Source organism: Vibrio spartinae, assembly GCF_024347135.1.
In the GTDB taxonomy this organism is placed as follows: Bacteria; Pseudomonadota; Gammaproteobacteria; order Enterobacterales; family Vibrionaceae; genus Vibrio; species Vibrio spartinae.
Map to the genome: position 1 here is coordinate 2130800 of NZ_AP024907.1, position 57671 is coordinate 2188470.

Genomic DNA, 57671 nt, shown 5'->3' on the forward strand with positions numbered 1-57671 from the left:
CCCCAGCGGATCCACCCACCCCGTCGGATTCACCACATACTGGTAGTTGTTTAAACCGCCCGCAAGCCCGATTGGATCCGGGGTGATAAAGCGTCCGGTGCTCGGGCTATAGTAACGATGGCGGTTGTAATGTAAACCCGTTTCTTCATCGTAATACTGCCCCTGAAAACGTAGCGGGCTGACGATGTCGGCCTTGCGCTGATAAGCCACATTGCCGTAACTGTGGTAATCCACCGACCAGGCAACACGGCCTTCTACATCGGTGATTTCCAGCGGGGTGCCGATTTGGTCAAGGTGGTAGAAGTACGGGGTTGCGTTGTCCGCCCCTTCACCGGTGACCAGTGCCAGCGGTTTAAAGCTGCCGTATTCGTACAGATAAGTCTGATAGTGACGCTCACCCGATTCGGCCAACAGCTTATCGCCTTGCCATAAAAACTCAGTGCTGGTCTGGTGACCGGTTTTGTCAGTGACCGTTTTATGGGTTCTTCTGCCGAAGGCATCATATTGGTATTCAGCAATAGTGCCGTCGGGCTTTTCAACTTTGGTCAGGCGGTGCTGGCCGTCGTACTGATAAGTGGTAACCAATGACTGGTTGGTGCCGCGCGCTTCCTGTATCAGATTACCAAACTCATCATACTGATAGTGTCGGTCCCCCTGAAACAGCAACCGGTTCCCCGCCACATTACTCTGCCGGCTCTGTATCAGGTTACCGGCCGGGTCGTGGGCAAAGTTCTCACTCAGACTGCCGCGCACCTGTGTCAGGCGGTCTAACGGGTCATAGTGATATTGTGTCAACCCACGCAGGTTATCTTCCACCTGCGTTAAGTTCCCCGAGCGGTTGTACTGATAACGGCGGAACAACGTCTGTTGCTGCGCCTGACTGACCCGATGCTCGGTCAGGCGACCGGTTTCATCATACTGAAAATGACTGCTCAGCGCCCCCTGTGTCCGGCGGGTTTCCAGACCACTGACCTGATATTGGTGTTGTGTCAGGCAGTGACCGTTCAGATTAACCTGATGCAGCCGCCCATGCCGGAAGTCATAGTCAAGCTGCTGGCCGTCCGGCAGTAACTGAGCCGTGATGTGGCCCAGCGCATCATAACGATAACCGGTAGTTGCCCAGCCCTGATGCTCGGTGGTCAGCCGGCCCAGTACATCATAGTCATACGCCAGCGGCCAGCGACCATCATCCACACCGGTCAGATTGCCGAGTAAGTCATAGCTGTACTGAACTGTCGATTCATCCGGCAGGGTCTTCTCAATCAGCTTGCCCTGTGCGTCATACGCGTAACGGGTCGTCAGCTCGGTGCCTTCACTGCCGATTTCGGTTTTTGCCGTCAGTTGGGTGTGCGCGTCATATTCATAGACAAACTGACGACCGTCAAACGTCACTTCCCGCTGCACATGGCCGGTCGGCAGGTAGTCTATCTGATAGTGCTCACCGCGCTCATTAATAATGGCACTGACAAAGTGGAACGGGTTGTCATAACGATACTGGACCGTACTGCCGTCCGGGTTGGTCTTCTGCGTCACCAGATGCAGCGGGAACTCATAATCGTAGGTGGTGGCTCTGCCCTGCTCATCGGTGAACTTGGTGACCTTGTTATAGGCGTTGTATTCATAAAAGCGGGTCTGACCGCCCGGCAACACCTGTTTGGTCAATCGGCCGCTGCGGTCATACGACAGCTCGGTGACGCCCTGACTGTCATGACGTAGCCGCAACCGCCCCAGAATATCGTAGCGGTAACGAATCACTTCCCCCTGTGGGGTGGTCTCATCGACCAGATGACCGTTGCGGTTCCACGTCAGTTGGTGAATGCCACCATCCGGATAGGTGATTTTCTCAATCAGGCCGTGGTCGTTGTAATCATAAACGGTGGTATGACCGAGCGGGTCGGTCTGCTCGGTGATATGACCCCAGCGGTCATGCCGGTAACGCCACACCGCTTTGTCCTGCTGCACCTGAGCCAGTAAACCGTTTTTATAGCTGAAATGGGTGGTTAAACCATTGGGCTCGACTTTAGCCACCAACTCACCGGCATCGTTGTACACCGACTCAGAGACATTGCCGAGGGCATCAGTCTCTTTAGTCAACCGCCCTTTGTCATCGTAGGCCTTGAGGTATTCCCCGCCGCTGCCGTCCACTTCTTTAATCAGCCGCGCGTTGTCATCATGCTGGTAAACTTGCTGCGAGCCGTCGCTGTTGGTCAGCGTCACCGTCCCGGCCTCTTCATCCCAGTCATAGCGGGTATCGACCTGCGTCAGGTTACTGTACTGGCGCACCGCCCGAACATCCTTCCCTTCGCCCTGCCATTCCCAGCGGAACACCGCACCACCGGCCAGCTCGCGCGACTGAATCACATGTTGGGTATCGTAGGTGTATCGCTCGGTCTCCCCACTGGCATTGGTGGCGGTGATGAGCTGCGACTGCGCGTTATAGCCATAACTGACTTGCGTCTGAACAAATTGCCATTCGTCCTGCTCAGCCAGATAAGCGTACAAATCCACTTGGGTAATCAGGTCATCCGTATACACCAGCTCAAATCTAAGGTTGGTCTCGGTTGAAATCCGGACCGGACGGTGCTGACGGTCGTAAGTGATGCTCAGTGAATGGTCATATTGGTCTTTGATAGACGTCAGTAAGCCCGAGTCACCAGTCATTTTAAAGGTGTAAAACCGCTCACCGCTGGCAATAATCATCTGCTGTTTATCACTACCCAGAAATGCCGCTGATTTCGCCATGCGGTTGGTAATCGCCGGCAATTGCTCTGTCGGTTTGGGAAAGCGGGTCAGTTTGCCTTCGCCGTCCCGCCAGATAATCGCATCACCGTCCACGGTCAGCTGATGTGACAGTGAATGTGACCAGCCATAACCGAGCCCGACATGGGTTTCAACCGCAGCGGTCCGATACAACCGTTGCCATTCAAACGGCAACAGACCAATCAGATGGCCGTCGGTCAGCGACAGTAACTCTTCACCGGTTGCCATCGATATCGGGTCTTTGTCGCACACCGTGTCTTTACTGTCTTGGGTCGGCTTTCCGGATTCATTGGTCGGCGCATGGCTGTCGTCCGGCAGTGTGTCTTTATCATGGTGCAGGGTACTAGTGCGGCGGTTATCCGCAACAAATTCAAGTTTGCCGTTGCGGTAAACGCCCTGCCCGCCTTTGTTAATTGCCAGACGTTTAAAAGTATCGCTGGCCGAGTTAATCAGCTTTTTGGCAAAGGTAAATAGCTCTTTGACAACGTCTACCAGCGACTTAATCGCTTTAAAAATCTGTTTGCCAGCTGTTTTCATCGCCCGCAGCACAGCATAGGCCATGCCGGTTGCCGGAGTGGCAATAAAAGAGATAATCAACCCACCAAGCAGCCCCATTAACACATCCACAATCACCTGACCGCCAAAATTGGCGATCTGATTGAGTATCGTGGTTATCGGCACCATCGAGATGTAAGTCATGATGCCGCGCACAAACAGATACATGGCCGCTTCATCCGAGGCGAATAGCATGGCCTTTTCCATCATCCCCGGTGCACTGCTGGCCGTCTCTTTTATCGTATTGATAATATCCGCGACACCTTCACCCAGATCTTTCAGTGTTTTGACCGGGTCTTTGAGCATCTCATAAAGCTCTTCAATGCCACTCCAGAGCGCTTTCAAACCACGCCAGATCCCATCGGCAAAATTCGCAATCACGCTTAAGACCGACTGCGCGGCCGAGCTGTTAAAATAACTGTCCCACTGCGGCTGATACCCTTGCCATTTTTGATTCAGCCAACCCGACAGGCCATCACTCAACGTATCATAATGGGAAAACAGCGAGTCCATCTCTGCCGGAGTCGGCTGATGGTCGATAAAGACCTCGTAGTATTTGCCCGGAGTCAGGCCAGCGACAGTGGCTTTACCCTGCGCATCAAGCATCACTTTCCGCGTATCGCTGCCGTCTTCGGCTTTGACAATCGCCTGAATATTCCCGAGCGGCACATGATAAATCGACTGGAACACACTTTCGATTTCCAGCTTGCCACTGAGCGGACATTGCACGGTGGTTTTGTAGTTATCATCATCTTTGCCGACCGTGGTACTCTCGCCACTGACTTTGAGCCGTTTATCCATCGCAAAAAGAGAAGGGCGATCCATCGCTTCTGTGGCTTTATCTGCGAGTTCGAAATACCACTTCTTGGTCATTTGCCGATAGTCAGTCAACAAATCAGGAAAGCTGTTCAGCTGCTGATTGATATAATTATAAAATTGTTGTTGTTCGCTCATCAAAGCATCCCTAGCCGTTGTTGCTCTTGTTCGATTAATTCAATGAAAGCCGCCAGATAACCGTCTTCTTCCCCTTGATAACGCGCCACAAACCGTTCGGTTTTCTGACGTAACACCGGCTCAGGATAGGCGTCATACAAGGCCTGTTGATATTCACTCAACCCCTGAAGCAGATTGTTGACCAGTACACTCGGGTCTTCGCTCAACCCCGCCAGCACGGCCTCCGGTACCGTCCACCACGGGAAAGCGCGTTCCTGAAAATTGGTTTGGCTTATCGGCGCGGGGTTATCAACTTGTGTGAGTGCTTCTTGTGCAGTGACACGCAGCCAACATTGAGTCGGGCCCATCAGGGCGATGCGCTGCTCATCATCACACAGGCTCGCCACATCCAGCGCGAAACGCGGGTCATAGAAGCGGAAGAACACATGCTCACCGGTGGGCAGCCAGACATGGGTCAGGCTGCGAAAATGGGCCTGCACCGTGGCGAAATCAGCCTCAGCGCCGACCAGAATCCCCCAGTCAGCACAGGATTCATCGGTCATCCAGTCAAGAAACGGATGCTCCGGAGAAATCTGTGCGATGTTCGGCATCACTTCACGCCACTCGGCATACGGGGTGCCTAGCCAGATACCCTGCGCATCACTGCCGCCGTTGAGATAAAACCAACGCTGTGGCTGGCCGTCACTGGTTTCATTGAGGATCACGTACCAGTTTAAATCTGCGGTCAGTTGCTGTTTTAAATCGCACATACCCCGTCCTTACATTTTTCACACTCTTCACAGAATGGCGCGGCCGATTTCATGGTGGCAATCTGCGCGGGGGTCAAAATCGGTGCCGGATTATCCGGTTTGGTGGTGATTTCTTCGGGCAACAACGCGGCTTTACCGCCATAAGCGACCGCACTGCCAGCGCTGCCGCCGGCGTTGAGGTTAATCGCAGCACCGGACAGGTTGACACTGCCGCTGTCGATGCTGATAAAGCTGCCACCGGCCGATAGGGTCAGCCCCGAGCCGGCTTCGGCCACAATCTTCGCCCCGCTTTTGAGGGTGATGGCGCTGCCGGTTTCGACCGCGGTCAGGCTGCCGACTTGCTGCTGTAAATCACCACCGATGTCATGGGTCTGATCTTGGGTGATTTTGATCCGCTGCTCACCGTCCACGGTCAGATGATCGTTCATCTTGATGTGTTCATACCGGTCGTTTTCAACGGTTAAATGGCTGTCGTGACGGATCAGTGTGGTCGCGTCATTTTCAATCAGGGCTTCGGTATCTTTCTGCGCATGGAGGTAGACTTTTTCGCTTTCGGCCTGATCTTCAAAACTCAGCTCGTTAAAGCCCTGCCCTTGGTGGGTTTCGGTCCGCAACACGGTTTTGGTTTTGTTTGCCGGTAAAGGGTAAGGCGGCACATGGCTGGCATTGAATGCCCGTCCGGTGATGAGCGGTTGGTCCGGATCACCTTCCAGAAAATCAACCATCACTTCATGGCCGATGCGCGGCACGGCCACCATGCCGTACTGACTGCCCGCCCACTGCTGTGATACCCGCACCCAGCAGGAGCTCAGTTCATCGCCGTTGCTTTCGCGGTCCCACGGGAAATGCAGCTTGACGCGGCCATGCTCGTCACAGTAGATTTCTTCGCCGGCCGGGCCGACCACCGTGGCGATCATCGTGCCGTCAACCCGCGGCTTATGCATAATCGGTGACAGCCATAAGTTGTCACCGGGGATCGCGGTAAACTGGTTGGCATATGTGGTGGCACCACTGCCGCCGGATTCTTCCAGCGCTTGCGGTTGACTGCCTTGGTGCGCAATCTGTACCACCAGCCAGTTCTGATTCATCGCGGCATCGAGGTGGTCACTGAGGTCAAACCGCACCCCGGCCTGAAGCATCGCCTGATTACTTTTGCCACTCGCGGTATGCGCATCGCGTCGCAACGCATCGAGGCGAATTTGGCTGAATGCTGTGCCGCTGGCATCGTCTTTATACCGTCCCGGTGCGTCATAATATTCATAATTCGGCAACTGATAGTCTAAATCACTGCCTTCCGCGGTCTGTTTAAAACTGTAGGTCGGCTTTTTAAAACTGTAATCCTGCAACCACACCGAGCTGACTTCAGACTGCTTGTGCGCGGTGATGGCGGAGACATACGGGATCTCCGATACGCCACCGGACAATACGTTATACGGCACCGTGCCGCCGAGCCGGGCAAAACCTTCTGAATTGTCGGTCACCACTAAGGTGTGTTTTTCTGCCTCGTGGGTAAAGGTGTACATCAGCCCTTCTTCAGCGGCGAGCCGGTGGAAGAAATCTAAATCGGTTTCCCGGTACTGCACGCAGAATTCACGCGGGGGGCATTCCCGTTTGGTGGAAAAGGCATAGTCGGTGATGTTCATCTCCTGTAACAACACCGAGAGGATTTCCGGCACGCTTTTTTGTTGGAAGATGCGGCTGTTGTGCCGTAATGAGAGCCGTTCGAACGACGGCACCAACGTCAGGGAATAGAAGGTGTGATGATGGCCGGTATCGCCGCGGCTGAAATTGCGGATGATGCCATGAACCTTCTGTACCACCTGCCCGTTGCGGAGCACTTCAAGCAGCGCGGTGGTATCGACCATCTGTTCAAAGGTCAAATCACTGTTGCGACTGGCGAGCGCGATATGATAGCGATAGCCATAAACCGGATGCCCGCCGGCGTCCACCGATGCTGAAACGGATTCAAATCCCTGATAGTCACGAACCACCAATGACGCATCATTGACCCCATTGATCGTGAGCCTGAAACCTAACGTTGCCATGAAGAAAACCTTTGATGTTTGATTTGAGAGTGTCGATATTTTGTTCTAATTTGCATCGCCAATGCGAATTGATGCATAAGCAAACCCGCCAAGCGTGCGACGATAGTTTATTCAACAACTTGCTATTGTATTCAATTTAATTTACGGAGTTCAGCCTTTATCAGTTCACTTTCATTACCAGATGCATTTTATTGAATGCATCTCTCAATATTTAATGTATTAAAGCGTGAAGAATGCAATGAACGGATCAACAGGAAACGAATTAACAGGAAATAAATCGGCAGGAAACGAATAAAAGCAAAAAGGCCTCTGATGAGGCCTTGAACGGATCAAACAGATGACTAACGTGAGGCGTAATACTGGCGACTCCAACAAATAATATTTTCAACATCCGGTAGGAGAATACCATCATCTTCGATGCGATCGATGGTTTCCCAGAAAGAGCCTAATGCACGTTCATCGGCCTGATTTAACCAAGCTTTGATCTGCCCTTTGATTTCATCACTTTCCGTGTGCTCTTGACTGGCTGTATTGTGGTGACTGGCCGTAATTCCGAATTTCCCCATCATAAAAGTGAAATCGTCCATATCGACCAATTCGGCATACATCATCATTTCTCTCCTTGATATCGAATCATTCAGGGTTCAGCGCCTGAACCCTGATCGTCTGACTTCGTTAAAGCTTGTTCTTTCCTCTACCGTGTCAATTGATATTTGTGTGTTTCAATATAAATGTTTCTCTGTCACTAACCCGCGGTACAGACTCCAACACATCAAAATCAGCACCAGTGTAAATGGTAGCCCGGTGGTTATCGCGCCGGCTTGCAGGGCTGCCAGTGCCTGATCACCACCCCCCAACAACAAGGCAATTGCAATCACCCCTTCCAGCGATGCCCATAGCACCCGCTGTGCCGTCGGGACATCGGTTTTACCACCAGCGGTAATACTATCGATCACCAACGACCCGGAATCCGAGGATGTGACGAAGAACAACAAGACCAGCAGAATACCCAGTGTAGAAAGTAAAAACGCCATCGGCAAGTGATCAAACATCTGGAACATTGCTTTAGAGACATCACTGATCCCATTGGCAAGATCACCCACACCATGTGTGACTTGCTCAAGGGCGGTTCCTCCCATAACGCTCATCCATAAAACCGTGACCAGTGTCGGGATCAGTAATACCGCTGTCACGAATTCACGCACGGTGCGTCCTTTGGAAACCTGAGCGATAAACATGCCGACAAACGGAGACCACGATACCCACCATGCCCAATAGAACACCGTCCAGCCATGGAACCATTCGGTATCTTGTCGCCCAACCCAGTTAGATAATGGTATAAAGTTTTCGACATAACCTTTACCAATGGTGCCAACCGTCTGAAAAATAGACAATGTCGGACCGACAACAATCACCAGAGCAATCAAACAGCCAGCCATCAGCATATTGATATTGCTCAGGATCCTCACCCCACCGTCGAGTCCGCGAGAGACCGATATAATCGCGATCAGGGTGACGACGACAATAAACGCAATCTGAGTCCCGAGGCCATTACTAATGCCGAAAAGGTGACTGAGACCACCGGCCGCTTGCTGCGCACCAAAGCCTAAAGAGGTTGCCAGACCAAAGATAGTCGCCAGAACAGCAAGAATATCAATGATGTTCCCCAGTGTACCCCAGCAACGTTTGCCGAAAATCGGGTAGAAAACCGAGCGAATCGTCAGGGGCAGTCCTTTGTTATAAGAAAAAAATGCCAGTGCCAGACCGACCACCGCATAGATCGCCCAAGGGTGTAATCCCCAGTGGTACATCGTTGCACTGAGCGCCAGCGCCCGGCCATCTTCGGTGCGAGGTGCGACATTCAATGGCGTGCCGTACCAATCCGTATAATAAGCCACAGGTTCGGCAACACTCCAGAACATCAAGCCGATCCCCATTCCGGCAGCAAATAACATACTGAACCAAGATAGGGTTGAAAATTCCGGTGTGGCATCTACACCACCGAGACGGATTTTACCAACGGGTAAAACCAGCAATACCAAACAAAAAAGCACAAACAGGTTACAAGCCGCCATAAATAACCAGTCAAAATGATTAATTGACCAGCCACGCGCTTGTGTCAGTACTGTTTTTGCGCCATCAGGAAAAATCAGAGTGAGGATAATAAATAACAGTATCAAACCTACGCTGACACCAAATACGGGATTGTGAATGTCCAATCCCCAAATCTTAACGTTATCCTGCCCGGCACAATAGTCAGTGTCATACTGAATCCGTGATACGGGTTTGCGACGTTTTGGAGAATCTATTGTCGTTTTCATGCGATCCCTCATCCATTCCGTCTGTCACGATATGGACAGACGTTCGCTTTTCATCCGGTCATTCCTGTTCCCGGAATGCACTTGTTATTTTTGACGAATGACGCCCTCTTCAAGCAATACATCAAACACCGCCTTAGCCATCTCGCTGACTGGCTGATCTTTGATGACCCGCCCACCTGAAGACGTCGTTTTTGCAGTCGCAGCCTTGAATCGGTCTGCTGCCGTTTTAGCTTTCACCACTTTCAAACGTTTTATTTTCGCTTTCGCGGGGGTTTCCTCCCAATTCATCCACTCATGATCGAGTGCCACATGATCGACCTTACTGACATCAATCTGCGCACGGCGGGCAATGCCGAAGGCACTTTGCCTTGGCAGTGGTGCTGCCATATCTACGCTGGCAACAAAAGGTAAAGAAACGCTCAGAGCACGTCTCTGCCCCCGGGGCAAAGCCTGCAGCACTTTCGCCTGCCCGTTTTCAATCGAGAGAATTTCTGCAATCCCGACGACAACCGGACACTGAAGTTTTTGAGCGAGAAAAAAAGGTAATAATCCTGACGATTCGCCACTTTCGGCCCGTGTCCCCGTCAGGACGATGTCCGGCATCTCTTGTTGCAGATACTGGGCTAATGTGTCCACGGCATCGGCCTGCGCTTCCTGTGCCAGAACACGAATACGGGATAACCCCATACCGCTGTAATACCCAAGAGCCGGATGCTCGGGGTCACCGGCATGAATGACTTCCAGTTCGCTGTCGGGCAAATTGAGTGCCAGCTCCACCGCTCTGGAATCGGTCATCGCCCGACGCGGACGACCAGAGTCAGGATGGGCACCAATCGAGACCAGGGTTTTAACAACGAATGATTTGGCTGAACTAGGCTGCATCCTTGAGCTCCTCTTTGTGGTGGTTCTCGACCAGTGAAACCAGCGCTGCCAGCAACTCATGGCTGTCAGCAATCACACTCAAATCAGCGCGTTTCACCATGTCACATCCGGAATCGGTATTGACGGCAATCACTTTGTCGCATCTGCCAATTCCTTGTAGATGCTGAATTGCACCGCTGATCCCCACCGCAATATAAACCCGGGCGGTCACCCAAGACCCCGTCGCACCGACCTGTCTGAAACGCGGCATAAATCCATTGTCCACTGCGACACGGCTCGCCCCCTCTGTGGCACCGAGTCCCTGTGCTGCATGATGAAATAATTCCCAGTCATGGATACCGTTTCCGGCAGACAGGATAAATTCGGCCTCGGTCAAAGGGACGGATTGCGGATCAATTGCAACCTGTCCCAGATCTGCAATCGTCGGCTGAATTGGTGGCGTTGCCGCTAGGGTGACGGCCAACGCTTCGTGACGGGTTTCATCAATTTGTGGCGCGCACTCTTCTGCTAACAGCAGACATCGGGGAGTGGCACGTTTGATATCACTCCGGCCACCGGCGGCACGGCAGACTGTCTGTTGCGAATTCACCTGCCATGCTTGGGTCGCGGGTCGCTCATGAATCAGCGCTGTCAGGCGTGCGCCCAACTCAAATCCACCGGAAATGCTATCCGGGAACAACCAGTGTTTCGGAGCATAGTGTGCCTCCACCTGTTCAAGGGCTGCGACTTTCTGTTCCGGGCAATATCCGCCATAAATGTCATCGGTAAGATTCAGCAAGCGGTCAACCCCGGCGGTATCAAACTGGGTTTCACGGTGAACACCAAAAACAACCGCCATCACCGCACCTGCACCACCATGCTGCTGAACAAGCTGATGTGCCTGTCCGAGTACATCACGATCATGGCTGCTTAAGCGGCCGCCCGGCATATCCGGTACCACCACAATGTAATAATCAGGCTCGGCAACCGTATGCAACGGCAACTGAACTGCGGCTGAAGTCCCTTGAGAACGAACCGAGAATGACGGCGCACCACTGCCATGCAGCCGATCAATTCGCTTAAGACCATTCGGGCCGATAAAACCGACGCGGTGCGGATAGTAGCGAATGAGGCCGCTCGGGCCTCTCTCCTCTGTCGGCTGCGTGACAAAGCTGTCATGTTGTGGATGAAGCCGGTTACGCATAATCCATTCAATACGGCGATCACGGCGTACAATTATTTCACTCATAGCTCTCCCCTACACCGTTACGGCCTGAGTATCCGGTGTCCATACACCAGTCTCCGCTGAATGGCTTTTATTCGCTTCAACACTTGTTTCACCACTTGATTCACCACTCGTTTCAAATAATGCTTCAGCGACCAACTCAGCAATATCTTTCACTTCAGGCCTTGGCTCAACCACCCCTTCAAGCATGGCTGTACATTGTTGACAACCGACAGCGACCAGTTCTGCGCCGGTTTCGCGAATGTCATCCATGCGCATGTCTGCAATCCGGCGTTCTCCGGGAATATCGGTAATCGGTGCGCCACCGCCGCCACCGCAACAGCGTGAACGGAAACCGGAACGCACCATCTCACTCACCTCAATGCCCAGCTGAGCCAAAACAGCGCGAGGAGAATCATATTCACCGTTATAACGTCCCAGATAACACGGATCATGGTAAGTGACTTTGCCGCCCTGATAAGGACGTAAGTGAATCAGACCTTTCTCAACCAGTTGATTGATAAACGTGGTGTGATGCCAGACCTGATATTGTGGTGATTGACCTGCCGGATAAAGCTCCGGATACTCGTTTTTCAGGCAGTGGAATGCATGCGGATCGGTCGTGACGATACAGCTGAACTCATATTTTTCCAGCGTTTCAATATTGCGGCGAGCCAGACGCTGGAAGGTGGCATCATCCCCTAAGCGACGGGCCACATCCCCACAGTCCAGCTCTTCGTCACCGAGAATGGCGACGTCGATTTTGGCCGCTTTCAGGATCTGCACGAAAGATTTGAGAATCCGCTGACTGCGCATATCAAACGCACCATCAGAGACCCAGAACAGCACATCCGCTCTTTTGACATCAGACATCAGATTCAATGACTGATCCGCAGCCCAGTGCGAACGACGCTGTGGTGCATAACCGCTTGGGTTGTCGGTATAGATCAGGTTTTCCAGTACCTCGACACCTTTTTCGGGCGTCTGGCCTTTTTCCAGAGTCAGGAAGCGCCGCATGTCCACAATGGCATCGACATGTTCAATCATCATCGGACACTCTTCGACACAGGCCCGGCAAGTCGTACAAGACCACAATGTTTCCGAGTTCAGTACGCCACCGACTATCGGTTGATGCGGGTCACCTTTGGCGTGACCGACTTCTTTGCCCGGATACGGACTGCCGGCATAATGCTGGTCAGTCCCACCGGCCAATCCGACCACCATATCCTGAATCAGTTTTTTCGGGTTTAAGGGCTGACCTGCGGCAAATGCCGGGCACATGGCTTCACACTTACCGCACTGCACACAGGCATCAAATCCCAAGAGCTGATTCCATTTAAAATCGGATGGCTGCTCAACACCGAGTTTGTCGGCTTCAAGATCAACAGGTTTCAGGCCGGTTGACCGTCCGCCACCGAAGCGTTCCGGTCTGCGGTGAAATGCCAAATGTAGTGCGCCGGCAAAGGCGTGCTTCATTGGCCCGCCCCAGCCCATACCGAAAAACATTTCGCCCATTCCCCAGACAATGGCAACCAATAACACCGTGACGATAGCCCAGTGGCTAAATTGTTCTGGCAGTACACCCGAAACCGGGAGCGTCACCAGAAAGAAGCTGACGGAGAACATCAGTAAGCTCTTCGGCAGACGCATCCATGGCCCTTTCGATAATCTCGATGGGGGATTTAAACGACGGCGGAAAACAAACAGCGCGCCGGTAAACATCAACGCCAGAGAAGCCAGTAACAGATAGGAAAGAATTTCTTTGGCAACCCCAAAGACGTGCACAGCAAAGATCAACAATACCGACAGGACAAACCCGCCTGCGGTTGCGACGTGTGTGTGGGACATGACTTTATCGCGGGCGACCACATGGTGCAGATCAACCAGATAACGCCGGGGCATCGCCATTAATCCACCAATAATGGCAACCGGAGATGCCTGTCCCCGCAACCACATGCGGATACGCCGGACCATTCCAAGAACCGCCAGCATACTGGCGGTCACTACTAAAATGGGAAGCAACCATTCAAGGTTCATAGGCACCTCCTTAGAGATCTTTACACAGACGTAATGCGTCGTAGATCGCAGCGTGGGTGTTACGTTGTGACACGCAGTCTCCCAAACGCCACAGAATCATGCCTTGGTCATCAGCAGACAACACGGGCTGAGGGGCTGAAGCAAAGAGCGCTTCATTATCAATCTGACCTTTGTTGATCGAGTCAGCTTTCAGTGCGTAGTACAGCGCTTCATTCGGGCGGACACCATTTTCAACGACGATCTGATCGACAACCCGCTCTTCTTGCTGACCGGTATACTCATTTTCCAGAAGCGCAATCAGGTTATCGCCCTCTCGGTAGACTTTTTCGAGTATCAGATCAGAGGTCATGATGACTTCTCGCTCATACAAACTGCGGTAATACGTCGGGAAGGTGGTGCCCCCGATGCCGACGCCCGGTTTGATATCATCTGTCACCAATTCAACCATCGCGCCTTTCGACGCCAGGTAATCAGCGGCTGACATGCCGGAGAATTCACAAATGGTGTCATAAATCAACACATTCTTACCCGGCTCAACGGTTCCGTTGAGAATATCCCAAGTCGAAACGACCAGACCTTCTGCTGCACCCCATTCAGGGTTTTGCTCGATAAACGGATGTCCGCCTGTCGCCAGAATACAAATATCCGGACTCATTTCCCGAACCATCTCCGCACTGGCATTCGTGTTGAGAATAATTTCAACCTTTAAACGATCCAGCTCCATCGCCAGCCAGCGGGTAATCCCGGCCATTTGATCACGCTGTGGTGCTTTTGCGGCAATGGTAATTTGTCCGCCCAGCGCTTCACCTTTTTCGATCAGCGTCACTTGATGGCCGCGCTCTGCCGCCACCCTTGCGGCTTCAAGCCCGCCGGGACCACCACCGATCACCAAAACTTTACGGACGGGGCCAGTGGTTTTTTCAATAATATGTGGCATCCCCATATATTCACGGGATGTCGCAGCATTTTGGATACAGAGAACGTCTAACCCCATATATTGACGGTCGATACAGTAGTTTGCCCCGACACACTGACGGATCTGATCAGTCTGATCCAGTTTGATTTTGGTAATCAGGTGCGGATCGGCAATATGTGCACGGGTCATCCCGACAAAATCAACATAACCGCCTTCAAGGATACGTTTCGCCTGATTCGGGTCTTTAATGTTCTGTGCGTGAATCACCGGCACAGAAACCACTTCTTTAATCCCGGCTGCCAGATGGAGGAACGGCTCTGGCGGATAACTCATATTCGGAATAACGTTAGCCAGTGTATTGTGCGTATCACAGCCGGAGCCGACGACACCGAAGTAATCCACCATGTTCGTCGCATCATAGTAAGCGGCGATTTTTTTCATCTCTTCGTGATCAAGGCCATCCGGGTGGAATTCATCACCGGTAATTCGCATACCGACCACAAAGTCAGGGCCGACCGCTTCACGGACCGCTTGCAAAACTTCCATCCCGAAGCGCATCCGGTTTTCAAACGTGCCTCCCCATTGGTCAGTCCGTTTGTTGACCCGGGGAGACCAGAATTGATCAATCATATGCTGGTGAACCGCGGAAAGCTCCACACCATCAAGACCGCCTTCTTTGGCCCGTACCGCCGCCTTGGCGAAATCACCAACGATACGCCAGATCTCTTCTTCTTCAATGGTTTTACAGGTTGCGCGGTGAACCGGTTCACGGATCCCCGACGGTGACATGAGACTCGGCCAGTTTTCACCATCCCAGCGCGAACGGCGTCCCATATGAGTAATCTGAATCATGATTTTACCGCCATGTTTATGGACGGCATCGGCAAGATTCTGGAAATGAGGAATGATTCTGTCTGTTGAAAGATTGACCGAACTCCACCAACTTTGTGGGCTATCGATAGAAACCACACTGGAACCGCCACAAATACAAAGACCACAGCCGCCTTTGGCTTTCTCTTCATAATATTTGACATAGCGATCCGTTGTCATACCGCCGTCGGTTGCGTACACCTCGGCGTGAGCGGTACTGACGATGCGGTTGCGAATCGTCAGGTTATTGATTTTTAATGGTTGGAACAGAATATCAAACTGAGACATGCTTCACCTCTATACCAGCCTTATCTCCGACCGGATAAGGCTGTCTTCCTTGACTCATACTGTTTAGTAATCAGTACTTTTGTATTTATATGTGTTATCAAGCCACCGGCGAGACATCGAAGATGCCGTAGTCACACCCATCTTCTGCTGCACTCTGGACCTGTTCTGCCTGAGTTTGTACGGTATACCCCAGACTTTGGGCGATTTGGTCAATCGCACCGGCAAACCAACCCGTAAACATATAATCAACTTTGCGGTTCACTTTGCCGTATTGATAAACAAATGCGGAATTATCCAGACGCACCCGGGCGCTTCCCTCGGCAATATTTAAGTGCTCGATGGTAAAAATGCCCCAGCCGCGTTGCGATAAACGATTCATATAATGTTCGAAGACGGCATCCCCTTCGATACCATGCGCCTGTGCTTCTTTTTCACACCAGTAGTAAGCCGATTTGTAACCCGCTTTGTAGAGGATTTGTGCGTAACGCTCCGCCCCCATTTCTTCCTCAATCGCCATATGGTTGTTGACGAAGAAATGACGAGGGACATAAAGCATCGGCAGTGCGTCAGTTGTCCAGACACCAGTCTCATCATCGACCAGTATTGGCATTTCAGGTGCGTGTACTCCCATTTTAGAATTCTCCTTTTAATTTGATGTTAAACGCCATGGCGGTGGGTTATTCACCCCACACGTCACCTAAAACACGAAGCCAGTTTTCGCCCATGATTTTCCGGACCTGCGTCTCAGTAAAACCATGCCGTAACAGCGCGTCAGTTAAGTTGGGAAACTCACCAAGAGTACGAATACCTTCCGGGTTGATAATCTCGCCAAAGTTAGTCAGGCGACGGGCGTAGCCCTTGTCGTGAGTTAACCATTCAAAAAAGGGCTGGCCATGACCTTGTGTAAAATCGGTCCCGATGCCGATTTGATCCTCGCCAACCAAATTGAATATATAAGCAATTGCTTCCACATAATCTTCAACGGTTGAATGAATGCCGTTTTTCAAAAACGGCGCAAACATCGTGACACCGACAAAACCACCGTGATCAGCGATGAACTTCAATTCCTGATCAGATTTATTCCGTGGATGATCTTTGAGCCCGCTGGGCAGGCAGTGGGAGTAACAAACAGGTTTTTTCGACGCGAGAATCACTTCTTCTGAAGTTTTTGCGCCGACATGAGAAAGGTCACACATCACCCCGACACGATTCATTTCCGCCACGATTTCATGACCGAAACCGGATAACCCGCCATCACGTTCGTAACAACCGGTTCCCACGAGGTTTTGCGTGTTGTAACACATCTGAACCACCCCGACCCCCAAATCTTTAAAGACTTGTACATAGCCAAGCTGATCTTCATAGGCGTTCGCATTCTGGAAACCCATCATCACACCGGTTTTTCCTTCCCGCTTCGCCCGACGAATATCGTGGGTCGAGTGTACTTTGGTCACAATATCGCTGTTTGCTTCAATCAGATTATTCATTTCAACGATGTTGTTGACTGTATTCTGGAAGCCTTCCCAGACTGATACAGTACAATTTGCCGTCGTGATTCCGCCTTTACGCATATCTTCAAATAAATCACGATCCCATTTCGCTATCACGAGTCCGTCGATAACGATCGCATCATCATGCAATTCCCTTGAGTCCATTTTTCACCTGATTCATTTCACTGTGAGCTTGGTATTCAGAATAGGTATTACTGCAATTGAGTAGTGTTCTGAAAACGTCACTCAGAACACCTTTTGCGTAACCTGATACGTCGTTTTCGGCCGTTTTTTGGGCTTCAGTTTCGGGGGTTCATTTCGGGTGATAGTTTCCGGTGATCGTTTTGGGCTATCGTTACCAATACACGTATTCAATTGAGGTGATTCAGGGGGGACTCACAGAAACAAAAGCCGCCGGATATCCCGGCGGCTTGGCAGGAAAACAGAGAAGAATCAGACTAAAACCGAACCATAAGTCGGTTCATACTGTGCTTCGTACAGAGCGCGTGAAGAGCGGAGACTCGGGACTTCAAACACGGAAATATCGGCCTGAACCGGGTTGTCTTCGACCACATCAGGCGTCAGCAGAACATTCTCGAATTCTGTTTCACCGTGACCAAGACGTTCAGCCCGAGGGGAAATGCCGATATGAATGCGATAACACTTACTGAAATGAGGCGATGAGACAAATCCGCAAGCGGTTGCGATGTCAATAATCGACATCGATGTCTGACGTAGCAACTGTCTGGCTCTGAACAGTCTCAACTTCAAATAGTATTTTGACGGCGGACACTGCAGATATTTCTGGAACAGGCGCTCCAACTGTCTGCGCGACAGTCCGACATAAGCCGCCAATTCATCGAGTTCTATCGTTTCCTCAATATTGGCTTCCATCAGCGTAATCGCTTCAACCAGTTTCGGTTGCGCAGTACCCAACACATGCCGCAACGGAATTCGCTGATAATCGGTTTGGCCCCGAATTCTCTCGCAAATAAACATCTCAGAAATACTGGCGGCCAACTGATGGCCGTAATCACGTTTAATCATGTTGATCATCATATCCATGGGTACCGAGCCGCCGGTACTGGTCATGCGATCACGGTCAATCACAAACAAATTATTGGTACATGCAACGCGGGGATACGCTTCCTGCAAGGCAGCAATACATTCCCAATGCGCGCTACATTCATAACCATCCATGACACCGGCATCGGCCAACAAATAAGGGCCGGTACAGACACCACCAAGGTTAACATGCTTACGGGCTAAGGATTGAACCCAGCTCACCTGACGACGCGTATAACTCCGGGTAATATTCACGCCACCGACAACAATCAACGTATCCAGTTTTGGTGCGGCATTGATTGATGTATCCGGAGTCACCTTTATGCCATCACTCGCCGAAACCGACTCCCCGTCTTCTGTGATCGTATACCAATCATAGAGTTCTTTGCCACTGAGCTGATTGGCCATTCTCAATGGCTCAACAGCTGACGCTAAGGCGATCATGGTAAAATTGTTTAACAACAAAAAACCAATACGACTAACTTCCTTTTGCGGATATTCTTTTTTGAGCGAGCTATTTAATAATGCTGACATTGCGCGACTCCATTTTGCTTTGTAATAGTGGAGGACCTTTTAACAATTAGTTAACCGTAGATATCTTACAGAAACAAATTAGCAACATTTATACCTTAAAATAAACACGCCTCCCTCTAAAATTCATCTATTGGCTTGACAAAAATTGATCGAAGTCGCAAACGTAGAAAAGAAGGGCGATGCAGCACATTTTCTGGCAGGCATAGAAGGGAAAATAGGTCACTAAAATATGAAAAATTTTGCAACTAACTTGCATAAAATAAAGGTCCTGCACCAAGATGACGCATCAGATCACCCTAAAATGGCGCACTCAGTCAGCCCGAGACAGTTCTGGCCTGTATTTCTTTAATATACATAGCGTTGAATAACGAAATAAACGAATGTTATGAACGAATATTCCGGTGAATATTTGATGAAGCGACCTTGGTCTGAATGAATATTTATGAATCTGTCCTGAATTGATGAGAATTGAATCGATAAGAGCCGAATAGCGGTGTATTGAATCGATCTATTTTGAACCGATCTGTCTTGAATCAATCTGTCTTGAATCAATCTGTCTTGAACCGATCAGTTTTGAACCGACCAGTTTTGAATGAACCGAGAGGAAGAATGACAACACCAGCGGAATTATATTGAGACAACGATGATATGGCGGTCATCAATCATCCGTGAATCGTCGATTTTGCTGGTGCGATATCAATTGGCTTAACACTCGATCGCATTGACCGCCAATCCGCCACGGGATGTTTCTTTATATTTATCCTGCATATCCCGTCCTGTATCTCTCATCGTGCGGATCACTTTATCGAGCGAAATAAAATGCTCCCCATTACCACGTAACGCCATATTCGCGGCATTAATCGATTTCACCGCGGCAATCGCATTGCGTTCAATACAAGGGACCTGGACTAACCCACCGACGGGATCACAAGTCAGCCCCAGATTGTGTTCCAGAGCAATTTCAGCCGCATTTTCGACTTGCTCAGGAGTACCGCCAAGCACTTCTGTCAATCCTGCCGCAGCCATCGCGCTGGCAGAACCGACTTCTCCCTGACATCCGACTTCAGCACCGGAAATTGAAGCGTTCATTTTACACAAAGCCCCTATCGCACTGGCGGCCAGAAAATACTGATTGACGTCTTCGGCTTTGGCCTTCGGATGAAAACGCATGTGATACATCAATACCGCAGGCATAATCCCCGCAGCACCATTGGTTGGCGCCGTCACCATGCGCCCACCGGCAGCATTTTCCTCATTGACCGCCAATGCATACAGATTGACCCAGTCCATGCCACTCAGTGACGTGTATATCACGTTGTCGTCGTTGGATTGAATTAAAGAGCGATACAGAGAAGCCGCTCGCCGCTTCACCTGCAATCCTCCGGGCAGAATCCCCTCTTGCTCAATGCCGTTGGCAATACATTCCTGCATCACTTGCCACAATTGTTCAATCCCGGCATGAATTTCCGGTATCGTCCGCCAAGTTTGCTCATTTTTCATCACCAACTCGCTGATGCGCAGTTTGTGTTGCTGGCAAATCTCAAGTAACGCTTGAGCGGTGGTAAACTCGTAAGGGAGTTGAATCTGTGGGGTGACATATTCCGTTTTCTGAATCGATGCTTCATCCAGCACAAACCCGCCACCGATCGAATAATAAGTATTGTCGATCACCACCGTATTATCCGCGCCGTAAGCAGCCAGATACATCGCGTTGGGGTGATACGGTAAGGCTTCATCAATGAACTGTAAATCGGTATGCCAGTCGAAAGAAATCGTCTTCTGTTTTGCCAGCCGCAGCGTGCCTGTTTCTATTGTCGCTTTGATTGCCGGCTCAATCGCTGCGGGATCAATGGTATCCGGTTGATATCCCATCAGTCCCATCACAGCAGCCTTATCGGTGCCGTGCCCGACCCCTGTCGCACTGAGCGAGCCGTATAAGTTTATTTCAACCCGCTCAATACGGGTCAACAATTGCTGACTGACCAGCGCTTCAGCAAAAAGACTGGCTGCCCGCATAGGGCCAACGGTATGGGAACTGGATGGTCCGATGCCGACTTTAAACAGATCAAATACGCTGATACTCATGACTCGCTCCTACAAAAATCCGTTTCTTGTTTTATGCTGAATTATTGGTGATTCAGACCATGAAGACATGCTCTAAAACGACATCCTGACCACTGATGTCGACGAGAAAATGATAAAGGGAACCGATAATAGGTTCCCTTTATCATTATTTTATAGCAGAGCGTTGCGTATCTTTCTGCTTCAGATGTTAATTACTGAAAACAACGGTTCGGTTACCACTGAGAAAAACCCGCCGTTCGACATGATAACGGACTGCATTAAACAACGTAATCCGCTCAACATCCTGCCCTTTCGAGATCAAATCCTCTGGGTAATGGGCATGGTCAACCGGCTGAATCCCCTGCGTGATAATCGGCCCTTCATCCAGATCGTTATTCACATAGTGAGCGGTTGCCCCGACCATTTTCACGCCTTTTTCCCAAGCCTGATGATAAGGGCGAGCCCCTTTAAATCCGGGAAGTAATGAGTGATGGATATTGATCGCCCGACCATTCAGAGCCGCACACATTTCAGGTGACAGTACCTGCATATAGCGGGCTAATACCACTAAATCGACCTGATATTGTTCAATCAGTTGTAAAATATGCTCTTCCTGCTCGCGTTTGGTTTCCGGTGTGATCGGCAGATGGTAATACGGAATGTTATGCCACTTCGCCAGCGACTCTAAATCCGGGTGGTTGGAAATAATCACCGGGACTTCAATATTGAGCTGACCGGTCCGGTAGCGAAACAGTAAATCATTCAGGCAATGGTCAAATTTCGATACCAGTATTGCCACCCGATCTTTTTTCGTCACCGGATAGAGTTGCCAAGTCATTTCAAATGGCTTGGCTCTTCGTGCAAAATGTTGATTAAACTGTTCAGGAGAAAAGTTCTCATCTTCCGGCGTAAATTCGATCCGCAAAAAGAACTGATCAAGCACCCGATCATCAAATGAATGGATTTCATTGATATAATTAGCCGATTCCGCCATAAAACGGGTGACGACATCGACCGTACCTAAACGGCTGGGACAGCTTGCTGTCACAATCCAAGTGTCAGAAGAAGGCTTCATTCGTTACTCCAGTCAAAACTGCCGGGTCAGAGCCCGGCAGCATTGTTACTTCTTATTTTTCAATGGCTAAGCCATATTCTTTGCCGGCATCCGAGAGCCATCGCCAGATGTAGTCCGCAAAACTACGACGGACAATAATTTGCCAGCGTTGCTCATCAGCCCGGCGGAACACCGCCGAGCTTTTCGCCAGAACAGAACCGGCAGTCTTGCCAACCGGAAACGCTTTCGGATGTACATCAAGTACGGTGCTTTTCTTCAGAATATTGACAGCCTGAGGACCACTCAGCTCAATCACCGTCTGTCCGCTACTCTGATTGATAATTGAAAAATGACCGACAAGATTGTCACGCAGCGCAACTTCCACCGCGTAAGCCTGCTCTCCCGGAACCAGAATCAACCATTCATCAGGACTCAGCCAGCACATCGCTTTATCATCTTTCTCTGATGACGTCAGCGGCAGTGTTGGTAACGACAGTCCCAGAACTTTTTCCACGGCGTCAACCAGTCCTTGATCGTCACTGTCACCTCTGAGTATGAGGTGACCCAGTAGCGCGACCTCTTTCATTGTGACACCGGCAGTCGCAGAATGCGCTGCAACAGATGCCTTTTTACTCATATGCAGTGGCGTTTGGGTGGGCACCGACGCATATTGATCCATGACCGCCACAAGGTCAGCTTCAGACACTTGTTGTTTTTCAGGGCTTAATACATCAGACATTCTGGCGTTCTCCTTTTGGATCAAAAAATACAGCACTACAAATTTCTGCTTCAACCACCCGTCCGTCAACCAATGGGTAATAGACCTTTTCTCCCATCCGTTGCAGGCCGTTTTTCACAAATCCCATCGCAATACTGCGATCCAAATTTGCACTCCAGTAACTTGAACTCACATGACCGATCATTTCCATCGGCACCGGCTGATTGGGATGATTCACCGCCTGTGCGCCTTCAGGGAGCACAATTTTCGGATCCACGGTTTTCAGGCCAACCAGTTGTTTACGGCCTTCACGGGCATTACTTTCCAGTGCCATCCCGCGTTTGCCGATAAAGCTGAACGGTTTCTTGTTACCGACACACCAGCCCATATTCAAGTCGTATGGTGTCACGGAGCCATCCGTATCCTGCCCGGCGATAATGAAGCCTTTTTCAGCACGCAAAATATGCATGGTCTCAGTCCCGTATGGCGTCAGATTGTATTTTTCGCCATGCTCAAACAGTTTGTCCCAGACATATTGGGCATAGTTTGCCTGTACGTTAATCTCAAACGACAGTTCCCCGGTAAACGAAATCCGGAAGATACGGGCAGGAACCCCCGCAACATGGGCTTGTTTCCAGTCCATGAACTTGAAGCTATCGTTGCTGAGATCGAGATCAGTCAGCTCAGACAACAACTTCCGACTATTTGGTCCGCCGATAGTCATCGTCGCCCAGTGATCCGTGACACTGGTGAAGTAAACTTCAAGCTCCGGCCATTCGGTCTGATGATAGAATTCTAACCACTCAAGCACATGTGCAGCCCCACCGGTAGTGGTCGTCATCAGGAAGTGATTCTCGCCGAGACAAGATGTAACCCCATCGTCAAACACCATGCCGTCTTCACCACACATCAGGCCGTAGCGACACTTACCGACACCCAGTTTCGCCCATGCGTTGGTATAAACCCGGCCGATAAATTCCCGGGCATCTTTGCCTTGGATATCGATTTTACCCAGTGTGGATGCATCGAGCACACCAACGCTTTCACGGACCGCTTTACATTCGCGGTTCAATGCTTCCTGCATCGTTTCGTTGCCGCGCGGGTAATACCACGGGCGCATCCACTGACCGACATCTTCAAATTTTGCACCGTGGGCAACATGCCATTCATGCATTGCTGTATAACGCATCGGGTCAAACAGCTCATTGCAGTGGCGGCCGGAAATAGCGCCGAAGGTGATCGGTGTATAGTTTGGTCTGAAGATGGTCGTTCCGGTATCTGGAATGGTCTGCCCCAGTTTTTTGGCGGCAATCGCCATACCGTTGATATTGCCCAATTTGCCCTGATCAGTCCCAAAGCCCATTGCGGTATAACGTTTGACGTGTTCGATTGACTCAAAACCTTCCAGCGTTGCCAGTTCAATCCCGGCAGCGGTGACATCATTTTGATAATCAACAAACTGTTTCGGCGCTCGCGAGGTCGGTTTGGTATGAGGCGCATGGAAGAATGCCATCGCCGGACCTTCGGTGATTGTGGCAGTTTGTGGCACCGCAATTTTTTCGACTGGAAGACCAAGCAACTCAGTCGCTTTCTGGCCGATAGCAACCCCTTGTTTCAGCACTTCGTCCAGACTGAACAGGCCATTAATCGCACCTGCCGTCAACTGACGTTGTACCGTTCTGCCGGGAATAAAACCAATCACATTGTCATCCCAAATCGGGCGACTGCCGGTATGGCAAGACAAATGAACAACCGGACTCCAGCCACCTGAGCTGGCAATCGTGTCACAGGCCAGCGTGCGAACATTGCCGGTGACCTTGTCCCCTTCACTATCGATACTTGCCACGACCGCACCGGAGACGCGTTTCTTCCCTTCAACATCAATCACAGCACTCCCGGTCACGACCGAAATACCAAGCGCTTTCGCCTGATCGATCAGATCCCCTTTGGGGGTCGCCCGCGTATCAACAATTGCAACCACTTCACGCCCTGCATTCAACCAATCGATCGCGGTTTGATAAGCACCATCATTGGTGGTCATCAAGACCAGCTTCTCGCCCGGAACAACACAGTACCGATTGATGTAGGTTGATACCGCAGATGCCAGCATACAGCCGGGAACATCGTTATTACCGTAAACTAACGGACGCTCATGTGCTCCCGTCGCCAGAACCACCCAACGGGCACGAACCCGGTGCAGACGCTGACGGACTTGATCCGGTCCGGCACGATCAGCTAAGTGATCGGTTTTCCGTTCGTGAATCGTCAGGAAGTTGTGATCGTGGTAACCATTCACGGTCGAACGCTTGAGCAGCGTAACATCCGGATAAGTTTCCAGTTCAGCAACGACCTGCTGCACCCATTCCAGTGCCGGCTGACCATCGATCACATCCGGTGTGCTTAACAGGCTGCCACCGAATTCATTCTGTTCATCAGCGATGATCACTCTTGCACCGGCGCGCGCGGCACCCAAAGCGGCAGTCAGACCGGCTGGCCCGGCACCAACCACCATCAGATCACAATGCTGATTGAGGTGATCGTAAATGTCCGGATCATTCTCCACCGGAGAACGCCCAAGGCCGGCCGCTTTACGAATATATTTTTCGTAAGTCGGCCACATAGACGCCGGAGACATGAATGTTTTGTAATAAAATCCCGGTGGCATCATCTTCCCGCTGAATTGACCGAAAACGCCCATCAAATCTTTTTCAACGTTCGGCCAGCCATTGGTTGACGCACAGACCAGACCATCGAATAGTTCTTGTTGTGTCGCCCGGACATTCGGCACCTGCGTGGCTTCACTGGCACCTAACTGTAAAATTGCATTCGGCTCTTCTGCACCGGCCGCGACAATCCCGCGCGGGCGGCTGTATTTAAAACTACGACCAACGATGTCAATCCCATTAGCCAGTAATGCCGAGGCAACCGTGTCCCCTTTGAAACCCTGATAACGACGACCGTTATAAGTAAAATTCAGCGGTTTTGAATGGTGAATACGTCCACCTGACGACAAGCGATTTTTCTGCTTCATTGTTCCGCTCCTTAGCCCTGTTTCACCATGCTTTCAGGTTGTTCACCAATTTTGTAAACCTGTTTGATTTCGTAAGTCACTGTATCGCGGGACACATTGAAAAACTTTTTGCATCCCAGTGCGTGATACCAAATCTCATGATGTAACCCGCGGGGGTTTTCCCGAAAATGGAGGAATTCCCCCCATGCTTTGTCTGTGCATTGTTCGGGGTCAAGCGGGCGAGAAATATGTGCCTGACCTTTCACATGAAATTCTTCTTCTTCCCGCACTTCATGACAGTGCGGGCAATAGATGTGAAACATAGAATGCTCTCCTTCGCTTATCTTTGCTTAGTGTGCTACGCCCGCTGCGCCATGCTCATCCACCAATGAACCATCATGGAAACGGAACATTGAGAATGGTTTTGCCAACGCATTTGCTTCACCTTTTGCCAGTGTTTCAGCAAAAACATGTCCGGATCCGGGAGTCGCCTTAAAGCCCCCTGTCCCCCAACCACAGTTGAAGAACAGATTCTCGACCGGCGTATCCGAGATAATCGGACAGGCATCATGTGTGGTATCCACGATCCCGCCCCACTGACGGTTCATGCGGACACGACTAAAGATTGGGAAGAGCTCAACAATCGCCTGAAGCGTATGTTCAATCGTATGATATGAGCCACGCTGTCCGTAACCGTTATAACCATCGATACCCGCACCGATGACTAAGTCACCTTTATCAGACTGACTGACATACCCATGCACGTGGTTAGACATCACCACAGTGTCGATGATCGGTTTAATCGGCTCAGAGACCAACGCTTGCAACGGGTGAGACTCAAGCGGCATGTCAAAGCCAGCCATTTTTGCCATCACGCCCGAGTTGCCGGCCGTGACACAACCCACTCGGTTCGCTTTGATGATGCCGTGACGGTTGGTTTTCACCCCGACAATGGCACCATCTTCAATCACCATATCGGTGACTTCACACTGTTGGAGCAAGTCCACACCGTAACTGTCCGCACCACGGGCATAACCCCATGCGACGGCATCGTGACGGGCGACCCCGCCTCGGGGTTGCCACGAGGCCCCCATCACGGGGTAACGACGATTCTGTGAACAATCCATGTGCGGTACAATTTCTTTGACCTGTTTGGCATCCAACACTTCACCGTCGATGCCGTTGAGACGGTTCGCATTGACCCGTCGTTCAATATCACGCATATCTTGCAGGGTATGACCGAGATTCAGCACGCCACGCTGAGAGAACATCACGTTATAATTCAAATCCTGAGACAATCCTTCCCAGAGTTTCATGGCATGTTCATAAAGATGAGCGGCTTCATCCCATAGATAGTTCGAACGAACAATGGTGGTGTTACGAGCGGTATTGCCACCGCCCAGATAACCTTTTTCAATCACGGCAACATTGGTAATGCCGTGCACTTTCGCCAGATAATAAGCTGTCGCCAAACCGTGACCGCCGCCGCCGATGATAATGACATCATATTTCTTCTTCGGTTTGGGATTACGCCAAACACGTTGCCAGTTTTCGTGATAGGCCAGACTGTGCTTCAACAGTCCAAATCCAGAATAACGCTCCATAAATACTACTCCCAGACAATCCTTAGCAGACTCAGCGATACACAGGGAATTCAGCGCAAAGCGCGACAACCTGTGACTTCACTTCTTCTATTGTTTTCTCCAGCTTCGCTTCGTCATCAAGGACATCGAGAATGTCCGCGATCCAGCCCGCCAGCAGTGTACATTCTTGCTCTTTAAATCCTCGAGTCGTTACGACGGGAGAGCCGATCCGCAACCCAGACGTCACAAAGGGTGACTGAGGGTCATTGGGGACTGCATTCTTATTCACGGTCATGTTTGCTCTGCCAAGTGCGGCATCAGCGGCTTTTCCGGTGAGACCCTGCTTGATTAGGCTCAGCAAGAACAGATGGTTATCCGTCCCGCCAGAGACGATGTCGAACCCGCGACCGATCAGCACTTCAGCCATGACCTGAGCATTGAGGATGACTTGTTGCTGGTAGGCTTGAAACTCCGGCTGAAGCGCTTCTTGGAAAGCAACAGCTTTCGCCGCAATCACATGCATCAACGGGCCGCCCTGACCACCGGGAAAAACCGCTGAGTTGAGTTTTTTCTCCAGTTCAGGATTGCTTTGTGCCAAGATCAGGCCACCACGCGGACCGCGCAATGTTTTATGCGTTGTGGTGGTAACAACATCAGCCCATGGGACGGGGTTCGGATAGAGTTTGGCAGCGACCAGACCAGCCACGTGCGCCATATCGACAAACAGATAGGCATCAACCATATCGGCAATTTCACGGAAACGAGCCCAATCCACTTTTCTTGAATAAGCAGAGAAACCGGCAACAATCACCTTCGGATGATGTTCTTTCGCCAGACGCTCGACCTGTTCATAATCGATTTCACCGGTTTCAGGATTGAGACCATACTGAACTGCATTGTAGAGCTTTCCGGAAAAGCTGACTTTCGCCCCATGCGTTAAGTGCCCGCCATGATCGAGACTCATTCCCAGAATCGTATCACCCGGGTTACACAATGCCATGTAAACCGCGGCATTCGCCTGAGAGCCTGAGTGAGGTTGTACATTGGCGTAATCGGCACAAAAAAGACGACAAGCACGCTCGATAGCCAGACTTTCTACCTGATCGACGTACTCACAGCCACCATAATAACGTTTCGCCGGATAACCTTCGGCATATTTATTTGTCAGTACAGAACCCTGCGCTTCCATGACACGCGGACTAGTATAGTTTTCTGATGCAATCAGCTCGATGTGTTCTTCCTGTCGTTTTGCTTCAAGCTGCATTGCCGCCCATACCGCATCATCGAAACCGGCTATCGAATCATTCTTTGTAAACATTTATTTTTCTCCATGCTGACCTTTTATTCAGGGCATATCGTCCTTACCCGCTGATGTTATCGGCAGACCTCTATGTCGATATGTTTCGAAACGCCTCACCGATGTCGATTTGCGACATAGTGGTGAATTAAAAAAATCAGTCCGGGAAATACGGCTCAGCCATCATGCGTCAGTAGAAAAGCGGGTGAAATCGCACAAAGTTCAACCATGCTGGTTAAAGATGTCTTAAAAACGTCGTCTATGGATACGCTTCACCGCCTTTCTTCATGCTAAACCATTCAAGAGTCATTAATTTTAGTGTATTGTTAAGCATCCACTGATGCTGGGGAAGAATGACTGTCAGAGACTGCCCCCAACACTTTCGGCATAAAAATTTGATTTGTAATAATTAATTAACCAAAGGATACAAACACTACTATGACGTACGCGCCTGTTGTTGACGTATTAAGCGGTAAGCTTGCAGTTGACAGTGAAGTTACTGTCCGCGGCTGGATCCGTACACGTCGTGATTCCAAAGCCGGAATTTCGTTTCTTGCCATTTATGACGGCTCTTGTTTCGACCCGATTCAGGCCGTGGTCCCGAATAATCTCAATAATTACAATGAAGAAGTTTTAAAGCTGACAACCGGCTGTTCTGTTGAAGTGACCGGTCAAATTGTTGCATCTCCGGCAAAAGGTCAGGACTTTGAACTGGCGGCAACAGCCGTCAAAGTTGTCGGATGGGTTGAAGATGCGGATACCTATCCTATGGCGAAAACACGTCACTCGATTGAGTACCTGCGTGAAGTCGCTCACTTGCGCCCGCGTACCAATGTGATTGGTGCCGTTGCCCGTGTGCGTAACTGTCTTTCTCAGGCCATTCACCGTTTTTATCATGAGCAGGGTTTTTTCTGGGTTTCTACCCCGCTGATCACAGCGGCTGACTGTGAAGGCGCCGGTGAAATGTTCCGGGTTTCAACGCTGGATCTGACCAATCTGCCGCTGACTGAACAAGGTGATGTGGACTTTAATGAAGATTTCTTCGGTAAAGAGACATTCTTGACGGTTTCAGGCCAATTAAATGGTGAATCCTACGCGTGTGCATTAAGCAAGATTTACACCTTTGGCCCGACATTCCGTGCTGAAAATTCTAACACAAGCCGTCACTTAGCTGAATTCTGGATGGTGGAACCCGAAGTCGCATTTGCAGAGTTGAATGACGTCGCTGCGCTTGCTGAAGAAATGCTCAAATATGTTTTTAAAGCAGTCCTTGAAGAACGTCGTGATGATCTGGAATTCTTTACCCAAAGAATCGATAAAGACGTGATTAGCCGTCTGGAAAACTTTGTTGAGTCAGACTTCGCACAAGTGGATTACACGGATGCGATTCAAATCCTGTTGGATTCCGGTAAAACATTTGAATATCCGGTTGAATGGGGCATCGATATGTCTTCAGAACATGAGCGCTACCTCGCTGAAGAGCACTTTAAAGCACCTGTGGTCGTGAAAAACTACCCGAAAGATATCAAAGCATTCTATATGCGGATGAATGATGATGGTAAAACCGTTGCCGCGATGGATGTACTCGCACCGGGAATTGGTGAAATTATCGGGGGCTCTCAACGTGAAGAACGTTTAGACATTCTGGATCAACGGATGATCGAGATGGGAATCGAACCAGAAAGTATGAACTGGTATCGTGATTTGCGCCGTTACGGCACGGTTCCTCATTCAGGCTTCGGCCTCGGATTCGAACGCTTGGTTTCTTACGTCACCGGGATGGGTAACATCCGCGATGTAATTCCATTCCCGAGAGCGCCACGTTCGGCTAACTTCTAATCCGAATATGGGTTGGAATCCGAAGATTCGTTTTGATCTGCAAAATGCCATCGTTCACGGTGGCATTTTTTATTGTCCCTTTGGTGATGTCTGGTGACGGTATGCCGCAAGGCCATTCTCCATGCGCGTGAAACAGAAGAATCAGCAATTATTTAACTTTTTCACCGTGTGACGGTTGTAACAAGATCGCCATAGAGGTATAAATAATTGCATCATGATGTCACGAAACTGGCATAAAAATTCACCATTTCCTTTCAATTTTACACGGACGAAAAATATGTTTGAAAACGTTGTCGCAGCACCGGCTGATCCCATTCTCGGACTCACTGAAGAGTTCAAAAGCGATCCCCGTTCAGAAAAGATTAATTTAGGGGTCGGGATCTATAAAGATGAATCCGGTCAAACCCCGATCCTCGCGACAGTAAAAAAAGCGGAAGCCATACTGCTCGAATCAGAAAAAACCAAGTCTTATCTCACTATTGAAGGAATGGCTGATTATGCGCTAGCCGTGCAAAAACTCCTGTTTGGGGCGGATGCGGAAATCGTCACCAGCCAAAGAGCCAAAACATCTCAGGCTCCGGGCGGAACCGGCGCCCTCCGTGTCGCGGGTGAGTTCATTAAACGTCATATGAGTAGCTCTAAAATCTGGATCAGTAATCCGACTTGGGCGAACCATAACGGTGTCTTCAAAGCTGCCGGCCTAGAAATCGCGCAATACAGCTACTACAACGCAGCAACCAAAGATAAAGATTTTTCAGCGATGGTTGCCGACCTGCAAGGTGCAGAAGCTGGTGATATCGTTTTATTACACGGTTGCTGTCATAACCCGACAGGTATCGACCCGACGCCTGAAGAGTGGGAAACCCTCGCCAAGCTTGTGGCAGAAAAAGGACTGATTCCGCTTTTCGATTTTGCTTATCAGGGTTTTGCAAAAGGAGTTGAAGAAGATGCCGCAGGTCTGCGTGTTTTTGCCCGCTATAATCAAGAACTCCTCGTCGCCAGCTCATTTTCGAAAAACTTCGGGCTGTATAACGAACGGGTTGGTGCATTCACACTGGTGGCAGAATCGAAAGAGATTGCAACAACTGCATTTTCTCAAGTGAAAGGCATTATTCGCTCAATCTACTCCAACCCACCGGCTCACGGTGCTGCTATCGTCACCACGATTCTGAATCATCCGGAACTCTATGCCGCGTGGATTCAGGAAGTGGCAGAAATGCGTGATCGCATTCAGGAAATGCGTGATCTGTTTGTCGCAACCTTGAAAGAACAAGGTGTTCAGCAAGACTTCGGTTTCATTGCCCGTCAGAATGGCATGTTCTCATTCTCAGGCCTGAACCCTGAACAAGTGGCACAGCTCAAAAATGAGTTTGGTATCTATATTGTCGGATCCGGTCGGATTAGTGTTGCGGGTATGACTAAGAACAACATGTTGCCTTTGTGTAAGGCGATCGCGGCAGTCGTTTAATTCGTTGCAGCGATATCACTGATGTATGAGTGACCCAAAAAAAACATCCCGGAAATCTCCGGGATGTTTTATATCAACAGACGGATATCATTAAGAAATACGATAAAGCGCACAAAGTTTATTGCCGGCCGGATCGCGTAGATAAGCTAGATATAACTCCCGCCCAGCATAAGAACGTACCCCTGGTGGATCCTCACAGGTCACGCCACCATTTTCGACTCCCGCCTGATGCCACGCATCAGCTTGTTCTGGGCTTGAAACGCTAAAACCTATCGTCATCCCATTCCCCGGCGTTGCTTCCTGACCATCAATTGGCGGTGTCACAATCAGAACGCCCTCGGAGTTGGCATATATGCAACGCCCCTTCTCATCCATCACGCCTGCCGGGTAACCTAAAACGGTCAAAATTGCATCATAAAATGTCTTTGATTTTTCGATATCGTTTGAACCAACGACGATGTGACTAAACATGATATATCCTTTTGTGAATAGAATCCGGTTCATCTTGCTATAAGGACATCCAACTGTCTAGGTATGTTCTCATCAATCTTAATGAGGGTGACAGTCCCAACGTTTTGAAGAACGCATTCTTTGCTGAATCATTTCAACACTCATGGGTTTGTCAAAATAATATCCTTGGACCAGACACCCTGTCGCTGTCTGATTGGTCAATGCCAGCAATTGTGCGTGGGTTTCGACGCCTTCAGCAACCACACTAAAAGAAGCTGACTGTCCAACCGCCAGTATAGTTTTAATCAGCGCGCAACTCTCTTCACTACACAACATCTTATCAATAAAGCTTTTATCGATTTTGACTTCATCAATCGGGAGCTGACTGAGATAACTGAGGGAGGAATAACCTTTACCGAAATCATCCAGCGAGATACGGATCCCCGCCCGTTTCAAAGAGAATAAAACCTCTTTGGCCTGCTGAAACTCGCGAATAAAAACAGTCTCTGTAATTTCAATATGGATACGACTGATATCAATCCCCACGTGCGCAATAATCGCGACAATATCATCCACAAATCCCGGTGTCAGAAGCTGTTTAGCGGATACATTGACATTCAGACTTAACGCATAAAGACCATTCGGGCTCAACGTTAAGACTTCCCGGCAAGCGCGTTCAAAAATATAGTTTCCCAAGGTATAAAACAGACCGGTATCTTCCGCAATATGGATAAATTCCTCCGGTTTCACCCGCCCAAGAATATCATTATCCCACCGCACCAAAGCCTCAAGACCGAGCACATTCCACGTTTTGACATGCACTAACGGCTGGTAGCAGATAAACATTTCATGTTTACGTAAGGCATGTTGTAACTGCGCTTCAATCGCAAGAAAATGTTGCAAATGCGCATGAACCTCCTGATTGTAGAAGACAACACTCCCTCTCTGTTTTTTCTTCGCCTGATAAAGCACAACATCGGCTTTATTCAATAATTCCTCGGCTAGTATTCCGTCATCGGGATATAAACTGGCGCCGATACTGCACGTCGTTTGTAATTGAGTTCCATTCAACTCAAAAGGTTCATCGAACACCCGTTGTATCCGTGAGACCCGGTGTTCCGCATCAGCTTTGTGGGAAAGCGCTGAAAAGCAAAAGACAAACTCATCTCCCCCGAACCTTGAAACCAAATCATACTCACCCAGTAAGTGACGAAAACGGTCAGCCACGGTCATCAATAACTGGTCGCCCACTGCATGGCCATAGGTGTCATTAATTTTCTTAAATTCATCCAGATCAACAAACACAATGACCAGATGCTTCATGTGCAATTGAGCGCGCAGCCTGAATATTTCCTTTTTCACGCCCTTCAAAAACATCATCCGGTTGGGTAATGAAGTCAAGACATCATGCATGGCCATAAAATGCATCTCATCCCGCGAATCTTCTACATGCTCAATATGCTGACGAATTTTGTCCTGATATCGCTGAAAACGGCCAGCAATCAGCCGACCAATATAAAAAGACAGCAGTAAAACAATCCCCGAGAACAGTACACTGAAAATGACGATATTCCACAAGGCCTGGTCACTTTTCTGTTTGATTTGCGCGAATTTCTGCTGGAAGTAATCATCAAAACGCGTCATAGGAAATCCGGCGACAACATGCCATCCCCAATCACCCAGACTTTCGATATAAAGCATCGACTCAGCGCCAAACGAACCGTCACTGAACTTCATCTGTCCTCGTACAAACCGGTTGGGAAGATGTGATAATGCCAATGACTGCCAAGTATTGGTTTGCCCTTCGGGTAATAATATGTCTTGCAGTTGTTTGCCGATGTAGGCAGATTCATTATCCGCCAGAACCCGACCATATTGATCAATCACCGATATCATATACGCACCGCCGTTTTGGTGGCGGACATGTTCATAAGGATATTGATTGATCCACTTGAGTAATGACTGTTGAACGTTGTGTTCCATATCCGCAACATTCTCAACCGCACCAACGACCCAGCCTAATGGGGAGAAATACTTACCGAATCCCATTTTCTCTCTCTGGCTTGACTTCGACAAAGATGAGGGAAATCGGGACTGAACATCCCAGCGAAAAAAAGATTCGCCCTGACGTTCAATCTGCCTCAGAAAATCTTCCGAGACGGAGGTGTCGGGATGAAAAGAGGCCGGTAACACTTGAATATTGTCAGACTGTGTACGCAACATTCCCGATTGATGACGGGACTGAATAAAGAAATAGCTAGAACGAGGGAGTTCGCCTTGAGATTGAAGCGCCTGCGTGACCGCAAGTTTAATCTCTTCCGGAGAAAGGGCATTATTCTGAGAATAAAGATGACGAATGAGCTCATACGCGTCATAGACCCGTTGACGAACTTGATACTGAAGATGTTGCATCAAGTAAGCCTTTTGCCGATCAAATTCCTTATGAATTAATGCGACATGCTGCTGGGTCAACAACTTCTCTGAGAGCATCATTTCATGGTACAACGTACTGCTACTTTCAGCCAGCCGTTGCCGATCCGCTTCATATAAATAGCCGTTCAGCACTAATGCCAAACAACCAACAACAAATATTGGCGCCAGTTGAATAATCCACAATAAATGTCGCTCATTTCCCAAAGGCGAACTTGCACGATTCATAGCCGCGAATTCTCAAATCATATTTAGCATTGTTTTTTAACCGCTTCCCAACTATCGAGGGAGTCTTAATAAAATACGCATCATCAATTTATTATTTAATAAGTTATTTATAGCAGATTAACTTGTTTAGATTATAAAATCATCAACAATGTGCCCCTCAAGAATTGATTTTAACCAAGTGTCTCAATATTGATGGCTGACGCTCAATAAGGATTTTCCCGGCTCTGACAGACCAAAGCACTTCACTCTGATTTCTCAAAACAGAGACATCATCAATGCCATCCAAAATAATCAAATGCCCCGGTTTTCCTTCAGCAATCCCGTATTGATCGGTAATATTCAACACTTGGGCACCATGGTCAGTAATAAAGCTTAAGGCATTGACTAAATCTTCATACCCCATCATATGGCAAGCATGAATCGCAAAATCTAATTCACGTAATAATTTGCCATTCCCTAAGGTATACCATGGGTCTTGTATCGAGTCTTGCGCCAACGCAACATTGATCCCTGCCCGATGAAGTTCCTTGACCCGGGTAATACCTCGCCGTTTCGGAAATTCGTCAAAGCGTCCCTGTAAATGCATATTTTCCGTCGGACAGGAGACGAAGTTAATTTGTGACTTTTTCAGTAAACGAAACAATTTCGAACAGTAGGCATTATTATACGAGTGCATAGCAGTCGTATGACTGGCGGTGACCTGAGGCCCCATCCCCTGCTCTAGTGCCACCGTTGCCAGCACTTCAAGAAATCGAGAGTTTTCATCGTCAATTTCATCACAATGCACATCGACCAACTTCCCATGCTGGCGGGCAAATTCAACCACCCAGTGCATCGACTCAACACCGTATTCCCGGGTGAATTCAAAATGTGGAATGCCACCAACGACATCAATTCCAATCTCTAATGCCTTTTCCATCAATGCTTTGCCATTCGGGTAGGAGAAAATACCTTCCTGAGGAAAAGCAACGATTTGTAAATCAAGATAAGGTTGAAGTATCGGTTTCAGTTGATTGATCGCTTTCAGCGCTGTCAATTCAGGATCGGTCACATCAACATGGGTGCGAACATACTGAACCCCGTTGGCAATCAACAACTCAGCCGCAGTCAGCACGCGTCGTTTGACATCATCGATATCCAGTAATGCCTTTCTTTCCGCCCAGCACTCAATCCCCTCAAAGAGCGTGCCACTCATATTCCAGCGCGGCTCACCAGCGGTCAGCACCGCATCCAAATGAATGTGAGGTTCAACAAACGGGGCACAACATAATTTCCCCATTGCATCAATATCCGCGGCTTCATCAAGCAATCGATCCTGTAACTGAATCTTGTGAAAAACCCCCGCTTCAATTTGAATCGAGTACAACCCTTCCGTGCCTCTTAAACGCGCATTGATAATTTTCATCTCTAATTTCCCTTTGTCATCGTATTTATAACAACCTTGTCATAAAAAAGAACCCCGATCACAGACTGATCAGGGCTTTTCTACTATGTGACCGTCATTGAATGATTGACCACATTTCAGAGTTTGAAGCGAGAAATCTCTCGGCCGAGTTCAGTCATCAGACGATGTACTTCCTGTGCTTCTTCAGCCGCCAGTTGTGCTTCATGAGTCATTTGATCGCTGACTTCCCGGACAGATTCAGTATTCCCATTAATATCCGCGGTCACCAAAGACTGTTCTTCTGCCGCTGAAGCAATCTGGGTTGCCATATCACTGATCATCGTAATCGATTCACTAATCATTTGCAGTTTGTCACCCGTATGATTGAAGTCTTGGACACTATTTTCAACCAAATGATGGCTGGCCTGCATCACGTTGACCGCATTGTTGGTGACTTTCTGCAACCCTTCAATCTTCGACTGAATCTCTTCTGTGGATGCATGCGTTCTTTGCGAAAGCACACGCACTTCATCCGCAACAACTGCGAAACCGCGTCCCTGCTCACCCGCTCTCGCTGCTTCAATGGCAGCATTCAAGGCTAATAGGTTGGTCTGCTCGGCAATCGCCCGAATCGTCGAGAGAATGGTTGATATTTCGTTCGCATGAACTTCAAGCTCCCCGACAATCCCAGCGGCATGCGTCAGCTCTTCAGCCAGCTGGTTAATCGACTTCATGCTCTTCTGCATCTGCTCATAACCTTCCGCACCCAACTCAACTGACTGGTTGGCACTTTTCGCTGTATTGTCAGCATTACCGGCAATCTCAGCCGTCGCTGAAGCCATTTCAGTCACCGCAGTTGCAACCATGGTGATTTCATCTTGCTGGGTCTTCAACTGCTGACTACGTTTCGTCGCAGCCGATGCAGCATTATCTGCTTTCTGGTTCAGGGCAATCGACACATCGTGAACTTTTTTCACCATGGCATGCAGGCGATCGACAAATTTATTGAATCGCTCGGCCAACATGCCGACTTCATCCTGACGGTTCACATCCAGACGCTTGGTTAAGTCACCATTTCCTTCGGCAATCTCAGCCAGTGCTTCACCAATATCACCAATGGCTTTAAGTTGTCGGGAGAGTACCCACGATGTTAATAGTGCGATCACGACGAGGATCACAACTGCGATGATGATTTGATTCAGCAACAACGAATTCATCGGTTTTTCCAACGTTGCCTGATCCATAATCATGATCAGCATCCAGTCCGTGTGGGCAATATTTTGGCCCATCACCACTTTATCTTTCCCGTCAATATCGATGAACAATGGTTTCCCGGAATCAGATGCCTGAGACAGAGACTGAGTATTCAACTGTGGGATCGCTTCGCTGATAGGTTTCAGGATCAGGTCTTTCTGCGGATGCGCAACGACTGTCCCTTTCTTATTCACCAGAATCGAGTAACCGTTTCCTAAAACTTTCATGTTTAAGACGTCATGAATTAACTGATCCAACGCCAGATTCGATGCGGCAACACCAATCAACTGTCCATTCTGCCGAACTGGAGTTGCCAAGGTCACCACTAACTTTTTCATTGTCACACTGACATACGGATCAGTGGTCACGGCTTCATTCTTTGACTTCGCCAGTTTGTACCACCCTCTGACTCGTGGATCATAGCCGGGTTTGTTCAGAGAAGGGTCTTGTCGGTACATCTCCCCTTTCTCATTACCGTAATAACTCAAACCGAATCCACCAGATTTCAACGTTTGTCTTAAATGGGGCACGACATCTAAAGACGGGTCCTGTTCGATTTCTTCTTTTAACCCTGCAATAGCCAGTTGCTTGTCATGAAACCATTCACCAATTCCTTTCGCATAAGCCTGTAATGTATTGCGACTTTCACTCTGAATGGCACGCCAACTGTCTTGCTTAAATGATTGATAACTCACAACCACTAAGATGGTTGCTGTCAAGGTAATGGCAGCAACCACAGAAAGAACGATCTTCCTCTTCAAACTCAATTGCATAGGAAGTACTCCCTAAGTTTATGAAACATTTTCGTATGTTATTTTTATCAATAACTCATCATAAAATGACGGAGGAATCGCTGTCCTCTGTCCATAAATTTTTACGCTCTACCCCATTTTTTACGACCAACTGATTTTTTACGACCAAAACTGATGTCGTCTTTACTGACTTCTCTTTTTTCCTACCTATAGGTGAACAATACAAAAATATGGAAAAAGATATGTGAAGCGTATCTAACTCAAGCATTAAAGAAACGTTCCATATCCAATATATTACATTTCATTATATAGCAGTTCATCACATTCCTTAATAACAAGTAATAGCAAGATTCCATCCTACCTATTGGTACATTTGCGAGATAAAATCGTCACCGCTCTTCTAACGACATTGATCACGTTTTCTTGAGTAAAAATATCAATGAAAGCAATATTGAGCGTGGTGTGTCACAAAATGGTTGGGAGACAAGATAACAATTGAAGTGAACAGATATTGATGACGCCATCGAAGACATCACCAAACAGAAAGAGGAAAACACCGGACCATTCTTCGAATCCGGTGTCAGAGATAATTCACTGGCGAGTGGCTAATGTTGTGGCAATCGGATCAACAACTTGTGTCAGCCAAAGATGGGAAAGCTGTCGGGTCATTGCCGGATAACCACTCTGTTGCATCATCTCCACACTTTCAAATGACGCTTCATAGAGCAACTGTTTCGACGCTGACCAAAGTGACCAGTGTCCGGATGCTGTAATTTTTCCATACCTGTCAGCATGAAAGCGATAAACTTCAATATCCAAGAGTAAGTGAGGCCGGATATATTGATAAGAAGGAATCCATGTAATCGTCGGTAATCGTTCTTTCAGCCGTCTCAACGTCATTTTTTCCAACTGAGAACTCAAGGATTCAGCCCATAAATGTTGTGACGCCAGATAAACCTGTCCATCGGGATCAACCATAATAATATTGGGTTTTTCCAGATATCCCGGCATCTTGATTGCTTTGATTTGAATGGGCTGATTCATATTCATCTTGGCCGATGTTTTCAGCATCGGTACCTGTTCCGGCATTGGAAGCAGATATTGCGTCGTTTCTAATGCGGTGCTACTCGCACATCCACTGAGTAATACCAGCATGACTGTTAGCAGTACAACTCGCCTTGTCAATCTCATTTCGCACTCCCTTCTTTGACTTTCGGCTCGATATCCTCTTCACTCTGCTTGCCGAAAATAATCGAATTCGGTTGCCGACGTAAATCCTGTAGTAATGGATATAATGTTTCAAGGTTACGTTGTACGGCATCAAGGCTTTGCTGAATATTCTGCCCTAAAGGACCTTGTGCCTGATAATCACTCAACGTTTCATTCAAGGTTTCTAATACGCCCACCAATCGGTCTGGAATCGCCTGTGTCTTCTGTTGTGACAGCAGTTTTTTCAGGCTCTTGCTCGCCTGATGTAACTCTTTGAAGGTGTCATCGGCCGCAACCAGCGTTTGATTCAACTGCCCGACGGTTTTCTCCATCGGCAACGCAGCCAGATGATCGAGAATCAGGGTGATTTTTTCCTGCATTGAAGCCAGAGAACTACTGACTGTCGGGAAAAGCGGATATCCTTGATACATTGTTTCCGTCATCGGTTTGGGATCTTTAACAAACATAACCGACACCACTTTCGATCCGGTCAGCAAATTACTGCTACTCAACGTGGCGCGCATACCTTGCTCAAACCCTTGCGCCAACATCTCACGCCACTCATCCAGCTTGATGATTTTGTCACTCAAATGAGCCGCAATTCTTTGTGGCTCCAAACGAACCAGAATCGGAATCGACGGCATACGAATATCCTTGTCACTCTCAATTCCGCCACCACGAAACGGTACTTCTTCCACCGTTCCCAGACGAATCCCGTTATATTCCAGTGGTGCGCCCGGGAGCAGACCACTGATACTGCCCTGAACTAACATGATGTAATCAATGTATTTGTCATAGCGATTATTGGCTGCTGCTTCTTTAGAAGAAAACAGACGGAATTCGGTTAAATCTTTAATGGGTGAACCGGAGTCCTGCGCGTTTGTCGTACCAAATGAGATCCCACCGGAGAACAGGGTCTGTAGCGAGTCCATCCGCACTTCCACCCCTTTTGCGGTTCCTTCAACCACCAGTCCCGGCGTCATCCAGAACTGTACATTGCTATGGACTAAAGCATCATAAGGCGCATTCACAAAGACATGGTATGTAATCGCTTTTCGTTTCACATCGAAACCAACATTCTCAATGTAGCCGACTTCAAATCCACGAAAATGAACCGGAGAACCCACCTCCATTTTCGCGTTATCCGTTGAATAGAGTTTTAGCCGAATCCCTTGATTATCCGCCGTCGATAACGGGGGTTGTTTCAACATGATAAAGCGGTCGTGTTTTTCACCACCTTTGCCCGGATGAACGTTAATAAACGCACCGGAAAGAATGGTACCCAGACCGCTGATACCTTCTTTACCGACTCTGGGTTTCACCACCCAGAACTTGCTTTTACTGTTTAACATCGCCTCCGAACCCTGCTCCATCCGGATACGGATGATCGCATGATTAAAATCATCACTGAGCTGAATGTCGGTGACTTCTCCGACATCCACATTGTGCGCTTTCACTTTGGTTTTTCCCGCGACGAGCCCATCTGCATTTTCTGCGACAATGGTAATTTCCGGCCCTTGCCGGGACCAGTTTTCGACCAACATCCAGCCAGCGACAATTGCGGCAATTAAAGGCACGAACCAGATCGAATTAAAATGCATCCGGTGAGCGGATTCCGTAACAGATGATGAGCGACTCAAATGGTGATCTCCTCAGATTTATCCCAGATCAGGCGGGAATCGAACGACATTGCTGCCAGCATAGTCAGAATAACCACAGCAGCAAAAGAAATAGCGGCAACGCCAGGAATAATGTTCATCATCGGCCCAAGCTGAACCAACGCTGACAGTATTGCGACCACAAACACATCAACCATTGACCAACGGCCGATAAATTCTGCGATGTGATAAATCCGTTGGGTCGGTTTTTCATGCTCTCCATGACCAAAACGAATTTGCCAACATAACCAGAACAACATCAAAATTTTCGTGACCGGCACCAAAATACTGGCCACAAAAATGACACCGGCCACGAGATATGATTTCATTCCCCACAATAAAATAACGCCGCCCATGATGGTTGACGGCTCACTGCTCCCCAAAAAGGTCGTAATCATAATCGGAAAAAAATTGGCAGGAAAATACAAAGCACAAGATGCGAATAATAACGCTAACGTATTATTGAGGCTGCCCTGTTTACGCTGATGGAGAATATGATGACAGCGAGAACATTGATGCGTGTCCGCAGACACCAATGCACCACAATACTGACACCCTTTGAGCCCCTGAGATAATGCGGAGCCGGAACGGACTGCGACCGTCGGTGCCGGGCCACATAAACAATGCCAAATCCAGCGCTTATCGACAAAAGAGACCGTTCTGAATAAGCAGAGAGTGAAGGCACAAAAAGCCCAGAAAGACAATCCCAACTCAATTTCAGCCAAGCTATGCAGTTTGACTAAAGCAACTAATCCGCCGAGCAGGAAGACATCGACCATCAGCCAAGGTTGCAGCGCGCTTATCGTATGAGTCAACCCATAATGAATAGATTTCAGTCGCCCTTGCCGCAAAGCCAGGGCGGTCAAGAGTACCGCGCTCAGATAGACGACCGGTAACACCAGCAAAGTGAGGGCCACAATAATACCAAGTGAGATGTAATGTTCTCCCATAAGGCCATAAATACAATCTAACAAGGTGATCCGCTGATGACTGCCTTGCGAAGAAAACCCGAGAAAAACAAAACAAAGTGACATGATAAACATCAACACCGCTGCACATCCGTTACTCAGCAATTGCTGTGGTGCATTCGGATGACACGTGACGATCAAATGACCACAACGGGCACAATGCAGTTGTTCTCCGGCCTGCATCGATGGCATCACATTCACCCAGTCACAGTGATCACAAGCGGTTGCTTGTTCATGGCATTTCCCACTACTCATCCCTGTCCCTCTGCCACTATTTGGTTTCCTAGCGGCCAATATTCGTGAATCATTCGCTTTCATCATCGAGTTTACCCACGATGTGGAAATCTGTAAAAGTAATTGTTATCACAAACTTTGTGCTGACCGTTATTCCATTTTATGGACGATGAATGCACTGTTGTGGACAGCAATGCCGTCCATACACTGACCACCATCTCTCATCCCTCGCTAGAGGACGAGATCCAATACCGCCACTTTGTATAAGGTTCATTCCTCTTTATTCTCAAAAGTAAGGCGGTCATAATAAAATATTGCAAACAAACGTGAGTCATCGCTGAAGAATCTGTTGCTGTGTTATTTATCAATGCGTATGATTGCCGATATCCACGGATTTATATGAGATCAATTCCTTATTATCTCTGTTCATCTATTGTCCCTATATCTCTGTTTCATGCATCAGAGTCAACTCGTATACGCGCCTAGTGTGATATAGCTCTTCTCACACGGACGATCATCTACGATGCATGTGTTGGTTGCGGTAATTCAACAATGAAAGAAAAAATAGCAACGCTCTGTGGCTGGATGTTAATGCTCAGTTTAACCCTTTCGGTCACATCCACCTTTAGTGACTCGGTTCCCGCCTACTGGGCTGGCATCCCAATTTGGCTGGCCTCCTGTTTGTTAATTCCGATCCTGAAAGCCACGCAGAAAAAGCAAATATTCATTTTACTCGGGCTCGGTTTGGCGGGGTTGCTGTTCGGGTTATTGAATCAAGCTGACATGACCTACGTCTTCAAAGCGATAGAAGCCAATCAAAAAGTCATTAATATGCTGATTGGTGTCGGTTTTCTCAAAATATTTGCCACCGCAAGTATTCACAGCCAGGAAAACTTACCCAAGGGCAAAGGGGCACTACTTCGGACCTTGCTTGGAACACACCTCTTCGGTGCCGTGTTAAATATGTCTTCGGTGATTATTGTCGGAGATCGGCTTGCCAGCCAGCGCCGTATGACACCATTACAGGGGATATTATTGCTCCGGGCATTCTGTATTTGCGCATTTTGGTCGCCTTTCTTTGCCGCGATGGGATTAGCGCTGATCAGCTCCCCCGGTGCACAACTCAGCACACTGGTGCTGTATGGTATTCCGATCAGTATTGCCGCAATCGCTTTCAGTGCCTGGGAAATTCTCAGACAGCCGGGCGTTGGCGATCTGCACGGTTATCCGATTGCCCGTCACTCACTGTGGATGCCTTGCTTACTGGCTTTCATCGTCATCGGAATGCATGAATGGCAACCGCAAGTTAGCGTGCTGACATTGGTTACCCTGACCGCTATCCTGTTTATTTTTATTTGGTTACTCACCCATGATGGCCTCAAAGGGCTATTTCGTTTCAAGCAACACATAGAGTCAGGCATTGTCGGCTCAGCGGGTGAAGTGGTTTTATTTGCAGCCGCAGCGTTGTTAGCAGCGGGAACCGCTGCCACTCTGGCATCTTTGCATATCCACCTTGCCCCGGCGCATTTCGGACCAATGGAAGCCAGTATTACCGTGACGATTCTGGTTGCGCTGGCAATGACGGGAATGCACCCGGTCACAAGCGTGGTACTCGCCGGAAGCCTGCTTGCGCCATCCGTTCATGATCCGAATCTGTTAGGCATGACTTTATTGATGGGATGGTCACTCGGTATCTTACTTTCCCCGTTCTCTGGTGTTCAGCTCAGTATTCAATCCCGCTATGACATCAGTGCCATTAGCCTGCTGAAAATGAACTGGCGTTACGCGATTACCATGCTGCTATTGTGCTTTGCATCGCTGTGGTTCTATCAGTTTTCGCACTGAGGATCAGCGAAAACCGTTTGGATGCGTTTATGTCAAGATTTCATAGTGGCGCTCAACGTTCACTGTCACTTTACCCCAATAGGATGCCTTGACTCTTTGCTGATGATGCTCAAAAGCCCCCTGATCCGTAAATTCCTCGTAAACGTCAAAACGAAGCGGATTTTCCAAATTTTCAGTCACGCTAAACGAAATACACCCCGGCTCTTCGAGAGTAAGACGTTGATGATTGACCAACTCATTTTTAACCGATTCAAGCTCTGACTCAGGCACTAAAATAAAACCTTTCAATGTTACTTTTGACATTCATTTCCTCACTATGCCCAACGCTCAACAAATAAAAGCAAACACTAGTTCACCCAAGTAAACGGGCCATAATCGTCGATAAAATACTGACAATAAGCCGAGTACTCTTCTTGTCGCATTTCCCTAAGTACAATTCCCTAAGTACAATTCTCTAAGTACAATCATCTCGATTCATTTCGATACGATTCATTCAAGTCGCAACATACAACATAATAGCCGCATGAAGTGGCGAATCTGCCTGAAACGCTTGGTTGGTAAATTAGTACGATGCACCATTGATCTTACGGACAGGAATACTTGCATTTAAAAAGGGCAGCGTACCATTCCGAACGCTGCCCTTCTGGTATGAGACTGTGTTACGCGCTACGCTACATCAGTCATCACGCTGCCGCGAGAGACAAACCAAGCGATTGTCTCAGATAAGCACCGGCACCCAGTAAACCCGGCTCTTTATGGGTAATAAGGAAGACGGGAATATTTTCTAAATAAGTATTGAACCGCCCCTTATCTTCAAACGCAGTCCGGAATTCAGAATTGAGCAAGAAATCGACAAAGCGCGGCACAACGCCACCGGCAATATAAACCCCGCCAAACGTTTCCAGATTCAATGCCAGATTGCCGGCAAAGCGGCCCATCAACACACAAAACAAGTTCAGTGCTTTCCGACAATCCACTTGCGTGTCTGCCTGCGCCTGTTCAACCACATCTTTCGGGGTGAATGCTTCCGGTGTCTTCCCGTCAGCACGAACAATCGCATTGTATAGATTGACAATCCCCTGTCCCGACAGACATCGCTCCGCTGAAACGCGACCAAAATCTTGGCGTAACTCGGCTAAAATCCGGTCTTCTTCCTGACTTCCCGATGCCAGATCCACATGGCCACCTTCACCCGGCAGACTGAGCCATTGCTCACCCACTGGCAGCAAATGCGCCACACCCAGCCCCGTTCCGGCACCATAGACGGCAATCGGCTTTCCTTTGACCGCCTCCCCGTATCCGACTTTCACCACATCAGACTCAGCCAAAACCGGAATCGCCATCGAGACCGCAGTAAAATCATTGATCACCTGAAATGTTTCAAGCCCGAGGTTATGTTGCAGGGTCTCAATCGAAAATTGCCAGCTATGATTGGTCATCGAAACCCAGTCACCTTGTACCGGACAAGCAATCGCAATACAGGCTTGCTGAATTGCCACTTCTGAATCGTCAATATAATGCTTGATCACAGACTCAAGACTCGGATATTCAGCACAGGCATATGTTCTGGCGTGACTCACTTTTCCTGATGCCAGTTCGCATAATGCCAAACGGGCGTTCGTGCCACCAATATCGCCAATCAACGCAAATTGATAGGGCATAAAATCCTCCATTAAAATTCAAATCCAAAAAATCAAAAATGCCGGCAAAATGCCAACATCAAAAAACAAAACGACACGACTGGACAACCGCCAGATGAGGTGGGGAGATCCGCCCTATTCTCTCGTGTTAATATCATGATCAGTTATTGTCTCGTTGCTCATTTTTTCTTTGCAACGATTTTCATGACGAATGCGGCATTCTATCGATTTCGACACGACGAACCTGAGATATTCGTCAAAGCTAGCGGATAAATCATCCGTCTCTGCGCATTTTGAGCCGAACTCAAGTCATCTGAGTCGGACAGACGAACAGCAAAGCTACTGAATCACCAGACTGCCATCATCATGGAAATCCCAGCAATCCCCATACGCGACTTCCCATAGGTAACCATCGGGATCAGAAAAATAGCCACTATAACCGCCCCAGAATGCGTCCTTTGCCGGTTTTTCTAACCGGGCTCCGGCACTGACTGCCAATGCCAAAACTTCATCAACTTCTTCTCTCGAACGCGTATTATGCGCCAATGTTATACCAGAAAACCCCGGGCTGTGAGATGCATACGCCGGTGAGATATCCTCAGCCAGATCATCCAACGGATACAACGCCAGACACACACCACCGGTTTTAAAGAAAATGATACCGTCCGCTGGTTTTTGGGGGGAAGTAAAGCCGAGTGCAGCATAAAAATCATATGAGGCTTCTAAATTTTTCACACCAAGTGTGATAATACTAATCCTAGGTTCCACCGAATACTCCTTGATACATCAATCACTTTATATATCACGCCACCATGTATCAGTAATCAATCCTTGACCAAAAACATGGCTGTGAGATAACGCTCTCTATTTTAGCCTAGCAAATATGTGAAAAAACATCGTTAGAATGTAAATAATCAATCGTGTTCTCAAAAAATCAACAAGGCTTACTGATAATGATGAAACTGAATCCATATGATTATCAACAGACTTTAATTTTTGAACCGCAATGTGACAAATACATGATCGCCATAAATTTTTGCTCACGATATCCCATGCACAAAAGCATTCAATGACATCATAAGCATTTGGATCACTCATTTTCAGTATGGCTATCGATGGTAATCATAACCGCATCCGGACGCCAGTATTCAAACTCACAATCGATGATTGCCCCGTCTTGTTTATAATTGACTCGACAAATTTTCAGGACTTGCTGTCCGGCAGCAATGTTGAGCGCTTTCGCAACTTGAGGCGTCGCGGCGGTTGAAATTACATCAAAGCGAGAACGGCTGGTCACATACCCATACTTCTGCCGATACAGCCCGGTCAGTGACTGAGTCAGATTTTCTTCAATAATTCCGGGGAACCAATGCGCAATCAGGCAGTTTTCAACATACAGCACGACTCGCCCGTCAATAAAACGTAGCCTTTGAATCATATGGAGTGGCGTCATCTCGTTCAGTGCCAGTAATTTAGCTTCTTCACTGGTCGCCATCCGGCTCTGTACTTGAATCAATCGCGTTTCAGCAATGCGATTCTGTTCACTGATCATCTGATGAAAGTGACTCCGGGACAGCGGGTTATAATGGACTCTTGGTGGTGAAACAAACCAGCCCCGACGCTCTTCCCGATAAATTAAGCCTTCAGTTTCCAGAGACGCCAATGAATCTTTGACCGTAATCCGCGTGGTCGAAAACAGGGCACATAACTCCCGCTCGGAAGGTAACTTCTGTCGGGTACTCATCGTCCCACCGAGAATCTGCTCCCGAATGACATCTTTAATTTTAGTGAGTTGCGTCATTGATCATGTTTACCTGAACTAGTCCAAACCGACACGATTCAATGTAAGTGTTGCCCCAAATGCAAGCAAGGTAGCCGCTGAAATATTCATCAATTTGTCATAAATAATTTAGAAAACAGCCAAGGAATCGTCACATTTGCTGCATAGGATGAATATTAAACAAACTGAACTAGTCCAAAGGATGGCTTTTTATGAAATTATGTTGCTCCCCCCGAATGATACCGACAACATTAGCGCTTATTTCTGTCGCACTGACGTTTCATGCAACTGCAAAAACCCAGTCTATTGATGAACTGGTTGCGGCGGCTAAAGCGGAAGGGCAAGTCTACAGTGTCGGAATGCCCGATAGCTGGGCAAACTGGAAAGATACCTGGCAAGACCTGAATACGAAATATCACCTGCAACATCAGGATACCGATATGAGTTCAGCGCAAGAAGTTGCCAAATTTGCAGCGGAAAAACACAATGCCACCGCAGATATCGGTGATGTTGGCTTCGCTTTCGGGCGTGTTGCCGTGCAAAAGGGCGTCGCTCAACCTTATAAACCTTCAACTTGGCGCGACATTCCTGACTGGGCAAAAGATAAAGACGGCTACTGGGCCCTTGCCTACACGGGAACGATCGCATTTATGTCGAACAATAATCTGGTAAAACATCCACCGAAGAGTTGGGCCGATCTGCTCACCGGAAACTATAAAGTGACCATCGGTGATGTTGGTGTCGCGTCTCAAGCCAATAATGCTGTTTTGGCGGCTGCATTCGCCAACGGCGGTAATGAATCTAACTTAAAACCAGCCCTCAAGTTCTTCGGTAAACTGGCAGAACAAGGGCGTCTGTCTTTCACCGACCCCAGTCTGGCGAACTTAGAAAAAGGAGAAGTTGAAGTGGCAGTTTTGTGGGATTTCAATGCGCTCAACTACCGCGATAAAATTGACCGTTCTCGCTTCACGGTGAGCATCCCTCAAGATGGTTCCGTCATTTCCGGCTACACCACCATCATCAATAAATACGCAAAGCACCCGAATGCGGCAAAACTCGCCCGTGAATATATCTTTAGTAATCAGGGACAGATCAATCTTGCCAATGGTTATGCCCGCCCGATCCGAACCGACATTGCGCTCCCGGCAGAAACCAAAGCCAAATTACTCGATAACAAACAGTACAAAAACGTTCATCCTATTCAAAACTTTGATGCCTGGGAAAAATCAGCCCGCCGTCTGCCACGTCAATGGCAAGAAAGTGTCCTCATCCACCAGCAGTAAGGCAGCCCTATGAGCAATAAAGTAATCCTTGTTGTTCTGGACGGCCTCAATCTTTCAGTAGCCCGGCAATGTCTGGGCTACCTGAATGGCCTGATCGCATCTCAGCAAGCAACATTATATCCAATCACCTGTGAACTGCCCTCGTTATCCCGACCACTCTATGAATGTTTGTTGACGGGCGTCTGTCCGGTCGAAAGTGGCATTGTGCACAATCAGGTCAACCGCCTTTCCCAGCATGAGTCGGTCTTTAGTCTGGCAATGCAGCAGGGCAGGAAAACCGCAGCAGCAGCTTATCATTGGTTTAGCGAACTCTATAACCGTTCACCTTATCAGCCGGCTGAAGATCGTTTCACCGACAACCCAGCGCTTCATATTCAGCATGGCCTCTTTTACCACTGGGACCACTATCCAGATGAAGCTCTGTTTCTCGACGCCGAATACCTTCGCCGTCATTATGATCCGGATTTTTTGCTGATCCATCCGATGAATATTGACGATGCCGGCCATCAGTCCGGGCTTGATTCCGCTCACTATCGCAATACGGTGCGCCAAGCCGATATAATTTTATCTGATATCTTGCCCCAATGGATGGCTGCGGGGTATCAGATTCTGATCACCAGTGATCACGGTATGAACAATGATCGCTCTCACGGTGGCACCCTGATCGAGGAGCGCGAAGTCCCACTCTTCGTGATCGGTGAACACTTTAGCCACCAGCAGGCACAGATTGATCAGACTGACATTTGCGGTGTCATTTGCGAATTACTTGGACTGATTCACCAGAAACCAATTGCAAGAGGTATTCTCTGATGAATCAGCAAGAAAACGTCATACGCCCACTCAAACATTGTCAGAACGATACATTATTGATGCGCCTGAAAAAATGGCGACCGCTGTTGTGGCTGATTCCGTTTGCCGTAGTTTTCTATATTTTTCAGCTCTCACCCATGGTGTGGGTCGTCACCAACAGTTTCAGCGACGGCACGCAACCATCACTGGACAATTACCGGGAAATCTTTGACTCAACCTTTATTCAGCAAGGCTTTAGTCATAGTTTATGGTTGGCTTTATGGTCGAGTCTGATAGGGCTGCTCATCGCAGCGCTGTTAGTCTCATCTCTGCGTCATCTCAACAACCGCATCCGAGATGCCGTGATTGCATTCACCAATATGAGTAGTAACTTTGTTGGTGTCCCCCTCGCTTTTGCTTTCATCATTATTCTCGGCACCAATGGCGCACTGACTCTGATTCTGCGTCAACTCGGGATTCTGGATGAATTCAATCTCTATGGTCGCTGGGGGCTGCTAACAATTTATACTTATTTTCAGATCCCACTCGGTGCCCTTTTACTCTACCCGGCATTCGATGCACTGAAAAAAGACTGGCAGGAAGCGGCAGCATTGCTTGGCGCGAATACGCGTCAATACTGGTTCAGAATAGCCCTTCCCGTGCTGGCGCCGGCGCTGTTCGGGACATTTATTATCTTATTCGCCAATGCCATCGGGGCCTATGCCAGTGCTTATGCACTCACCCTCGGCAACTACAACCTGATCACCATTCGGATTGCCAGTCTGGTTTCCGGTGACCTGTTTCTCGAACCCAATCTCGCCGCGGCCATCTCCGTCTTACTGATCGCCATTTTGGCTCTGGTCACCATCGTCAATCAATGGCTGATCGCTCAAAGTGACCATACCAAAAGCCGCCCGGCCAAACATCGTCCGATAAGAAGGAAAAACCATGCAAAACACGAATCAGATCTACCATAAAAGTGTCGTGTACGGGATTCTCTTGGTTTTACTGATCCCGATCGCAGCGACATTTGCGTATGCACTATCTGCGCGATGGGGGGCCTCAATTCTCCCCGAAGGTTTTACCTTCCATTGGTATGTGCAGTTACTCAGCGACCCACGCTTTCTGGCGGCATTCGGCCGTTCGTTATTTGTCTGCATCACGGCTCTGCTGCTGGCAACCGTGCTCATTCTACCGATGATGTTCGTCATTTTTTATTACTATCCAAAGCTGGATAAAATCATGAACATTCTGATCCTGCTACCGTTTGCCGTCCCACCGGTCGTCTCTTCCGTCGGGCTGCTTCAGCTCTATGCCGATAGTCAGATTGCACTCGTCGGCACCCCGTGGATTCTGATCGGTACCAATTTCACGATTGCGCTGCCATTCATGTACCGGGCAATCGCCAATAACCTGATGGCGCTCCATCTGCGCGATTTGATTGATGCCGCTCACTTGCTTGGTGCCAGCACCACCAAAGCGTTTTGGTTCATTATCTTGCCCAACCTGAAAAAAGGGCTGATGGCCTCACTATTTTTATCCTTCTCATTTTTGCTCGGTGAATTTGTGTTTGCCAATATTCTGGTCGGTACCCGTTATGAAACGTTGCAGGTTTATTTGTACAACATGCGTCAGACCAGCGGTCACTTTACCTCAGCATTGGTGATGACCTATTTTTTCTTTATTTTTGTCTGTACTTGGCTCGCGAGCCGCTTTAACCGGGGAATACCACAATGAGTTATGTTCACATCAACCAGCTCGCCAAAGCATTCGGTGAGCATACCGTTTTCAAAGAAATTCAGTTTTCGATCGAGCAAGGTGAATTCATTACCTTACTCGGCCCCAGCGGCTGCGGAAAATCAACACTGTTGCGTTGTATTGCCGGACTAGATCCTATCAATAACGGTGAAATCTGGGTTGATGACAACGAGATCTCCCGTCAGGCACCGCAGCAACGAGAAATCGGCATGGTTTTTCAATCGTATGCACTCTTTCCGAATATGACGGTGGTCGACAATATTGGCTTTGGTCTGAAAATGAAAGGCCTCGATAAACCAACCATTGCGCAAGAAACGCAGCGCTTTATCGAACTGGTTGAACTAAAAGGAAAAGAAAAACATTACCCACACGAATTATCCGGTGGACAGAAACAGCGAGTTGCTTTAGCCAGAGCGCTGATTGTCCGGCCCCGAATTCTCCTGTTGGATGAGCCACTTTCAGCACTCGATGCCAAAATCAGGAAGATTCTGCGCCAGCAAATCCGCGCCATTCAAAAAGAACTGAACCTAACAACAATTTTTGTCACCCACGATCAGGAAGAAGCCATGCAACTTTCTGACCGGATTTTTCTCATGAATCAGGGAGAAATCGTCCAGCAAGGTCGTCCCGAAAGTATTTATACGCAACCTGCCAATACCTTTGTTGCCAAATTTATGGGTCATTATAATCTGATCGATGCCCAGACAGCCAACGCATGGTTCGGGATCGAGAGCGCCACACAGGTTGCCATTCGTCCCGAGTCGATTTATGTCAGAGAAGCCGGCCGCCATTATGAACCACACATTTCAGCGCCTCAATCAGCCACAGTGGTGAGTCATCAGTTACTTGGCAATGTGATTCGCTACACAGCAGCTATCGGGACTCAGCATCTGACGGTTGATTTGCTCAATCGATCCTCAGAACGATTATTTCCCGTTGGACAACCACTGGAACTTTTATTTAACCTGAACGAAATCCAACCCGTGAGAGATTAATATGTCCAACCCTTTGTACGTTTTTGATATGGATGACACTCTGATCGATGGTGACAGTGCCATGATTTGGAATGCATTTTTAGTCGAGAAAGGCATTGTCACCGATCCAGATTTTCTAACGCGGGACCGCGAGATGATGGATTTATACGCAGCCGGTCAAATGGAGATGGCAACCTATCTCAACTTTACCCTCACCCCACTGGCTCACCTCCCCAAAACAACGGTCGATGCCTTGGCCGAAGAGTGCGTTACAACCCGCATCCTGCCACGACTTTTCAGTGAAGCGCAGCAACTCATCACCGAACTAACTGAACAACATATTCCGATGTTAGTCATCTCTGCCACAGTCAGTTTTATTGTTCGCCCGGTGGCGCAAAAAATGGGCATCTCCGATGCGTTAGGGATTAATCTCATCACAAAGCATCAGTGTTACACGTCCGACATCGACGGCATTCCCAGCTATCGGGAAGGCAAAGTCCAGCGGCTGGACGACTGGCTCGCTAGCCAGCCGCAACCCTTTTCGGCTGTACATTTCTATACCGATTCCATCAACGATTTACCGCTATGCCGGCACGCCGATTATGTCTATCTGATCAACCCGGCGCCGGCGCTTGCTCAACAGGCCGAAGGCAAACCACACTGGACCATTTATCACTGGGGCAAAACATCACCGACAACGCCCGATCCGTCGGCAGTATCCGCCTGAGCTGGCACTTCAATCGGGAATTCGCTACATTGTCAGCCATTGATGACAGAGATAACCCAAAAGAAGATTCAATGGCAAAAAGCGGACAACATGGCGGTAACACTCGGCAAATGGCCGAGAAGTATGGCCGAAAAGCGGAAGACATATTAGATTTTAGCGCCAATATCAACCCGCTGGGGATGCCTCAAACATTACGCGATGCCATCATCAGTCAAGTGACTTGTGTTGAACGCTACCCGGACATTGACTACCAACATCTGCATCAAGCAATTGCGCGTCACCATGCTGCGCAAATGAGTCGTCCTGAAAGTGATTTCCCAGCCAGTTATGTCATCGCAGGCAACGGGGCAACCGAACTGATTTTTCAGTGGGTACAACAGACACAGCCCCGTCGAGCGTTGATTGTCGAACCGACATTTGCGGAATACCGTCAGGCACTGACACGTATCGGGTGTGACATTGAGCGTTTTGTCTTAGTAGAACAAGAAGGATTTGCAGTCACCGAGCGCTTGTTGGCGGCACTGCATGAGGAATTGGATTGTCTGTTTCTCTGCACACCGAATAACCCGACCGGTCTGATGCCGGCGCCAGCGCTGCTGCAACAAATTTTAAACCGCTCGGCTGAACTTGGAATTCAGCTCTTTGTCGATGAGTCCTTTATTGATTTTCTGCCGCAACATCGGGGGCTCACCGATGTCCTTGACCGCTATCCGAACCTGTTTCTACTCCGTTCCATGACGAAGTTTTACGCCATTCCGGGGTTGCGGCTTGGCTATTTATTATCCGCCAATCAGCCGGTTCTGGCGACATTGCGCGACACCCGAGAGCCATGGACAATCAATGCCTTTGCGGCGCTGGCCGCAGACATCCTCTTACAGGATCACGCCTATGCGCAGCAGACTTATCACTGGCTGCACAGCGAGCAATCTTATCTGTTCCAAGGCTTGTCTCAGTTGCCGGGGTTAACGGTTTATCCGCCTGCGGCCAACTATATTTTCTTTCGCCTGCATCGGGCTGATTTCGATTTACAACATGCCCTGATGCAGCGCAACATCCTGATCCGCCACTGCGCCAACTACCCCGGCCTGTCGACACACGATTATCGCGTGGCAATTCGGACCCGTGAGGACAATCAGCAATTACTTGAGGCACTCAGGGATGTGCTTGCGCATTGCTAAAATTTAAGCGCCTTTTAGCAACATAGGCAAACCGGCGGCCATAAACGTCACTTGTTCAGCCAGTGCCGCAATCGCCTGATTCATCCATCCCGCGTGATCAACATACAGGCGGGAAATTTCACCCATCGGGATAATGCCGAGACCGACTTCGTTGGAGACACAGAAAATCGTCGCCGGAGAGTCCTGCAACGCACTGACTAAGGCCTGTACATGCTGCTCGATCATCGCTTTAGTGGCGGTCTCACCGTCGTTATAGATAACGTTATTGAGCCACAAAGTCAGGCAGTCCACCAACACGATATCCTGCGGCTGAAACTGCGCCAGTGTTTGCGCCAGCATGAGCGGAGATTCATGGTTACACCATTCGGGCCCGCGGCGACGCTGATGCTGTTCAATCCGCTGTTTCATCTCCGGATCAAACGCAATTGCGGTCGCAACATAATGTAGTTGTGCGGTGACGCCTTCCGACATCCGCTGTTTGAGCTGCGCCAATGCCTGCCGCTCCGCATAGCTGGATTTGCCGCTCCGCGCCCCGCCAATAAAAAGAGATGTCGCCATAGATTCCTCCGCATAGTGAGCCTGTGATTTTGCCCGAACGAGGGGGAAAAGCAATGGGATTGGGGGGATGGTGTTTTGTGCGTGAGCGTTAATTTGTCGTGGTCAGCTCAGATTGATGTTCGCCACAACAATACATAACAACAATATGTAACAATGATGCCTAGTAATGATTGGGTTCATTGCAGCGAGGGAAATGTAGGTACTTACGGTAAGTCTCTTAACTTTCTGGCCGGATTTCCCGCGTAGATCCCTTTCTCAGTAATGTCCTTCGTCACCACACTCCCGGCACCAATCACAGCGCCATCACAGATATCAACAGGCAGCACGGTTGCATTCGAGCCGATGATAACGTTGTCTGCGATCACGGTGCGCCCCCAATTATCCGGGTTTGGGTCCGGCCGGCCGTTCTTAAAAAGGTCGTTCGCAAACATCACCCCATGCCCGACAAAACAATCATTGCCAATCGTGACAAACTCACAAATGAAAGCGTGCGACTGTATTTTTGTCCGGGCACCAATGACTGAGTTCTTTTGTATTTCGACAAACGGCCCAATAAACACGTCATCCTTAAGCTCGCAGCCATAAATATTCGCAGGCTCAACAATCGTAACATTTTCACCACAGGTTATATCTTTAATTTGAGCTTTTAAAATTCGTGGGGTTGTCATTGTATCTCCAGCAATAGGATGCGCAGTGAAGGCATGAACAAAACAATATCGAAATGCATCGTAAAAAGAAAGCGATGCTCAGGTGACACTGTTTTGTATCTGGCAATGATGTCAGGATGCAACCCGATTCTGCTTTTAAATTTTTAAATTAATTGTTCAACAATTACTTAGGCTGGGAACCCAAGGTAGTCGCTATCATCACCAGTGTTAGAAAAACGCCGAAAACGGCTGTGTTCCTAAATTCGATGCGAAAAGGCCGTCAATGTGAAACGAAAATATGGAGAAAAGTTAGTTGTAACGCTATGCTCATTTTGTTACATGTCTTTTCTATTTACTAAAGACTTGAGTTTATCAATCCCCTTACAACCTAGTGAAGCAACGCCAACCAGAGCCGAGACTAACAAGGTAAGAGGTTCGGAACCGACTAAAGTTGCAAATATAGCGCTATTATTCGCCCACTTTAGTAATGATTGCTCATTGACATCATTACCTTGAGTGATAACTTTCTCGGCAAGTGCGAGAAACTGTTCATTAGTAATAGAATCTTTAGGCAAACCTAGGGAGTTGAAAAGGCTATCAACACTTGTTATTTCAAGCATTGTATCCGCTTTAACTACGGTTCCATCTAACAACTTAATTTCTAAATCAGCTGATTCTGGAGCTTTAGCAAAGGTTTTAACCAATATGTATGAGTTCTCAGTGATAATTTTGATTGCCATAATTTCTTGGAGTACCTTTACTATGATTACGATAAAAGGCGGTTCTATTGTTAATTGCCGCACAGTATTTAGATTGGGGAACAACTCAACCCTTGACATTGATAGTTTATTTATTGACAACTGTAGAACTGTCTACGATATTGATTCTCAAAATTCAAATATCAATATTTATGCAAAAAGTCTTAATGTAACAAATACTCACACATTTATAGCCGTCGCCGAACAAACTGCGGAATCACCAACATTCTCACCACAAATAGACAATCAGATTCCCCATTTTCTCCTAGAATTTTCAGACGAAAATTACGCAATGAGAATCGCGAAACAATATATTAACTCCACTTCAGAAATTCATAAAAAATAATTCAAGTCAAAAAATAGCATTGGATAGGTTTTAGAAAATCGCCAGAAAAAATTGACACAAACATGAAATTCTTTGATGTAGGTAAGGTTTGCAAGAAATTGCAGTGTTTAAACAATCAGTAAGGTGTGATGAAGAGGATTGGTACACGAAGCAGTAACGTTGTTGGTTTGGTGCGCAATCCAGCTCTTCGATTTCATTAGCATCTCCGAAAGCGCCCCAGTTACTTTTGATAGATGTCAAAAGTAACCAAAAGCATCTTTTTGGGTTCGGTGTGCGTAATCAGGGTCGGATTGATTCGCATCCTGCTCAAGCAATCCTGAAAAATCGTCCATGATTTTTCACCCTGAATTCAGTGACCAAATTAACTTTTTAAGCATATTTCACCGCACGCAAATCAACCACCCACCGAAGAAAACCATTCAAGGATGAATGGTTAGGCTTTTCCGGGCAGGACGCCCGTTAAAGCCGGTTTTGGAAAGCGTGCGACCAAGCCAAACAAAAAAAGATTTTCTGGTTCCTCTTGCATCTCTGCAAGAGGAACTGGCGCACAGAACACCGATGCCTCTGAAACCGAAAAACGCAATTGTGCGTCAAACTGCAACGCCGGAGGCTGGAAAAGTAAAAGGATGATGCTGAGTTTGGGACGCAATGACCGTCTTCGATCTCATTAGCATCTCCGACTGCGCCCCAGTTACTTTTGATAGATGTCAAAAGTAACCAAAAGCATCTTTTTGGGTTCGGTGTGCGTAATCAGGGACGCTTTTATTCACTCCTGCTCACGAAAAGCTTAAAATTCATCCCTGAATTTTACCCTGAGAACATCGATCAAGTTGGCTTCGCCTTAAAGAGGTTTCACCCAATTCAAACAAACCACCAATCAAAGAAAACCATTCAAGGATGAATGGTTAAGCTTTTCCGGGCAGGACGCCCGTAAAAGCAGGTTCTGGACAACGTGCGACCAAACCAAACAAAAAAGATTTTCTGGTTACGCTTGCATCTCTGCAAGAGTAACTGGCGCACAGAACACCAATATCCCTGAAACCGAAAAACGCAATTGTGCGTCAAACTGCAACGCCGGAGGCTGGAAAAGTAAAAGGATGATGCTGAGTTTGGGACGC

General features: G+C 48.5%; 45 protein-coding genes (1 of these 45 cut by a window edge). 11 read left to right on the forward strand and 34 right to left on the reverse strand.

Annotated features, from left to right (window positions below):
• The 19 genes from OCU60_RS09435 to glyA all read right to left on the reverse strand — a co-directional run.
• A protein-coding gene (locus OCU60_RS09435) for an RHS repeat-associated core domain-containing protein (protein WP_074372631.1) crosses the window boundary here: on the reverse strand, window positions 1–4269 show its 5' portion. 528 nt of this gene lie to the left of the window's left edge; only the first 4269 of its 4797 coding nucleotides appear in the window; its start codon is at window positions 4267–4269; its stop codon lies beyond the left edge, outside the window.
• Entirely contained in the window at window positions 4269–5018 is a 750-nt protein-coding gene (locus tag OCU60_RS09440) for a DUF4123 domain-containing protein (protein WP_074372632.1), read from the reverse strand. The genes OCU60_RS09435 and OCU60_RS09440 overlap by 1 nt, the downstream gene beginning before the upstream one ends.
• Window positions 5006–7063: a type VI secretion system Vgr family protein gene (locus OCU60_RS09445; RefSeq protein ID WP_074372633.1), complete on the reverse strand. Its 2058-nt coding sequence runs from the start codon at window positions 7061–7063 to the stop codon at window positions 5006–5008. The genes OCU60_RS09440 and OCU60_RS09445 overlap by 13 nt, the downstream gene beginning before the upstream one ends.
• Before the next feature lie 341 nt (window positions 7064–7404).
• On the reverse strand, window positions 7405–7677 hold the full coding sequence (locus OCU60_RS09450) for a hypothetical protein (protein WP_139302101.1): 273 nt from the start codon (window positions 7675–7677) through the stop codon (window positions 7405–7407).
• A gap of 108 nt (window positions 7678–7785) precedes the next feature.
• A complete protein-coding gene (locus OCU60_RS09455; RefSeq protein WP_074372635.1) occupies window positions 7786–9384 on the reverse strand; it encodes a BCCT family transporter in 1599 nt (532 codons plus the stop codon).
• Window positions 9385–9468: 84 nt separating this feature from the next.
• Window positions 9469–10266 (reverse strand): electron transfer flavoprotein subunit beta, encoded by a 798-nt coding sequence (gene etfB / locus OCU60_RS09460; RefSeq protein WP_074372636.1) that lies wholly within the window; start codon window positions 10264–10266, stop codon window positions 9469–9471.
• Window positions 10256–11494, reverse strand: coding sequence for an electron transfer flavoprotein subunit alpha (gene etfA, locus OCU60_RS09465; RefSeq protein WP_074372637.1), 1239 nt, complete (start codon window positions 11492–11494; stop codon window positions 10256–10258). Before etfA ends, etfB begins: the two co-directional genes overlap by 11 nt.
• 9 nt (window positions 11495–11503) lie before the next feature.
• The gene (locus OCU60_RS09470; RefSeq protein WP_083602620.1) at window positions 11504–13507 is read right to left on the reverse strand and encodes a (Fe-S)-binding protein; all 2004 of its coding nucleotides are present in this window, start codon (window positions 13505–13507) and stop codon (window positions 11504–11506) included.
• Between the two features lie 10 nt (window positions 13508–13517).
• Window positions 13518–15581, reverse strand: a complete 2064-nt coding sequence (locus OCU60_RS09475; RefSeq protein ID WP_074372638.1) for an NADH:flavin oxidoreductase — start codon at window positions 15579–15581, stop codon at window positions 13518–13520.
• Window positions 15582–15678: 97 nt separating this feature from the next.
• Complete coding sequence (locus OCU60_RS09480) at window positions 15679–16212, reverse strand: DUF5943 domain-containing protein (RefSeq protein WP_074372639.1); 534 nt, start codon at window positions 16210–16212, stop codon at window positions 15679–15681.
• Between the two features lie 46 nt (window positions 16213–16258).
• Window positions 16259–17236, reverse strand: coding sequence for a dipeptidase (locus OCU60_RS09485; protein ID WP_074372640.1), 978 nt, complete (start codon window positions 17234–17236; stop codon window positions 16259–16261).
• A 288-nt stretch (window positions 17237–17524) separates the two neighbouring features.
• Window positions 17525–18670, reverse strand: coding sequence for a choline metabolism transcriptional regulator GbdR (gene gbdR / locus OCU60_RS09490; protein ID WP_074372641.1), 1146 nt, complete (start codon window positions 18668–18670; stop codon window positions 17525–17527).
• Window positions 18671–19375: 705 nt separating this feature from the next.
• Complete coding sequence (locus OCU60_RS09495) at window positions 19376–20755, reverse strand: L-serine ammonia-lyase (RefSeq protein ID WP_074372642.1); 1380 nt, start codon at window positions 20753–20755, stop codon at window positions 19376–19378.
• A 187-nt stretch (window positions 20756–20942) separates the two neighbouring features.
• Complete coding sequence (gene purU, locus OCU60_RS09500; protein WP_074372643.1) at window positions 20943–21809, reverse strand: formyltetrahydrofolate deformylase; 867 nt, start codon at window positions 21807–21809, stop codon at window positions 20943–20945.
• A 52-nt stretch (window positions 21810–21861) separates the two neighbouring features.
• Window positions 21862–22527 carry a sarcosine oxidase subunit gamma gene (locus tag OCU60_RS09505; protein ID WP_083602621.1) on the reverse strand — a complete coding sequence of 222 codons (666 nt, stop codon included), beginning with the start codon at window positions 22525–22527 and terminating at the stop codon, window positions 21862–21864.
• On the reverse strand, window positions 22520–25537 hold the full coding sequence (locus OCU60_RS09510; protein WP_074372644.1) for a sarcosine oxidase subunit alpha: 3018 nt from the start codon (window positions 25535–25537) through the stop codon (window positions 22520–22522). Before OCU60_RS09510 ends, OCU60_RS09505 begins: the two co-directional genes overlap by 8 nt.
• An 11-nt stretch (window positions 25538–25548) precedes the next feature.
• Window positions 25549–25839, reverse strand: coding sequence for a sarcosine oxidase subunit delta (locus tag OCU60_RS09515; protein ID WP_074372645.1), 291 nt, complete (start codon window positions 25837–25839; stop codon window positions 25549–25551).
• A gap of 27 nt (window positions 25840–25866) precedes the next feature.
• Window positions 25867–27120 (reverse strand): sarcosine oxidase subunit beta family protein, encoded by a 1254-nt coding sequence (locus tag OCU60_RS09520; RefSeq protein WP_074372646.1) that lies wholly within the window; start codon window positions 27118–27120, stop codon window positions 25867–25869.
• A 31-nt stretch (window positions 27121–27151) separates the two neighbouring features.
• Complete coding sequence (gene glyA, locus OCU60_RS09525) at window positions 27152–28417, reverse strand: serine hydroxymethyltransferase (RefSeq protein WP_074372647.1); 1266 nt, start codon at window positions 28415–28417, stop codon at window positions 27152–27154.
• 417 nt (window positions 28418–28834) lie between these two features.
• On the opposite strand from glyA, the gene asnS reads away from it, so the two are divergent.
• Window positions 28835–30235 carry an asparagine--tRNA ligase gene (gene asnS / locus OCU60_RS09530; RefSeq protein WP_074372648.1) on the forward strand — a complete coding sequence of 467 codons (1401 nt, stop codon included), beginning with the start codon at window positions 28835–28837 and terminating at the stop codon, window positions 30233–30235.
• A 277-nt stretch (window positions 30236–30512) separates the two neighbouring features.
• Window positions 30513–31703 (forward strand): amino acid aminotransferase, encoded by a 1191-nt coding sequence (locus OCU60_RS09535; protein WP_074372687.1) that lies wholly within the window; start codon window positions 30513–30515, stop codon window positions 31701–31703.
• Window positions 31704–31793: 90 nt separating this feature from the next.
• Here the strand turns inward: OCU60_RS09535 and OCU60_RS09540 are convergent, their stop codons facing one another.
• The 7 genes from OCU60_RS09540 to OCU60_RS09570 all read right to left on the reverse strand — a co-directional run bounded on the left by OCU60_RS09540 (window position 31794) and on the right by OCU60_RS09570 (window position 42291).
• A complete protein-coding gene (locus OCU60_RS09540) occupies window positions 31794–32174 on the reverse strand; it encodes a VOC family protein (protein ID WP_074372649.1) in 381 nt (126 codons plus the stop codon).
• Window positions 32175–32252: 78 nt separating this feature from the next.
• Window positions 32253–34811 carry a bifunctional diguanylate cyclase/phosphodiesterase gene (locus OCU60_RS09545; RefSeq protein ID WP_074372650.1) on the reverse strand — a complete coding sequence of 853 codons (2559 nt, stop codon included), beginning with the start codon at window positions 34809–34811 and terminating at the stop codon, window positions 32253–32255.
• A gap of 157 nt (window positions 34812–34968) precedes the next feature.
• On the reverse strand, window positions 34969–36216 hold the full coding sequence (codA, locus tag OCU60_RS09550) for a cytosine deaminase (RefSeq protein WP_074372651.1): 1248 nt from the start codon (window positions 36214–36216) through the stop codon (window positions 34969–34971).
• A 116-nt stretch (window positions 36217–36332) separates the two neighbouring features.
• The gene (locus OCU60_RS09555) at window positions 36333–38222 is read right to left on the reverse strand and encodes a methyl-accepting chemotaxis protein (RefSeq protein WP_074372652.1); all 1890 of its coding nucleotides are present in this window, start codon (window positions 38220–38222) and stop codon (window positions 36333–36335) included.
• 570 nt (window positions 38223–38792) lie between these two features.
• Window positions 38793–39392: a PqiC family protein gene (locus OCU60_RS09560; RefSeq protein WP_083602622.1), complete on the reverse strand. Its 600-nt coding sequence runs from the start codon at window positions 39390–39392 to the stop codon at window positions 38793–38795.
• A complete protein-coding gene (pqiB, locus tag OCU60_RS09565) occupies window positions 39389–41050 on the reverse strand; it encodes an intermembrane transport protein PqiB (RefSeq protein ID WP_139302102.1) in 1662 nt (553 codons plus the stop codon). The genes OCU60_RS09560 and pqiB overlap by 4 nt, the downstream gene beginning before the upstream one ends.
• On the reverse strand, window positions 41047–42291 hold the full coding sequence (locus OCU60_RS09570) for a PqiA/YebS family transporter subunit (protein ID WP_074372655.1): 1245 nt from the start codon (window positions 42289–42291) through the stop codon (window positions 41047–41049). Before OCU60_RS09570 ends, pqiB begins: the two co-directional genes overlap by 4 nt.
• 531 nt (window positions 42292–42822) lie before the next feature.
• Between OCU60_RS09570 and OCU60_RS09575 the strand changes: the two genes are divergently transcribed.
• Complete coding sequence (locus OCU60_RS09575) at window positions 42823–44115, forward strand: hypothetical protein (protein ID WP_074372656.1); 1293 nt, start codon at window positions 42823–42825, stop codon at window positions 44113–44115.
• A gap of 27 nt (window positions 44116–44142) precedes the next feature.
• Here OCU60_RS09575 and OCU60_RS09580 read toward each other — a convergent pair whose 3' ends face one another.
• The 4 genes from OCU60_RS09580 to OCU60_RS09595 form a co-directional block, all read right to left on the reverse strand.
• Entirely contained in the window at window positions 44143–44418 is a 276-nt protein-coding gene (locus tag OCU60_RS09580; protein WP_074372657.1) for a putative quinol monooxygenase, read from the reverse strand.
• A 380-nt stretch (window positions 44419–44798) separates the two neighbouring features.
• Complete coding sequence (glk, locus tag OCU60_RS09585) at window positions 44799–45776, reverse strand: glucokinase (RefSeq protein ID WP_074372658.1); 978 nt, start codon at window positions 45774–45776, stop codon at window positions 44799–44801.
• Between the two features lie 318 nt (window positions 45777–46094).
• Window positions 46095–46523 (reverse strand): VOC family protein, encoded by a 429-nt coding sequence (locus OCU60_RS09590; RefSeq protein ID WP_074372659.1) that lies wholly within the window; start codon window positions 46521–46523, stop codon window positions 46095–46097.
• A gap of 322 nt (window positions 46524–46845) precedes the next feature.
• Window positions 46846–47556, reverse strand: a complete 711-nt coding sequence (locus OCU60_RS09595) for a UTRA domain-containing protein (RefSeq protein WP_074372660.1) — start codon at window positions 47554–47556, stop codon at window positions 46846–46848.
• Window positions 47557–47771: 215 nt separating this feature from the next.
• Between OCU60_RS09595 and OCU60_RS09600 the strand changes: the two genes are divergently transcribed.
• The 7 genes from OCU60_RS09600 (at window position 47772) to cobD (ending at window position 54244) form a co-directional block, all read left to right on the forward strand.
• Window positions 47772–48818: an ABC transporter substrate-binding protein gene (locus tag OCU60_RS09600; RefSeq protein ID WP_162493851.1), complete on the forward strand. Its 1047-nt coding sequence runs from the start codon at window positions 47772–47774 to the stop codon at window positions 48816–48818.
• Between the two features lie 9 nt (window positions 48819–48827).
• A complete protein-coding gene (locus OCU60_RS09605; protein WP_074372662.1) occupies window positions 48828–49628 on the forward strand; it encodes an alkaline phosphatase family protein in 801 nt (266 codons plus the stop codon).
• A gap of 59 nt (window positions 49629–49687) precedes the next feature.
• Entirely contained in the window at window positions 49688–50584 is an 897-nt protein-coding gene (locus OCU60_RS09610) for an ABC transporter permease (protein ID WP_182288639.1), read from the forward strand.
• A complete protein-coding gene (locus tag OCU60_RS09615) occupies window positions 50556–51344 on the forward strand; it encodes an ABC transporter permease (RefSeq protein ID WP_074372663.1) in 789 nt (262 codons plus the stop codon). Before OCU60_RS09610 ends, OCU60_RS09615 begins: the two co-directional genes overlap by 29 nt.
• On the forward strand, window positions 51341–52360 hold the full coding sequence (locus OCU60_RS09620; protein ID WP_074372664.1) for an ABC transporter ATP-binding protein: 1020 nt from the start codon (window positions 51341–51343) through the stop codon (window positions 52358–52360). The genes OCU60_RS09615 and OCU60_RS09620 overlap by 4 nt, the downstream gene beginning before the upstream one ends.
• A gap of 1 nt (window position 52361) precedes the next feature.
• The gene (locus OCU60_RS09625) at window positions 52362–53066 is read left to right on the forward strand and encodes an HAD family hydrolase (RefSeq protein ID WP_074372665.1); all 705 of its coding nucleotides are present in this window, start codon (window positions 52362–52364) and stop codon (window positions 53064–53066) included.
• A 71-nt stretch (window positions 53067–53137) separates the two neighbouring features.
• Window positions 53138–54244 carry a threonine-phosphate decarboxylase CobD gene (cobD, locus tag OCU60_RS09630; RefSeq protein WP_074372666.1) on the forward strand — a complete coding sequence of 369 codons (1107 nt, stop codon included), beginning with the start codon at window positions 53138–53140 and terminating at the stop codon, window positions 54242–54244.
• A 3-nt stretch (window positions 54245–54247) separates the two neighbouring features.
• On the opposite strand, the gene cobU is transcribed toward cobD, so the two are convergent.
• The 3 genes from cobU to OCU60_RS09645 form a co-directional block, all read right to left on the reverse strand.
• Entirely contained in the window at window positions 54248–54802 is a 555-nt protein-coding gene (gene cobU, locus OCU60_RS09635; RefSeq protein WP_074372667.1) for a bifunctional adenosylcobinamide kinase/adenosylcobinamide-phosphate guanylyltransferase, read from the reverse strand.
• Between the two features lie 203 nt (window positions 54803–55005).
• On the reverse strand, window positions 55006–55470 hold the full coding sequence (locus tag OCU60_RS09640) for an acyltransferase (RefSeq protein ID WP_261854720.1): 465 nt from the start codon (window positions 55468–55470) through the stop codon (window positions 55006–55008).
• Window positions 55471–55784: 314 nt separating this feature from the next.
• Window positions 55785–56189: a hypothetical protein gene (locus OCU60_RS09645; RefSeq protein WP_074371393.1), complete on the reverse strand. Its 405-nt coding sequence runs from the start codon at window positions 56187–56189 to the stop codon at window positions 55785–55787.
• 22 nt (window positions 56190–56211) lie between these two features.
• Between OCU60_RS09645 and OCU60_RS09650 the strand changes: the two genes are divergently transcribed.
• Window positions 56212–56553 carry a hypothetical protein gene (locus OCU60_RS09650; protein WP_074371394.1) on the forward strand — a complete coding sequence of 114 codons (342 nt, stop codon included), beginning with the start codon at window positions 56212–56214 and terminating at the stop codon, window positions 56551–56553.
• Window positions 56554–56986: 433 nt separating this feature from the next.
• Here the strand turns inward: OCU60_RS09650 and OCU60_RS09655 are convergent, their stop codons facing one another.
• Window positions 56987–57202 (reverse strand): hypothetical protein, encoded by a 216-nt coding sequence (locus OCU60_RS09655; protein ID WP_139302089.1) that lies wholly within the window; start codon window positions 57200–57202, stop codon window positions 56987–56989.
• Between the last annotated feature and the right edge of the window lie 469 nt (window positions 57203–57671).

Bases quoted from the DNA above. Each gene is read 5' to 3' on its own strand.
- cobU (WP_074372667.1), bottom strand. From the start codon at position 54,802: ATGGCGACATCTCTTTTTATTGGCGGGGCGCGGAGCGGCAAATCCAGC.
- OCU60_RS09615 (WP_074372663.1), top strand. From the start codon at position 50,556: ATGCAAAACACGAATCAGATCTACCATAAAAGTGTCGTGTACGGGATT.
- glk (WP_074372658.1), bottom strand. From the start codon at position 45,776: ATGCCCTATCAATTTGCGTTGATTGGCGATATTGGTGGCACGAACGCC.
- OCU60_RS09595 (WP_074372660.1), bottom strand. From the start codon at position 47,556: ATGACGCAACTCACTAAAATTAAAGATGTCATTCGGGAGCAGATTCTC.
- OCU60_RS09575 (WP_074372656.1), top strand. From the start codon at position 42,823: ATGAAAGAAAAAATAGCAACGCTCTGTGGCTGGATGTTAATGCTCAGT.
- OCU60_RS09560 (WP_083602622.1), bottom strand. From the start codon at position 39,392: ATGAGATTGACAAGGCGAGTTGTACTGCTAACAGTCATGCTGGTATTA.
- OCU60_RS09600 (WP_162493851.1), top strand. From the start codon at position 47,772: ATGATACCGACAACATTAGCGCTTATTTCTGTCGCACTGACGTTTCAT.
- OCU60_RS09555 (WP_074372652.1), bottom strand. From the start codon at position 38,222: ATGCAATTGAGTTTGAAGAGGAAGATCGTTCTTTCTGTGGTTGCTGCC.
- OCU60_RS09475 (WP_074372638.1), bottom strand. From the start codon at position 15,581: ATGTCTCAGTTTGATATTCTGTTCCAACCATTAAAAATCAATAACCTG.
- OCU60_RS09510 (WP_074372644.1), bottom strand. From the start codon at position 25,537: ATGAAGCAGAAAAATCGCTTGTCGTCAGGTGGACGTATTCACCATTCA.
- OCU60_RS09645 (WP_074371393.1), bottom strand. From the start codon at position 56,189: ATGGCAATCAAAATTATCACTGAGAACTCATACATATTGGTTAAAACC.
- cobD (WP_074372666.1), top strand. From the start codon at position 53,138: ATGGCAAAAAGCGGACAACATGGCGGTAACACTCGGCAAATGGCCGAG.
- OCU60_RS09440 (WP_074372632.1), bottom strand. From the start codon at position 5,018: ATGTGCGATTTAAAACAGCAACTGACCGCAGATTTAAACTGGTACGTG.
- OCU60_RS09620 (WP_074372664.1), top strand. From the start codon at position 51,341: ATGAGTTATGTTCACATCAACCAGCTCGCCAAAGCATTCGGTGAGCAT.
- OCU60_RS09455 (WP_074372635.1), bottom strand. From the start codon at position 9,384: ATGAAAACGACAATAGATTCTCCAAAACGTCGCAAACCCGTATCACGG.
- OCU60_RS09505 (WP_083602621.1), bottom strand. From the start codon at position 22,527: ATGTCTGATGTATTAAGCCCTGAAAAACAACAAGTGTCTGAAGCTGAC.
- OCU60_RS09625 (WP_074372665.1), top strand. From the start codon at position 52,362: ATGTCCAACCCTTTGTACGTTTTTGATATGGATGACACTCTGATCGAT.
- OCU60_RS09545 (WP_074372650.1), bottom strand. From the start codon at position 34,811: ATGAATCGTGCAAGTTCGCCTTTGGGAAATGAGCGACATTTATTGTGG.
- OCU60_RS09640 (WP_261854720.1), bottom strand. From the start codon at position 55,470: ATGACAACCCCACGAATTTTAAAAGCTCAAATTAAAGATATAACCTGT.
- OCU60_RS09445 (WP_074372633.1), bottom strand. From the start codon at position 7,063: ATGGCAACGTTAGGTTTCAGGCTCACGATCAATGGGGTCAATGATGCG.
- glyA (WP_074372647.1), bottom strand. From the start codon at position 28,417: ATGTTTACAAAGAATGATTCGATAGCCGGTTTCGATGATGCGGTATGG.
- OCU60_RS09650 (WP_074371394.1), top strand. From the start codon at position 56,212: ATGATTACGATAAAAGGCGGTTCTATTGTTAATTGCCGCACAGTATTT.
- codA (WP_074372651.1), bottom strand. From the start codon at position 36,216: ATGAAAATTATCAATGCGCGTTTAAGAGGCACGGAAGGGTTGTACTCG.
- OCU60_RS09450 (WP_139302101.1), bottom strand. From the start codon at position 7,677: ATGATGATGTATGCCGAATTGGTCGATATGGACGATTTCACTTTTATG.
- asnS (WP_074372648.1), top strand. From the start codon at position 28,835: ATGACGTACGCGCCTGTTGTTGACGTATTAAGCGGTAAGCTTGCAGTT.
- OCU60_RS09495 (WP_074372642.1), bottom strand. From the start codon at position 20,755: ATGAGTATCAGCGTATTTGATCTGTTTAAAGTCGGCATCGGACCATCC.
- OCU60_RS09470 (WP_083602620.1), bottom strand. From the start codon at position 13,507: ATGAACCTTGAATGGTTGCTTCCCATTTTAGTAGTGACCGCCAGTATG.
- OCU60_RS09485 (WP_074372640.1), bottom strand. From the start codon at position 17,236: ATGGACTCAAGGGAATTGCATGATGATGCGATCGTTATCGACGGACTC.
- OCU60_RS09480 (WP_074372639.1), bottom strand. From the start codon at position 16,212: ATGGGAGTACACGCACCTGAAATGCCAATACTGGTCGATGATGAGACT.
- OCU60_RS09580 (WP_074372657.1), bottom strand. From the start codon at position 44,418: ATGTCAAAAGTAACATTGAAAGGTTTTATTTTAGTGCCTGAGTCAGAG.
- gbdR (WP_074372641.1), bottom strand. From the start codon at position 18,670: ATGTCAGCATTATTAAATAGCTCGCTCAAAAAAGAATATCCGCAAAAG.
- purU (WP_074372643.1), bottom strand. From the start codon at position 21,809: ATGAAGCCTTCTTCTGACACTTGGATTGTGACAGCAAGCTGTCCCAGC.
- etfB (WP_074372636.1), bottom strand. From the start codon at position 10,266: ATGCAGCCTAGTTCAGCCAAATCATTCGTTGTTAAAACCCTGGTCTCG.
- OCU60_RS09605 (WP_074372662.1), top strand. From the start codon at position 48,828: ATGAGCAATAAAGTAATCCTTGTTGTTCTGGACGGCCTCAATCTTTCA.
- etfA (WP_074372637.1), bottom strand. From the start codon at position 11,494: ATGAGTGAAATAATTGTACGCCGTGATCGCCGTATTGAATGGATTATG.
- OCU60_RS09520 (WP_074372646.1), bottom strand. From the start codon at position 27,120: ATGGAGCGTTATTCTGGATTTGGACTGTTGAAGCACAGTCTGGCCTAT.
- OCU60_RS09535 (WP_074372687.1), top strand. From the start codon at position 30,513: ATGTTTGAAAACGTTGTCGCAGCACCGGCTGATCCCATTCTCGGACTC.
- OCU60_RS09540 (WP_074372649.1), bottom strand. From the start codon at position 32,174: ATGTTTAGTCACATCGTCGTTGGTTCAAACGATATCGAAAAATCAAAG.
- OCU60_RS09515 (WP_074372645.1), bottom strand. From the start codon at position 25,839: ATGTTTCACATCTATTGCCCGCACTGTCATGAAGTGCGGGAAGAAGAA.
- OCU60_RS09610 (WP_182288639.1), top strand. From the start codon at position 49,688: ATGCGCCTGAAAAAATGGCGACCGCTGTTGTGGCTGATTCCGTTTGCC.
- OCU60_RS09570 (WP_074372655.1), bottom strand. From the start codon at position 42,291: ATGAGTAGTGGGAAATGCCATGAACAAGCAACCGCTTGTGATCACTGT.